This is a genomic window from Muriicola sp. Z0-33 (assembly GCF_026126425.1).
Taxonomy (GTDB): domain Bacteria; phylum Bacteroidota; class Bacteroidia; order Flavobacteriales; family Flavobacteriaceae; genus JAFMPW01.
In genome coordinates this window covers 1-57,671 of record NZ_JAFMPW010000011.1, presented here as the reverse complement: position 1 = coordinate 57,671, position 57,671 = coordinate 1, and the positions used below count along the sequence as shown (strand labels likewise).

The following is a 57,671-nucleotide window of genomic DNA, read 5'->3' as shown; positions in this document are numbered from 1 at the left end:
TAGACACCATAATGGCCGAAACTCCTTCTCTTCCTTATGAAGATGGCAACAGGCTTTATTTGGAGGTGCAGAAAGATTACGCCCATGAGAAATCTAATTACAAGAAATTTTTAGCAATAAAGAACAACAAATTCTTTAATGCGCTACAGGTAAAATTCTCTTATGCAATTACCTGTCATAAATCTCAGGGAGGGCAATGGAGTACGGTGTTTGTTGAACAACCCTATCTGCCTAATGGCATAGACAAAGAATACCTCAGATGGTTGTATACAGCTGTGACCAGGGCAAGGGAAAAACTCTACCTGATAGGTTTTAAAAACGATTTTTTTGTTGGGGGGGAATAACTTATTTTAGTGAAGCCCTAGTTTGGAACTATTTTTGAAAGTAGTATTCCGAAATTAATCGGCCCTAAGTGCTTTTATAAAACAATTATTCAGGATGACTTCAGAGACCATCATAAGTATTTTTTTAGGTGTGGGTTTGGCCGCATCTGTAGGCTTCCGGGTATTTCTACCCCTATTTGCCTTAAGTCTGGCTTCGTATTTCGGAGTTTGGGATCTTAATGACAGTTGGGAGTGGGTAGGCAGCCTTGCTGCTGTAATTACTTTAGGGGTAGCAACAGTAATTGAAATCTTTGCTTATTTCATACCCTGGGTAGACAATCTCCTGGATAGTATTGCAATACCCCTTGCCGCAATAGCGGGTACCGCAGTAATGGTATCTACCGTTGCCAATCTGGACCCGGTGGTAACCTGGTCTCTTGCAATAATTGCCGGTGGTGGGACGGCTTCGGCCATTAAAGGTGCTTCGGCTTCGGGAAGATTGGTTTCCACTGCCTCTACAGGAGGTTTGGGAAATCCGGTGGTGTCTGCTGTAGAAACAAGTACGGCAGCAGTAGTTACGGTGGCTTCAATTTTTGCACCAGTTTTGGCCGCAATTTTGGTTATCATAATTTTGATCATCATCTTTGCAATCTATAGAAAGTTAAGGCCCAGAGCCAAGACATAGCAAGTTTCAAAACAATCTACAATGAATATCATAGCAATGATCCCGGCGCGTTATGCAGCTTCCAGATTTCCTGGCAAGTTGATGGAGGATTTGGCTGGAAAACCTGTGATTCTAAGAACCTATGAGGCGGCATTGAAAACTAAGTTATTTCATCAGGTATATGTTGTAACAGATAGCAAGATTATTTTTGATACCATTGTAAATGCAGGAGGTAAAGCTATTATGAGCATCGAGGAGCACGAATGTGGTTCGGACAGAATAGCAGAGGCGGTAATGGAAATGAACGCGGATATCATTGTTAATGTACAGGGGGATGAACCTTTTACAGACAAAAAAAGTCTGGCCGGTGTACTTGCAGTTTTTGAAAACGATGATGAGCAGGAGATAGACCTTGCCTCTCTAATGACGCCAATAGATAATGAAGAAGAAATAAACAATCCCAATACCGTAAAAGTTATTGTGGATAATAGAAACTTTGCTTTATATTTCTCTCGTTCCCCCATCCCATATCCGAGATCCGGAGCAAAAAATATCCCGTATTTTAAGCATAAAGGGATTTATGCCTTTAGAAAAAGGGCACTAATGGATTTCAGGAGATTACCAATGCTTCCTTTAGAGGCAGCCGAAAAAATTGAAGCTATTCGGTATTTGGAATATGGGAAAAAAATTAAAATGGTTGAAACAAATGTCAGTGGTATTGAAATTGATACCCCTGAAGATCTGGAAAGGGCGAAAGCAGCATGGATTTAGATTACAGCAACATAAAAGTAATCGGTTTTGACGCCGATGATACCTTATGGGTAAACGAGACCTATTTTAGAGAGGCAGAAGAAAAATTTGCGGACCTCCTGGAAAATTATGAAACGAAGAATAAAATAGATCAGGAATTATTTAAAATGGAAATGCAGAATTTGAGACTGTATGGCTACGGAATCAAAGGCTTTGTACTTTCTATGATTGAAACTGCCCTGGATTTGTCCGACAATAAGGTTCCCCTAGCAACCATTACAACAATTTTGAATCTTGGTAAAGAAATGATTGCCCGCCCGGTAGAACTACTGCATGGAGTAGAAGAGGTGCTGAAGCAATTGGTAGAAGACTACAGATTAATTGTACTGACCAAGGGAGATCTCCTGGATCAGGAGCGCAAATTAGACAGATCCGGGCTGACAAAATATTTTCACCATGTAGAAGTACTAAGTGATAAAAAGGAAGAAAATTACATTAATCTGTTAGAGCATCTGGAAGTGCCAGTAAATGAATTTCTAATGATTGGAAATTCGCTGAAATCAGATGTATTACCCATAGTGAATATAGGAGCACAAGCCATTCATGTTCCCTTTCATACCACATGGGCACACGAAGAAGTATCAATAGATCAATATACCAACAACCACCTAACTGTAAACAAAATAACTGAGATACTAAAGCACCTTAATTAATGCTATGGAGTTTAATAAAGATTTAGAGGTACAGCCAGTCACAGGTAAAGCAAATACCAGGTACCGAAATTTTCCGATGGTTCCCAGGGTCATCTTCGGAGCTGGTAGTTTTGGTCAATTAGGTGAGATTCTAATGCCGCACAGGAAAAATTCTGATGCCCCGATGCTGTTTTTGATAGATGATGTTTTTATGCAGCAGGAGTTGGTCAGTAGAATCCCCAGGATTTTTAATGACCAGATAATTTTTATATCGGCAGAAGAGGAACCCAAGACCGAACAGGTAGATACCATAGTTGCAGAAATAATAAAAGAGTATTCCGAGCTTCCTTCCGGAATTGTCGGGATTGGCGGGGGCACCCTGTTAGATCTGGCAAAGGCAGTGGCGTTGATGCTTACCAATAAAGGCAGTGCTTCAGAGTATCAGGGATGGGACCTGGTACAGAAGCCGTCAATATACCATGTGGGGATACCTACCATTAGCGGTACCGGAGCAGAAGTTTCCAGAACAACGGTATTGATGGGGCCGGAAATGAAATTGGGGATTAATTCGGATTACACCACCTTTGATCAGGTAATTCTGGATCCGGAATTATTGGCAGGCGTTTCAAAAGAGCAGTGGTTTTATACCGGGATGGATTGTTTTATTCATTGCATAGAATCTTTAAACGGCACATATCTTAATGCGTTTAGTCAGAGTTATGGTGAAAAGGCGCTCGATTTATGTATGGAAGTGTTCCTGGGCGATTTACCGCCTGAAGCTTCCCGCGACAAACTTATGATGGCTTCCTGGCATGGCGGAATGAGTATCGCTTACTCCCAGGTTGGGGTGGCCCATGCCATGAGTTACGGCTTGTCTTATGTTTTAGGGGTTAAACACGGAATTGGTAACTGCCTGGTCTTTCAGCATCTTCAGGAATTTTATCCGGAAGGAGTAGCATTGTTCAACAAAATGAGACAAAAACACGGAATAATATTACCCACAGGAATATGCAAAGGACTAAGTGAAGCCCAATTTGAAACCATGATCCGCGTATCTCTGGGAATGCAACCTCTATGGGAAAACGCACTTGGGAAAGATTGGCGCAAGATCATTAGCCCGGAAAAATTAAGGGCTATATACAACAAGATCTAACCCTAATTCTGTTTTCTTGCATTATTGTTTACCGCATATTACTGCTCCTGCTTTAATTTCTTTAGCTTTGGTTTTTGATATCTAATAAAGCTTACAAAACATTTTTATGCACCTACTTGCCAAATTTATCTATTTCAAAATTTTGGGCTGGAAGCTTATAGGAGAATTTCCTGAGGCAAAGAAATGCGTGGTAATAGTGGTGCCACATACCCATTGGATGGACTTTTTTATGGGTTTGCTGGTGCGGCGTGTGGTGAATAAAAAGATCAACTTTATTGGAAAAAAGAGCCTCTTTAAACCTCCTTTTGGCTGGTATTTTAAATGGATGGGTGGGGCCCCAATAGACAGGAGTACTTCTAACGATACTGTTACTGCAGTAGTGGATATATTCAACAGTAAAGAAGAATTTAGATTGGGGTTATCGCCGGAAGGAACACGGAAAAAAGTGACCAAATGGAAGACCGGGTTTTATTATATTGCCAAAGCAGCAAAAGTGCCAATTGTTTTGGTAGCCTTTGATTTTGGAAAGAAACAGGTTAAAATATCCCCGCTGCAATATCCTACTGATAATATGGAGACCGACTTTAAAAATTACCAGGACTTTTTTAAAGGGGTTGTGGGTAAAGTCCCGGAATACAGCTTTCGATGAAATGCAGAAAAAAACGTTAAGCGGTTCTGTTTTTAACAAAATAGTGTATTTCAACGATTATGTTAAAGTTTCTGTAATTTCTCCACTAAGTAAAACTATCTTTCTTTTCTGTTGTTGCAAAATGGCAGCTAAAAACTATCTGTTAACAGGGCTTTTATAGATTAAATGCGCTTTTAATATTTGGTTTTTGTACCCCAAAACTTATGTATTTAGCTTGGTTATGTTGTTAACTTAAAAACACAACCAAGTATGGAAAAAGTTACTCCAAGGAGGGCATTTCTTGGCAAAGCCCTTATGGCCACAGCTGGTATAGCCAGTATTTCTTCAACAACTACATTAAGAGCATTAACAACCAATGAAAGTCCTTATAAAGGGTATAACCCTTTTGCAGTAGAGAAAAATGATCTACGCACCTTTCCTTCTTATCCCTTTGGGGAACATATAGAAGTAAGGGGTAAAATATTTAATGAGGCAGGAGCTGCCACTCTGGACAATTGCCTGCTCGAAGTATGGCATTTGTCGCCCAATTCAACTAAATATCGTCACAGGGGAAAACTCCGCACTAATGAAGCTGGCGAATACAAGTTTATAACGGACTTTCCTAACCGTGAAATGGGCAAAAACTATAAGATCTATTTTAAGGTGACTAAAGGGGATAACGCTTACTTCACAGAATTGTCTTTCAATAATACCCAGGCATTTATCTCGGGAAAACATTGGGAGAAAAACAATCAATTGGGCGAGGCCTTGCTTTTCCCAAATAAAAAAACTTTTGCTAATAAGACTTCAATGGAGTTTAACATAGCTCTTAACACTAAATAAAACACAGAAATTTATGGAACCATTTATAGGACAAATACAGGCCTTTGGCTTTAATTTTGCCCCTCGGGGCTGGGCGCTTTGTAATGGCCAGTTATTGCCCATCGCACAAAATACGGCCTTATTTTCACTTTTAGGGACAATCTACGGGGGAGACGGGAGAACCACTTTTGGTCTCCCAGATTTAAGAGGTAGAGTACCAATGAGTTTTGGGACTGGAGGCGGCTTAACGCCAAAGTCAATTGGACAGCGGGGAGGATCCGAGACAAACGTTCTAGGAATATTTAATTTACCGGCTCATAATCATGCAATTGGCGCAAAGGCCTTAGGGGATACAGATGATCCTACCGGAAATGTAGTGGCAGGAGACGGCACCAATGCCTTTGGAACATCCTCCGATATTAATGCGGACCCCACGGCTAATACTGGCGGAGGACAGGCGGTTAACAATATGCAACCATATGTTGTTATAAACTATTGCATTGCTCTTACAGGATTATTTCCTTCCAGAAATTAATTAATAAAATCAGAAAGATATTATGGAACCATTTATAGGACAAATTCAGGCATTTGGATTCAACTTTGCCCCTCGGGGATGGGCTTTATGTGATGGTTCATTGCTGGCAATATCCAGTAATGAAGCTTTATTTTCACTTTTAGGGACAATCTACGGGGGAGACGGGAGAACCACTTTTGGTCTCCCAGATTTAAGAGGTAGAGCACCAATGCACTTTGGAACAGGCCCAGGGTTTTCTACTCGTACCATTGGACAGCGTGGAGGATCCGAGACCAACGTGATTGGGGTAAATAATATGCCTTCCCATAATCATGCAATTGCTGCAATGGCAGAGGGGGATAGCGATGATCCTACCGGAAATGTAGTTGCGGGCGACGGTACCAATGCCTTTGGAACAACCTCCGATATTAGTGCTGCACCGACAGCTAATACTGGCGGAGGACAGGCGGTCAACAATATGCAACCCTACCTTGTTGTCAATTATTGTATTGCACTAACAGGGGTATATCCTTCAAGGAACTAAAAATAAGTTATATAAGCAGTTCAACTGCCGAGAACATTATAAATAAACCAACATGAAAAAAATTACCTTACTGCTTGCAGTTTTGCTTTGCAGTTTTCATATAAGTGCACAAACAACATTAGCGGCAGGAGATATTGCTTTCATAGGGAGTAATGTTGAAGGCGCCACAAATGCCGATGATAGTTTTGCCTTCGTCTTACTTGTAGATGTTGAATTAGGAACCGAAATTATCTTTACAGACCGTGGGTGGGATAATACCGCAGGAGCTTTCACCAGCTTTAACGGAGACGGGGAGTTTACCTGGAAGGCCTCCTCGGCCTTAACGACAGGTACAATTGTAACCCTGGATATGAGCGGCTTATTTCCAGCAGCATATGCCCTTATCGGGGATCAGCTATTTGCAATCCAGGGCAGTATTGGAGCGCCAACTTTTATTGCCGGACTTCAATACAACGAAATCGCCACCGGTGGGACGGACGGTAATTGGGATGGGGAAGCTACTACTAATTCTACTTCAGAATTGCCCATTGCACTGACCAATGGAGATACAGCGGTGCGACTCATAACCGCCGCAGGGGAGGAACAAGACAATTGGCAATTTAGCTGCACCCTCGCAGGAGGAAGTCCTTTAGAGGGAACTCCGGCTGAAATCAGGGCGATTGTACACAACAGGGCGTTTTGGAACAGTAGTGATGATACGGCCTATAACCCCGCCGCGGAAGCAGGCTGCAGCTTTGTTGTTGAGGAATGTGCAGTTAACATAGATACACAGCCAATTGATGCTCAGGTATGCGAGGGTGCTACAAATATAGATTTTGTAGTACAAGCCACTGGTGCAGGAACCTTATCTTATAACTGGGAATTCAGTGAAGACGGTGGGGCTACCTTCAACGATGTCAACCCTTCAGCAGATGGAAATCCTACACTTACTTTGGCAGGTCCTTTGAGCGCAGCGGCGAACGGAAATCAATATCGCGTTGTGGTGACCAGTGACAATGGTACGCCGGCCACGTCTGACGATGACTGTGAAGAGATCAGTAGTGTGGTAACCCTGACGGTGAATCCTTTACCTACCGTAACTTTTACGGCAATTGCAGATCTTTCTATTGATGCTGGCGTTCAGCCAGGTTTAGGGGGGGGAAGCCCATCAGGCGGAGTATATTCTGGTCCTGGCGTAACAGATGATGGAAATGGGATGACCTATTCTTTTGATCCGGCTGCTGCTGGGGAAGGTGTACACACTTTAACATATACCATCAACACGGGTGACAGTTGTGATAACTCAGCCAATGATGATGTAGAGGTCATTGGATTGGCTAGTATTACTATTAAAAAACTGGTAACGGGAGCTGGGGCAGATGCCGATCAGCAGTTTGAGTTCTTTTATAACAGTTCTATAAGTGGACTTCTAGGTACCTTCTATCTAAGTCAGAGTGGTATCAGTTCGCCCGAAGCTGAGGGAGGGGAGTTCAACGTGCCAGGAGGCAATCTCTTCCAGTTCCGAGAAGAGAATCTACCAGAAGGATATGACGTAAGTGATATCCAATTCTCCAGTGCCAACGGTAATACAACTGTTTCTGCACTGGATATTCCTGGAAATGAAATCCAATTTATTATTGCACAAGGAGATGATGTTACTGTAACCTTTGTGAATTCGTTTACACCGCCATTGCCTCCTTCAATGGCCAATGATATTACATCTTTTACAGTCCCAGGTCAAATTGGCACTTCGGATATAGATGCCACCGCGAAAACCGTAGAAATTTTGGTACCCAATGGCACGGTGGTTACAGCACTTATTCCTAGCATTGCGGTTTCACTTGATGCTACTGTGAGTCCTGATTCCGGGGTTTCACAAGATTTTACCAATCCGGTGATTTATACAGTCACGGCCGAGGATGGTACTATGCAGCCATGGACCGTTACGGTAAGAGTACAGATCCTGGTAGATCTGGAACTCGAAATGAGCGTGGACAACCTTACACCGGTTGTCGGCGATAAGATTAACTTCACCTTTACCCTCACCAATAAGGGACCGGGGAGTGCCACAGGGGTGACCGTGAAAAGTCTATTCCCTAATGGTTATTCGGCTACTGGTGCTGGAGTGGTCAACGGAGGTACCTATCATTTTGCACCGCGGGGTGAATGGGAATTTGGAAACCCGATTTTACCCGGTACGACGGCGACTTTGACTTTGGAGGTCATTGTAAACCCTAGTGGTGATTACCTCCATTTGGCCGAGGTCATTGCACTTAATGAATTTGATATTGATTCTTCTCCTGGAAATGGTGTGGATACGGACGGTGACAATAATGTAGTCGACGATCCCGATGATGAAGATGACGGCGATGGTGTAATTACAACTCCCCAGGATATCACTGCGCCATCCATCATTTGTCCGGGGGATATTGTAGTAAGCAATGATCCCGGCCAGTGTGGCGCCGTAGTAAACTTTACTGTAACGGCATCAGACGATCGACCAGGACTTACCCTTGTTGTTAGCCCGGCAAGCGGATCATTCTTTCCAGTTGGAACTACTATGGTAACAGCAACAGCTACAGACCTTGCAGGAAATATTGCTCAATGCTCATTCAACGTGACGGTTAATGATAATGAAGCACCCGTAATTGTTTGCCCTGCAGATATTACAGTTGATGTTCCATTCGGGGAGACTGGCGCGATAGTAAATTTTGCACCCACCGCTACTGATAATTGTCCCGGAGTTGGTGTATCAGCCGGACCTATGAGTGGATCTTTTTTCGCACTGGGAACTACTGCGGTAAATGCAACTGCAACAGATGCGGCTGGAAATTTCGCAGGTTGCACCTTCAATGTAACTGTTAATGAATTACCACCAACGGTACTGACAGTTCTGGATTTTGTTCTGGTCAATGCAGATACCAACACAGATATTGGCCCTATTGCCAACGGTGATATTATTGATGTAACCACCTTACCAACTATGAACCTGAACATCAGGGCAGAGGCGACCGCAGATACAGAAAGCGTCCGTCTTGAGCTCAGTGGTGCCCAGAGTAATGGAAGAACCGAGAATGTTGCACCTTTTGCACTCTTCGGTGACAATGCCGGAAACTATGCTGCCCATGTATTTGCATTGGGAGCGTATGACCTGACCGCAACACCTTATTCCGAAAATGGATTAGGAGGTACGGAAGGAACCGGACTTGCAGTAAGTTTCGAATTTGTAAACCCGGCCGTAGTTTCACCGCTAATTGTTGTGGATGCTACAACAGATACCGAATTATTTGGCCTAACAGAAGGCTTGGTGATTAATAAGAGCATTACCGGCGATATTCCCTTTGGGATTATCTTTAGTCCGGCTTTCAACCCTAATGGAGTACGTTTTAGCCTATCCGGGCCACTTACAGAAAACAGGTCTGAAGGCAGTTCTCCCCCATATTCGCTATTTGGCGATATAGGAATAGACATTCAGGGTAAAATGTTCCCTGAAGGTTCATATACGCTTGTAGCCAACCCTAACAGCGGGCCAACGGTTACTGTAAACTTTGAAGTGGTGGATGTTGATCCTGTTTGTGCGGATTTTGAAGCCAATTTTGGAGAAGTTGACAATCCGGCCGATTGTGGCACCGCGGATGGCAGTATTGAATTAATTGTATCAGGCTTTCAAGCTCCATTACAATTTAACTGGAGTCATGACGCTACTCTAAACACGGCTCTGGCTACAGGACTTGATTTAGGTGATTACAGCGTAACAGTTACCGATGCCAACGGTTGCTCCAAAACATTGATGACCACTTTATATGATACCAAGGCACCAACGCCCATTTGTATAAATGGATTAGCCATTGAATTGGGTCCAGACGGAAGTATGACGGTTTTACCTTCGGATTTTATTGCCGCTCCGATCCCCGATCTTTGTGGAGAAATTACCTATTCCCTAAGCAAAGACACCTTTACCTGTTCTGATATTGGAACTGTTCCGATCAGAGTTATTGCTACTGATGGTAGTGGCAACAGCGATTACTGTGAGACTTTTGTTATAGTTCAGGATAATTTAGGTATTTGTACAGATAATTCGGTTACAGGCTTTGTATTGGTCGACGCCGATAGTAATACAGATTTGATGACAATTGTAGAAGGTGCGGTTATAGATCTGGCAAACTTACCAACTAACAATCTTAATATCCGGGCAAATGTAGGATCAGGTATAGAAAGTGTAGGCTTCTCCCTTAGTGGGGCGCAGTCCAATACAAGAACAGAAAATGTACCGCCATATGCGCTCTTTGGTGATAATGGAGGGAATTACTTTGCTCATACTTTTGCGGTAGGTAGTTACAGCCTCACAGCAACGCCATATACGGGAAATAATAAAGGGGGTACCCCTGGAACATCAGGGACCGTGAATTTTGAATTCATAGATGGTAGCCCGGTATTCTTTACTATAAAATTATATCCCAATCCGGCGGTAGAACAAATCAAAATTGATGTGGACGATCCCAAGGTTAAAATGCGTTCTGTTACTGTGCATGATGTAAGAGGAAGGGCCATGTCTAGCACAGACACAGGTTTCCTATCTGCAGGTGAAGACTTTACACTACCGGTTAGGGACCTGCCGGCAGGGGTGTATTACCTGAGTGTGGTTAATAGCAAAGGCTTTACACACCAGCAACCTTTTATTGTTAGAAAGTAAATATAGAAGCCCCTCTTCCTGAGGGGCTTTTTTTTAGGTCTTATTCCGTATTTTTTTTGATGGCAGGGCTTGCTGTTTTTTCGTATTCCCGGGGAAAACAAGATGGGTACTAGAATAGGTGGTGCCAAAAGTATTGGCAGCAGCCCATATCTGATCTATGGCATCCAGCACCTGATGCGGATAGAGTTCCTTTAGGGGATGTGTAAAGACAGACCAGATAATCTCATCACTTAGGGCGTATTTCACATCTAAGGCAGAATGATAATTAGCCACAAGTGCATTCAGAATTTGATCTTCATTTAATTGCTCCCGCTCTACTATGGGTGTAATGATCCGCATTCGATTTGCATTTTCGTCATAAATACATATCAGCATCCGCTCTTTGTACAAAAATTGGAGGGTATTACCGTTGCTTTGCACGGTATCAGCAACCTGAACAATGAGTTCTTTTATTTTTTCCGGATGCATTTCCTGAGCGTAACCCGGGCTAAGGAATAAGCCACATAAAAGAAGGCTAAAAAACTGCAATGTTTTCATAAGGAGCGTTTAAGGTTTAGGTCGTGCAGAAACAATTTAATTTACAGAATTGAATCATTTAGGAATTAATAGCCTCAAAAAGGGCTGGCACCTTCAGTATTTGTCAGAATATTTTTGTTGGTTTTTAAATAAAATCTTCGGATTTGTAAGACATATTGGGGTATCAAACTGATTATTTGGAAAATTCCATTTTGGAAATTGTAAAGAAATTTTGTAATCGGATATTAGCGCCAGCCATCATAAAAAAAGGAAAAATCTTACAGAATTTAGGCTTAGGGTAATATAGTACATATGCCCCAATTTGGGAGGAGAATTAATTATTGTCATTGAGCCGATAATTGTGCATTTTATCGAATTAATCTTCTTTCATCGTGGATTTAAATGATTTTATCCAATCTTTAAATTGTTAAAAATGTAAAAAGAACTCCGTTATAAGGAGCTCTTTTTACCTTTTTAACATTTTAAGCTTACGTCGCAAATATGTAAGAAAAAAAATTGCAGAATTGACCTCCCCCCGTCGTTGCTGAATTTTAAGAGATTTACACCCCAAATCTCCTTGAAATTAGTCTTGGTTATGCTAGTAACCAAATCAATCCTGTATGGGAGAAAATTACATTACCAGCAACACAAAAGACATTTTATTTTTTGCGCATCAGACCTTTGCCGTCTCTTTGCGGTCTTTCCTTGTACACCACATTGATTATTTAAGATTACCAGTAAAATGTAACAACTTCTCATTGGTTGTTGCACCAACAACGTATTACACCGAAACACTAAATATTAACACTCCACAGTTATGCAAAAGATTACACCAACACCAAGGACCATGAAGTTTGGATCTTTAAGATCCATAATCAACAGGTTATGCTTTTCAGTGACATCCCTTCAGAAAAGCCTTGAAAATTTAATAGTACCATTACCAAATCCGGGTAGAAAATGGATATGGCAGCCAATCCTTGCCCTCTTTTTTCTGCTTCTTGCAACACCTTCCTTGCAGGCACAGGCAGACTTTGTAAGTAGCCCTCTGGCACCGGTGGTAGATGTTGGAGATCCAATAACAGTAACCATTAGCGTGGATATAATTGGTGGTACTGTAGATGGGGCCGAGGTACACTTAGATTTTGATGAGACCTTGCTGGAAGTTACCTCTTTGAATTTTCTTGCTGCTGGCCAATTACCCATTCCTATTATTGCTCCAATATTTGATAATAACGCAGGTACTATTGACCTGGCATCTGGAGCTTTTGCGCAATTAACAGCGGATTTCGACTTTGTGGAGATTACCTTTAATACCCTTGGGATTGGGAGTACATCACTGGATTTTAATACAGTTTTTCCCAGACAAACACAAATAACCGGAGGAGGTGTCCCGGTATTAGGAACTGCTTCAAATATTCCGGTAACGATTAATGGCATAGACCTTCCCCCCGTTGTGAGTATAGACTCACCAAATGATGGGGATACTTTTACCGAGGGGGCAAACGTATTGGTTGAAGTAACCGCAACCGATGATATTGGCATTGTAAACGTGGAGTTTTACGATGGTATTGTTTTGTTAGGCCAAGACAATACTGCTCCTTACAACCTTCCTTTGAATAATATATCTGTTGGTTCTTACGCTTTAACAGCTGTGGCCTATGATGCTACGGGAAGTACAACTTCCTCAGTGGTGAATATAAATGTCAACCCCGCTGTAGATCTTCCGCCAACAGTAAGCATTACCAACCCGGCAGATGGAGCTTCTTTTACCGAAGGAGACAATTTAACCGTGATGGTTGATGCCAATGATGACAATGGGGTTACCCAGGTAGAGTTATTTGACGGGCCTGTATCTCTGGGTACAGTTAATTCAGCACCCTATGATTTTGCGTTAAACAATCTTGCAGTAGGCACCTATAACTTAACTGCTGTAGCTTCCGACATAAATACCACAACAACCTCCACGGCAGTAAACTTTACAGTTTCGGTGGCAGATACAGCTCCTGTAATTAGCCTGGCAGGGACTGCATCGGTAGACGAAGGTGGTAATCTTAATATTCCCCTTTCCATAACCGATGCGGACGGGGATAATCTTACGGTTAGTACTAGCACAGTGTCCAACGAACCGCAATTGTTGCAGTCAGCAAATAGTGGAAAACAAGTAGACCCGTTCCCAACGACTGCCGATGGTTTCTTTACCGAAAACAATACTGAAAATATAGGAGGATCTTATATCTCGCAATTACAATTTAACCCGGTCTTTGGAGACGGGGGAGGTGCAAATGGAGATGGTAGTGGAACATATACCATAACTGTGCAATACAGCGATGAGGACGGCAATTCTACATCGAGTGATTTAGTACTTACAGTAAATGATGTGGCACAGCCGGTCTCAGGTACTGCCATTACAAGAATAGAAGCCGAATCTTTTGACAACCAGGGCCCGGCAAATACGCAACCAGGAGGTACCGGTGATAGCAAAGGAATAGGCGTTGAAATAGATGCCGGTTTTACCAATATTGGTTTTACCAACACGGGAGATTATGCTGAGTATGAGATTGATGTGGCAACTGCCGGTATTTATCGATTTGATCTTTTTGTAGGGATTCCGAACGCTTCAGCAGGTGCTACAATGAACATATCCTCTGATGGGAATGTGGCAGGTACTTTTACGGCAGTAGGCACCGGTGGTTTTGGTAACTACCAGATACAAACGCTAAATATAAACTTACCGCAGGGCCCACAAACATTGCGCTTTGATTGGACCAGCGGCGGCGGATTCTTATTTAATATAGATTATTTTGAATTGCTGTATTTAAGTCCACCAAATTTGGCTCCAGTCATTGCACCGATAGCGGATGTTGAAGCTGGCGATGGGGAGGCCTTTAATGTTCCTATTCAGATTACCGATGAAGATTATCCAAATCTGACTACCTCTGTTGTGGTATATGATAAAAGTGCGGTTCCTAATCCGCTTGCCAATACCACGCCCTGGACATCTGGCAGTACTATTGGCGGTTTTAATTTGACCGATGACGGAGCGGGTAATTTTACATTGGATTTTCCTGCCGGGATTCCGGATGGAAGATCGTATTTAGCAAGAATAACAACAGATGATGGCACAAACCCTGCCGTAACTCAGGATTTTAATATCAATATCGCTCAGGATATTCCAGGTTCCATTCTGGCTAAAACAATTAGCGCTCCGCTACCCTTTTACGGCGGTAACCCAACTCCTTCAGGATATACAATCACAATAGAAAATAATGCGGCAGAAAATATCGGATATATAGGGCCAGGAGAGTTTGTTGAATATGTCATAGATGTACCTGTACCGGGCGACTATAATGTTGAATTTTTTGCAGGTAGTGGATCCGGCACCCTAACTACCACCTTGTCAGAAGAAAATGGGGGAGGATTTTCACCTATAGGCAGTTTCGACGCTAATGTAACGGGATGGCAAACATATGTTTCCTACCAGTTTGTGGTAACATTTACCAATGCCGGGATTCAGACTTTACGCCTTGATTTTTCAGGTGGAGGGGGTGTTAATATCCGGGACTTTAATTTCAGTCCGGCTAATGATTTACCACCTACCGTTGACGCCATTGCAGATGTTGCTATTGACGAAGGCAGTATTGTAAATGTTGACGTACAGGTTAACGATGATTTTAATCCGGCTGCTACTATTGTCATATACGACAAGAGTGCGCCATTAGGAAATAACAGCCCTTATACGCCTGCCGCAGTTGTAGATCCGGCAGATTATACCTTTACCGATAATGGCGCTGGCAGCTATACTTTAAACTGGCCAACCAGCATAGGTGATGGCCGTTCCTACGAAGCCAGGGTAATTGCCAATGATGGTTCTAACCCGGATGTTGTAGAGGCATTTACCATCAATGTTGCTCAAGACATAACCCCTGGAGTCATCCTGGCCAGGACTTTCGCCAGTCCTTTACCGCATTACGGAGGTTCCCCATCTGGATCTCCGGGCCAAGATTTTTCAGTAGCTATTGAAAATGCTGGTAACATAGGTTGGATCGATAATAACGATTTTGTAGAATACCTTATAGATGTGCCTGCAGGGGGCAACTATGATATCAGGGTAAATGCTTCCAACGGTTCTGGTGGCACTAATACCTTTAACATCCTTGTTGATAACGGCGGTGGGTTTGTGCCGATTGGCAGTATAACGGTACCCAGCAATGGCTGGGGCAGCTTTGCTGATTATACGGATCTGGTCACCTTTGTGAGCCCAGGCTTGCAGACCATTCGGTTCGAATTTACAGGAGGTACCAACATTACAGAATTTGAGTTTACTCCGAATAATAGTAATGCCGCACCATTGGTGTTCATTACTTCGCCAGCTGATAATATTGCAGCAGAACAGGGTACAGACATCACTTTCAGCGCTACTGCAAATGACCCTGAAGATGGTGATATTGCAGCGAATCTAAGTTGGACTTCAAATTTAGATAATGCCATAGGTTCTGGAGCTAGCTTTAATACAACAGCATTAAGTGTAGGTACACATATAATTACCGCAGAAGTCACAGATAGTGATGGTTCCGATCCGCAAACAGGGTCGGCCACCATTACAGTTATTATAGGACCGCCGGCGCCTAATTGCGACGTGGCTTTTAGAGTAAATGCCGGAGGACCCTTATACGCCTCGGCTTCGGGTAATTTTGAGGCAGACCAGTCTGCAGCCAATGCAGGCGGTACAGCACAGACGGGGACACCTTCTTCGTATGTCAACACTACGCCACCTAATACAGATACTACCTTTGGAGCAACCACTCCTTTAGTTTCCAATACCACTGGCTATCCTGATTATTTGTTCCAAACAGAACGCTGGAGTGCAGATCCGCAAATGAACTGGACTTTCCCCACAGGGAATGGAGTTTTTGAGGTGAGCATCTTATTTAACGAAAAATGGAGCGGAGAGGCAGGCGAACCAAGGGTCTTTGATGTTAATGTTGAAGGTGTCTTAGAATTGGATGATTACAGACCAAGTGTGGACGGTAGTCAGATCAATGTGGCCAGAGTAGAGACATTTAAAGTTACTGTGGTAGACGGGGAGCTTAATATCGACTTTATTAAAGGCACTCAAAACCCGGCTGTTAAAGGGTTTAGCATCTGTACATCTTCAGATACTCCACCCGAAGTGTTTATAACCATGCCACTCAATGGCGCAACTATAGACCGAAACGTTACTACAACTTTTGAAGGTAACGCAACAGATGTTGAAGATGATGATGCAGCCCTGACTTCCACTTTAAGCTGGAGTTCTCCTACAGCCCCAGAATTTGCTGGTACAGGAGGTTCTTTTTCAGATGAATTGATTACGGTTGGGACGCACAATATCAATGCCAGTGTGACGGATAGTGACGGAAATGTAGAAACTGCTACTATATCTGTTACCGTTCCCGGACCTGATGTAGACTTTACCTTCCCAGCAGATGCCGAGGTGCTGAATACCACGGAAATACAATTTATGTGGACAGCAGCAAACATGCTGTTATTAAATCCGTTTGATGAGCATTTTCACCTCTGGGTAAACCCTGCTGATCCTAATAACCTGGATCCACTTGATAGAATCTCAACGGCAGACCAGATTGGGCAGTTATTCTGGGAATTGGGTGCCGCTGATGGTATTGTTCCAGGTACAAATACCGTGGTCATTGTGGCCGCTGAAGGCTTGCATACAGAATTCACCAATGCAGATGCTAAGGATATAGTGACTTTCGAAGTTTGCGATGTCAACTTAGTAAGCGTAACACCAACAGATCCAACAGATTGCGGGATAGAGGATGGTACAATTACCATCTCGGCAACTGGTACAAGTCTGCTATACAGCATAGACAATGGTACTACCTTCCAGGCAAGTAACAGTTTTACTGGCCTTGCTGGTGGAACATATGATATAGTGGTAGAGGCCAATGGGTCTGTTAATTGCCAGGCTACGGATCAGGTGACCTTAGTGGCACCTGTATTGCCTACTATAGACAATATTACCGCAACCGACCCTTCAGATTGTGGGGTAAATGACGGAACTATTATGATTACCGCAACGGGCACAGACCTATTGTACAGTATTGATGGTGGTACCATTTTTGTGGCAAATAGCATTTTTACAGATCTTGCGGCAGGTAGTTATAATATTGTAGTACTAGAAAACGGATCTGTTACATGTTTAGCGACCAATTCAGTTAATCTTACAGCTCCTGCAGCACCGGTTATTTCTAATGTAGCAACTACTGATCCGTCAGATTGTAATGTTGACGACGGACAGATTGTGATTACAGCCACGGGTGTAAACCTTGAATACAGTATAGGTGGCCCATTCCAGGGTAGCAATACCTTTGGCGATTTGCCAGGCGGGATATATACCGTGACCGTACGTGAAGTAGGCTCCCCTAGTTGTACGGCTTCTGATCAGGCGACGTTAACAGCCCCGGAAGTACCAGTTATATCTAGTGTTGTTACTAATAATCCCTCAGATTGTGGAGTTAATGATGGTACTATAACAATAAACGCGACAGGAAATAACCTGCAGTACAGTATAGATAATGGGTTAACCTTCCAGGCAGGTAACAGTTTTACTGGTCTTCCAGAAGGAACTTACGATATAGTGGTACAAGCTGACGGATTAACCAATTGTGTGGTAAGCTTCCCAGGTGTTCCTTTAACCATTACAGACAGTACACCTCCGGTTATTTTATGCCCACCAACTGTAAATAGAATCAGTCTTGACGGCAATGATATTGTCATCCCGCTTGTAGATATTGGAACGGCCACCGCAACTGATAGTTGTGATCCTACTCCTCTTGTGACTGGTGTTCGGGGTGATGGGTTGGCCCTGACTGATCCTTATCCTGTTGGTGCTACCACCATTACCTGGACGGCAGTAGATGCCAGCGGAAACGGCGCTCAGTGCGGACAAACTGTAATGGTCGACTTCACCGCATCTTCCGCAAATGACATAGTATCTTTTGCTATACCAGGTCAGGTGGGTGCTGCAGATATTAATGCCGGAGATCATACTGTAAATCTTGTTGTAGATTTTGCAACGGGCTTAACCGGACTAATACCCAACATTGGAGTATCTCCGTTTGCCCTTGTAAATCCACCTTCAGGACAAGCTCAAAATTTTGATCCTGTTGTTCCTGTACTTTACAATGTAACTTCACAATCCGGAGCAAATCAGCAATGGGAAGTTTATGTATCCATAGAACCCGATACAACGGATCCAACGGTAACTTGTCCGGCAGATATAGTTGTCAGTAATGATCCCGGACAATGCGGGGCTATTGTAGACTTTATGGTTGCTGCCCTGGACGATGACCGCCCGGGAGTAACAGCCAGTGCATCACCTGCAGGAGGTTCTTTCTTCCCGGTAGGAATTACAGAAGTGACTATAATGGCCACTGATGCAGCGGGGAATACTGCCCTGTGTACTTTTAATGTCACAGTTAACGATATTGAAGCGCCAACGGTAGGTGTCCCGGCAGATATTATTGTAAGTAATGACCCAGGTGTATGTGGAGCTGTTGTGGATTTCATGGCAGATTTCACTGATAATTGTCCGGGTGTAGCCGCCAGCAGTGTTCCTGCAAGTGGAAGCGTGTTCCCAATAGGAACCACCGAGGTTGTGGTAACGGCCACAGATGCCAGTGGAAATGTAGGTCAAAATACATTTAATGTTACAGTAAATGATACGGAACCTCCGGTAGTAGTTTGTCCGGGGAATACCAATGTTCAGGGAGATGAAAACGGCGAGGTTGCCTTGCCAGATTATACTGCAGCGGCCTTAACCGGTGATAATTGCCCAGGTGCAACTACAGTCCAGGTTCCGGCTGCCGGAACCATTGTTTCCGGACTTGTTGAGGTAACCATCACAACGACAGATGGCGCTGGGAACCAGGCCAGTTGTTCATTTGATGTCACTGTGGATGAAGCACCTACAGTCTTGTCTGTAATCAGCTTTACTTTGGTAAATGCCGATAATGAGCAGGATATCAGGCCGTTAATGGAGGGGGATATTATAGACATTACCTCCTTACCTACAACTAACCTGAACATTAGAGCAAATACTACCGATGATACAGAAAGTGTACGGCTAGAACTCAGTGGTGCTAAGGCCAAAGGGCAAACAGAGAATTTTGCGCCCTACGCACTTTATGGGGATAGCGGAGGTAATTATGCGGGAAGTAATTTCGTAATAGGAGATTACACCATTCTGGCTACTCCATATTCTGGTAATAGTCTGGGAGGAACCGTGGGAACTCCTTTAACTGTGAATTTCCAAATAACAGACCAGGATCCCAATTGTATTGGCTTTAATGCCAGTATTACAGCAGTTTCAGATCCTACAAGTTGTGGTGGCAATGATGGTAGCGCAACGGTACAGCCACAAAATGGCACAGCCGCATTCACTTATTTGTGGAGCAATGGAAATACCAACCAAACGGCTAACAATCTTGATGAGGGGACACATACTGTAACTGTTACAGATGCTAATGGATGTTCTGTTGTGAAGTCGGTTACCTTAAGCGATCCGGCGGGGCCAGTAGTTACTTTGGCTGCATTACCTTCACCTATTATTAATACCGATGGGGCGATTACACTAGATGGATCCCCTGCGGGAGGCACTTATAGTGGCCCGGGAGTAAGCGGAAATCAGTTCGATCCCGGAGTTGCAGGAGTAGGTACGCATCAGATTACTTATTCATATACCGATCCTGCCACAGGATGCAGCAATAGTGCAAACAGAAGTGTTACGGTGACCACCCCAACTTCTAATGCCGCATTAATTGTATTGGATGCCAATACAGATCTGCCATTATTTGCACTCACAGATGGCTTGCAAATTCAACAAAGTGCTATTCCTTGGGGAATAGTATATAATCCTGATCTAAATCCTAATGGCATTTTCTTTAGCCTTACGGGTCCAATAAACCAGAACAAGGCAGAAGGTTCTTCCGCTCCCTTCTCGTTATTTGGAGATATAGGCACCAATGTATTAGGGCAGGTATTCCCTGTTGGGGATTACAGATTGGTGGCTAATCCTAATGTAGGTGCCACTATTATAGTGAATTTCTCTGTTATTGATGGTCCTCCACAGAACCAGCCGCCAATTGCTGTAGCAACGGGCAACGCAGATCCGGTGGTGCCCTTCAAAGTGAATTTCTCAGGAGCAGCCTCTATAGATAATGATGGTGATATTGTTGAATATTCATGGGACTTTGGAGACGGTGACACCTTTGTGTCTGCCACCCCAACTGCCATGCATACCTATGCCAGCACCGGTGTCAGAACAGTTACATTAACTGTCAAGGATAATGAAGATGCCACAGGATCTACCAGTATTCAGGTAGAAGCAGTAGATCCAAATGATATCATCAAGGTGATTAGCTTTACCCTGGTAGACGGAGTAACAGACAATGACCTGTTCTTAATTGATGATGGTGATAATATTGGTAACGGAGTAGGAATAAATATCAGAGCCAATACAGACCCAGGCGTGGTGGGTAGTGTGAAATTTGTTATGACAGGTGCTGCTTCAAGAGTTTGGACAGAATCTGCTGCACCATATGCACTTTACGCCGATAGCGCAGGAGATTATGCTGCTAAGACGATTCCGCAAGGGTCATATACCCTAACCGCTACACCCTATGAAGGTGCAAGTGGTACAGGAGCAGCCGGGCAGTCCTTAACTGTAAACTTTACGGTAGGTTTGTTCTTACCCTCTATGGAACCAGTTAGTTCTGTGATGATTTCACCTAACCCTGCAGACAGGGACGCAAATTTGGTATTTGATACCCCAGCCCAGCTTCAGGATATACTCATTTATGATGTGACCGGAAGGTTAATTAAGCGTGTAAAAGCCAATGATAATGTAGATGTTGGTGTTTACTTAATTCAGGTACAGGACTTACCTGCGGGAACTTATTTTGTGAGGGCCCGAGATGTGGAAGGAAAAGAATTCCAGGAGCAAATGGCCATTAAAAGATAAAAACACGTCTTAAAAGCATATGAAAATGAGAGATTTAAACGCAAATGGCACCAAGGCGTGTGCGCTAATATTAAATAATGAGGACCAATCTCCAATTGCATCTAAGCAATCAATGAGATTAAAAATAGGAATGCTTTTATTTGCCCTACTCATCTTGAGTATAGGGCAAATACAAGCGCAGATTTCATTTGACTCAAGCAATTTAAATTTTAACGGATTCCCCGGTGTAAATAATTCCACGGCACTGGAGTTTGGCCCAGATGGTAATTTGTACGTCGTAGAGGAAGATGGTTTGGTAAAAGTGTATACCATCCAACGCAATGGTCCACAAGATTATGTGGTTACCAACGCAGAGGTATTGACATTAGTCCAGAGCATTCCCAATCATAATGATGATGGTACCGCAGATGGGAATAGTCAAAGACAATCTACAGGTATTACGGTAGCTGGGACCAGCACTAACCCTGTTGTCTATGTCTCTTCCAGTGACCGTAGGCGTGGTGCCGGCGGTGGCGGGGGAGACGTTAACCTGGACACCAACTCGGGAGTTATTACCGAACTGACAAAAAGTGGTGGCAATTGGCAGGCCGTTGATATTGTTAGAGGTCTCCCAAGATCTGAAGAGAACCATGCTACCAATGGTTTACAATTCAGGACTATTAGTGGTGTAGATTGGCTAATTGTTAGTAGTGGAGGTTTTACCAATGCAGGTTCTCCCTCTCTTAAATTTGCTTACATCACAGAATATGCCTTATCCGGGGCGGTACTGGCCATTGATCTGGATGCTATTGCAGCTTTGCCAACTCTCAATGATGGCGCTAGGAATTATAAATATGATATCCCTACCCTTGATGATCCAACAAGGGCCAACGCAAATGGAATTACAGATCCGAACGCTGCCGGATATGATGGTATTGACATTAATGACCCCTGGGGAGGTAATGACGGACTAAATATGGGGATGCTGGTTCCAGGCAGTCCTGTAAAAATGTTTTCTCCTGGTTATAGAAACACCTATGATCATGTGATTACACAAGACGGGCATGTTTATGTTACAGATAATGGAGCCAATGGAACATGGGGCGGATTCCCGGAATTTGAAGGAGACCCGGCACAGGTCAATAATGATTACCGGCCAGGGGAACCCGGTAGTAGCGGTCCTGATGCCGCACCTAATTCAACCCCTTTTGATCCCCAGGTTAACAATAGTGATCATTTGAACCTCGTGACCACAGATATTGATAGCTATACATTTGGTTCTGTATATGGAGGGCATCCTTGCCCTGTAAGAGCTAATGTAGGAGCGGGACTATTTACCCGGGGTACACACACTACCTCCAATGCCCCCGGCGAACCATTTACAGATTCATATTTTAGAACTGTTCCCTATGATCCTAACGGTTCTGGTGATGCGACAGATCCTCTAAAAGCTTTACCTGCCAACTGGCCTCCTGTAGATCCAAGTTTGATAAATACCGATAATTCAGATTTCAGGCAACCCACACTTACGCCAGGAGTAAACCCTGAAGGTCCGGATGACATTATTGTAGTGAATTGGAGCAACAACACCAATGCCATTGCAGAATATACTGCTTCTAACTTCGGTGGTGTTATGCAGGGCGACCTTATTGCTGGTAAAGGTGGCAATCTACATAGAGTAGACAGAGATGCCAGTGGTAATATTGTTGCGACCGAACAAAACAAATTTAGTGTTTCAGGGAACGCCCTGGGACTAGATTGTCAGGGAGACGGCGATATATTCCCGGGAACAATCTGGGTAGGAAATTATAACGGTGATAATATAGTGATCTTAGAACCCAATGATTTTGTAACCTGTATCCTTCCTGGCGAAACCGGTTATGACCCAAATGGTGACAATGATTCTGATGGTTATACCAATGATGATGAAGATCAGAACAATACAGATATGTGTTCTGGAGCTTCTCAACCTACAGATTTTGATGGAGACCTAATATCCGATTTGCTGGATTTGGATGACGATGGCGATGGGATAAATGATAATTTAGATCCCTTGCAATTAGGCACACCATTTAACCTTCCCGTAATTAACGAATTATTCCTGGGAACTCCTCTTGGAGGATATCTGGGATTGGGATTTACCGGCCTTATGAACAACGGGGATGCTAACCCTAATTATTTAGATTGGCAAGATGACCCCAATGCTTCAACCACAGATGTAGATGATATTTTAGGGGGTGCCATTGGCGCAATTACCATGTATCAAACCACAGGAGATGCTACCAATAATACCCAGGAAAAGGCCTATCAATACGGCATTAACACAGACAGTGGTTCTGGCAGTTTTACAGTCCACGGACGTATGTTTGCTCCTTTTCATACTTTTTCAGCTACAGAATCACAAGGAATGTTTATAGGGGATGGCTTCCAGGATGATTATGTAAAGTTGGTGCTGGGCCAAAACGATGAACTCAGCGTGGTGGGTGAAAATAATGGAGTGGGGGTAACCTATGTTGCTTCTACAGATATTGGATTCAATCCAGGCCCGACTACCGAAAACTTAGACCTGTTCTTTGTTATTAATTCGGCGACTGGTAGTGTACAAGCCAGATATCAGATAGATGCCGGGAGCATTAATGATTTGGGCGCGCCCTTTACGCTCCAGGGAGATGTATTAACGAGTTTACAAAGTGCTGCCCAGCCATTAGTGGTGGGTATTATTGGCACTGCAGATACTGACGATGCCTACGGCGCCGCATGGGATTTTCTTAATGTAGCTGGTGCTGTACCATTTATCACCCAAACGTTAGAAGACCTGAACAGGATTGTAAATGATGCTAATGAATTAATAGGTTTAGATGCTTTTTTCAATGATGATGGTGGTTTAGGAAATCTCACCTTTACAGTGGAATCAAATACTAATCCAAGCATCGGAGCCTCAGTAAACGGAACTAACTTAACACTTACATATCCTGCAACCCCGACAAGTACGGTCATAACTATAAGGGCTACAGATACAGATAATTTGTTTGTTGAGCAGTCTTTTACCGTAAATGTGAACGAGGCCCTGGTTCCAATTTTAAGGATTAGAGCCAATGGCGCCACCATTACGGCTACGGATGCTCCTAATCCGGATTGGATAGGCATTACAGCCGGTGGGGCTCAGGGAGGTACTTTTAATGGAATTACTTACAATGTTAATACCGGTAATCTCTCTACACACAACATATCAGGAAGTCATCCATCGGTTCCATCGTATGTACCGCAAGCCATCTTCGCAAATGAGAGATGGGATCCGGGAGCAGCACCGGAAATGGAATGGACATTTGGTTTGCCTAACGGAAACTACCTTGTTCGCCTGTATATGGGCAATGGCCATGGCCCAACCGGAACACCCGGAACCCGGGTTTATGACATTTCAATTGAAGGGCAATTGGTAGAGGATAATCTGGATTTAATAACCACATTTGGCGATCAGCTGGGAGGGATGTTAGAATATCCAGTGACCCTTACAGACGGTACTATTAATGTGCTTTTTGAACATTTTATAGAAAATCCGCTGATCAATGGAATTGAAATACTTGGAGCCGGAAGTTCTAATCCTCCGATTACTATTGCCACGGTTCCAAATCAGATAAACAATCTTGGCGATACCCCGGGATTAAGTATTATTGCAAGCGGAGGTAGCGCTGGTGAAACATTCACCTATGCGGCCACAGGATTGCCACCAGGCTTATCAATAGAGCCTACAAATGGTGCTATCCTTGGAACCATTTCGGCAAACCCTAATGATGCAATGCTCTATAATGTTGCCATAACTGTGAGCAAACCATCTTCTGCCCCGGCAGTTGCAAATTTCACATGGAATGTTGTTGATCCAAATGCGGTTAATTCTGTGATATACAGAATTAATACTGGAGGCGACTTAACTAATTCTAATGATGCCTCACCGGTTGCCTGGGAAGAAGATCAATCAGCAGGAGATGCTAACGGAACAGCCACAACAGGGACACCTTCGACCTATGTCAACACTTCGGCCGAAGATATAACCTTTGGTGCAACCCTTCCAGGGTCTTTTGTTAATACTACAGGATATCCAACCAGTTTATTTTCTACAGAACGCTATAATACTATGGCGGTACCAGATAATATGCAATGGGCTTTTCCGGTTGCCAATGGGACCTATACTGTGAATCTGCTTTTTGCAGAAATTTGGAGTGGCGAAGCTACCAGCCCAAGAGTTTTTGATGTAAATGTAGAAGGCGTCCTGCAATTAGATGATTATAGGGCTAGTGTAGACGGATCACAAATAAATATAGCGAAAGTGGAGACCATGGAGGTTTCCGTGGTAGATGGCGTATTGAATATAGACTTCATACAGGGAACTCAGAATCCGAGTATCAAGGCTATTGAAATCATATCAGCTAGTCCACCGGTTAGCGACGTCTGGACAGCAATAACCAATTTTACAGAACATACCCCAAGACACGAGAATTCTGTCGTACAGGTAGGGGATAAGTTCTACCTCTTCGGTGGCCGAGAGAATTCTGACAAGATAGATATATATAACTATCAGACAGATACCTGGACGGAAGCGGCCTCGACGGCGCCCTTCGAATTTAATCATTTTCAGGCGACAGAATATCAGGGATTGATCTGGGTAATAGGTTCATTTAAAGACAACGGCTTCCCAGACGAAGCTCCTGCAGATAATATTTTCATTTATGATCCAATTGCCGATAGCTGGATGCAAGGCCCCGCAATCCCTGCCGGACGAAAAAGAGGATCTGCCGGACTGGTCCTATATAACGATAAGTTCTATGTGATTGCCGGAAACACAATTGGCCACAACGGTGGTTACGTACCCTGGTTCGACGAATTTGATCCGGCTACAGGAGTTTGGACTACTTTAACAGATGCTCCACATTCCAGAGATCACTTCCATGCCACGGTAGTAGGAGATAGGTTATATGCTGCTGGTGGTCGCTTATCTGGTGGCACCGGAGGTACCTTTGCGCCATTAATCCCGGAAGTTGATGTTTATGATTTTACCACCGGAACCTGGCTACCCGCGGGTACTGTGGATGACTTGCCGAATGCAAGGGCAGCGTCTTCCACCGTGAGTTTCCAGAATCAGGTTGTTGTCATCGGTGGTGAAGGTGGTGGGCAGGCTTATGTAAATACGGATGCCCTTAATGTAGGTACTGGTAACTGGTCTGCCTTGGCCGATCTTAACAATGCGAGACACGGTACGCAGGCTGTGGTTTCAGGAGATGGTATATGGATTACTTCAGGTTCTCCCAACCAGGGTGGAGGCAATCAGAATAATATGGAGGTTTACGGCACAGATAACCCAAGCGGGAGTCCTTTGGTTGCCGGGGCTTTGTCCGGACCGGCATCTATGACCGTGCCGACTACGTCTACAGAAACAATAATTCTTGATAATACAGGTGGGAACCAGGGGATTTTTGTAACAGATATTTCCTTTACCGGGGCCGATGCCACCAATTTTAATGTTTTTAGCATCAACGGAACACTGGTGACATCCGGGAGTAGTTTCGTAGTCCCATCTGGTGGAAGCAGTGCTATTGTGGTAGCTCATACCGGTACAGTAGAAGGAGAACTGGCATCCCTGGATATTTCTTATGGAAGCTCCTCTTCATTAAACATAAGCCTAACTAGTGGTGCCGCACCATCGGCAGTGCTGTATCGTGTAAATGCAGGAGGTGATTTAGTAAATGCAACAGATGCCCCTAATCCGGATTGGAGTGTGGACACAGGCACTTTTGGTGATGCGGGCAACTCACCATATTTAACGGCTTCAACTACCCCTGGGGGTGTATATAATCAGAGTGCAGGTAGCGCTTATCAGGGACCAATAGTTTTAACACACCCATCAATTCCTGCAGGTACTCCAGCAGAGCTTTTCCAGACAGAACGGTTCGACCCAACTGGAGCTCCGGAAATGACCTGGGCCTTCCCTGTAGACCCCGGGACAGAAGTAGAAGTGAGATTATATTTTGCAGAATTATTTAGTGATATAACGGCTGGAGGACAGCGGGTATTTGATGTATCGGTAGAGGGCGCCGTACCAGCTGCCTTTACGGGTATTGATCCTTTTGGAACGGCCGGGGCGCTTGGCGCCATAATGGTTTCACATACCGTTACAGTTTCGGACGGGACATTGGACCTGGTTTTTATTCATGGAGGAGAAAACCCGGCCCTGAAAGCTATCGAGCTTATTGATGTAAGTATTTCTGGTGGTAATCAAGCTCCAGTAGTTACAAACCCCGGAGCACAACAAAGTGTAGAGGGAGATGTAATTAATCTTCCCATCCTTGCTTCAGATATAGATCCGTGTACTGGTTTAACTTATCAGGCAACCAATTTACCACCGAGTTTAACTATTGATCCTGTAACAGGAATAATCAGTGGAACATTAGATGAAGGCAGTGGTAGTGGAACTCCGGGAGCATTTATAGAAAGTGGCGGGGTGGTTATTATTGAAGCTGAAACCGATTTTGTGGATACTGCCGGTGGATGGAACCCATTGAATGAAGGTGGATCAGACTTTCTAGAGGCAAGTTCAAATCATTTTGGCAATCTCAATGGGCAGAATTTGGATTATGATGTAGAGATTTCAACACCAGGTGTTTATAGATTCTTTATGAAGTCGGATATCGGTCCTCCGGACAGTACAACTGACCGGAATGATACCTGGTTTAAAATAAACAATACCCCTGACGTGCACTTTTTCTGTGTACAGGGTGGAGCGCTTTCCAATTCGCAACAATTTTTTGATGAATTAAGCAATCCGGCAAATACCACCAAAACCCTATACTGGCCGGCAGGCAATGCACAAGGCAGACCAGATCATGGAAATGAAGGTCCAGGTGTTGGCGGTTATTTTAAAGTCTATACCAATACCAATGCAAATACCTGGGCTACAAATACCATAGATAACAATGCGTTTCCCATCTATGCTTATTTCCCAAATCCAGGTACTTTTACCATATCCATGTCAGAGCGTTCTGCAGGTCATAGAGTAGACCGTATTGCACTTATACATATAGACGATGTGAGCAATGGAGTACCAACGAGCACACTAAATGGGCCTGAGTCACAACAGGCTGTTGGTGGAACGCCAGGTGCTTCTGAAGACAGTCCATACAATGTCTCCGTTTCGGTTTCAGATGGATGTACTCCTGCGCTAAATACAGTGGTGAACTTTACATGGAATGTTACCGAAGAACCAATAGGAAATCCTGCAGCCCTGGTACAGGTAACGGCAGGATCCGGATTAACCTCTTCAACTTTTGGAAATGATTCTTTCTTGCTCACAAACACTGGTGATGATAATATCGTGAATGTTACCATTACTACTCCGACAGGTTATATGATGGATGTGGTTTTTGATCCTGTTGGGACGGCAGGGGATAATGGGGCCAAATGCCTGACGGCGGGTGGTGCAGGTAATACGGCTGCGGAAGTTGGTATTACGGTGCCGGCCAATGGAGGATCTGACCCTGAAGATTGTGTAAGTGTTTTTGCACTGCCGCACAACGGGGTTAATAATGATGAAGGCTACGATCAATTGACATTAGATTTCACCGATTTCAATCCGGGAGAATCCTTTGCCTTTGGCGTAGATATGGATCCTACCTCAATTAAAGGCGATTTAACTGCTGGGGATGCAGGATCAATTTCAGGTTTTGAAATTATTGGGGCTACTGTTGCCATAGAATTCGCCAGTGGCGTTGTTTATACGTCAAGCTTGTTTGACGAAGGATCTTTGGGTGGTTCAGACGCTATTGTAGATGCGGCGAGTAATGCCCTCATTGCACCGGTTATTACCGTAGACGGACTGGCAACCAACAGATTGGTGAGTACAGCCAACCAGGTAGTAACGGTCAACGGAGAACCAAATGCCTTTGTTACCTTATTGCGCGTTGATGGTCGTTTGTATATAGATCCGGGTAACCCCAATGTAGGTTATGACGTTGACCCTTTTGAGGCCAACGAAGCCATGACCAAAGAATTATACACCATTCAGTTAGATGGTTCAGGAGTTGGTACCATACCCGTTGTATTAACCCAATCTCCGGGGGCGCCTAATACGCCTGATGGCGGTATAAATCATTTTATTGCGGTGACTAATGGAGCTAATAATGATAACAGTATTGCTTCAAATGTAATTGTATTAGAATTTGATCCTAATGCCGTTTTGGCACCGTCTGCCCTGGTAGAAATTACACCGGGAATGGACGTTGATGCAAGTACCTTCTCTGCCAGTAGTTTCCAAATAACCAATACCTCTACAGGTGGATCTCAGATAACCAGTATTTCTATAGATTTAAGTACGGGAATTCTTCCGGATATGGTATTTGATCCTACTGGTTCCGGAGGTGATGCCACCGCGAGTCCGTTTACCCCTAATACAGGGGCCACCGAAGTAGGACTGGTAGTTCCAGCCAACCCGGCCGTTGACCCATTCAGTCAACCAAGGCAGGGCGGATTTGATATCATCACAGTGAATTTTACCGAATTTGATCCTGGAGAGTATTTTGATTTTACAACAGACGTAGATCCCAACAGTATCCAGGGAGTTCCTGGTGCAGGAGCCGCAGGAGCAGTATCGGGATATGAGTTAACAGGCGCTACTATAACCATAAACTTTAGTGATGGTACTACGCTTATCAGCAGCTTATATGAAGATGGTAGTCTAGGTGGTGGCCAGGCAATCATAGCAGAAGCCGCGCCGGCTACCCCATCAATTTCGGTTGTGGGTGTCGGTACCGGACCGGCTACCGTAAACAGTCTAAATCAGGTGGTTACTATAACAGGGAACCCAGGTGATAACGTATCCTTGTTGAATATGGATTCCAGGCTTTACATAGCTTCCGGTGATCCGCCTTTCAATGTGCCGGTTGAGACCTATTATGCCAATGAAGCTATGTCTGGTAAAACGCTGTACACTGGGGTAATAGGCGCAGGAGGTACTGTAGATATCCCCATTACATTGTTAGAAACTACTTCTGGGGATGCAGGACCAGATGGAGGGTTAAACCAATTGGTTGCAGTAACTTCTCTTGTACCCTATACTATAGGCCAACAGGTAAGTATGACATCCAATGTAATTAGCCTGCTCTATGATCCGAATGCGGTAAATGCTGACTTAACAATCAACTATTCGCTTCAGGGAAGAGCGGCCAATAATTACGGTATAGACCTTAGAGTAGATTTTTATGAACAGGGTAGTAGTACACCGCTCTTGCAATTTACGCCAACAGGTTCGTCGGATGGGGTAGCGACAGTTAATGGAATTCCACCAGGAACTTACCTCATGGCAGTTAAGACAAGCAATCATCTGCAACGTGTGCAGACGGTGATCCTTGCCGATGGCCCAAATACGGAAACGGTTGCAGTACTCAATGCAGGTGATGCTAATGACGACAACTTTGTGACCCTGGCAGATTTCACCATTTTGTCTCAAAGCTTTAATCTGCAGACGGGAGATCCCGGCTTTGATGCGCGGGCAGACTTTAATGGAGATGGGTTTGTGACCCTGCCAGACTTTTCATTGTTATCTGGAAACTTCAATACGGCAGGAGAGGATATACCTTAAGAAAAGTGATATTAATTATAGCCCGCAGCAATTTATTTGCTGCGGGTTTTTTTTGTAATTATGCTAAGACCTTGTAAAAGTCATAGATATGGAAGCGGACTCAAAGGTGCCATCATTATCAAAATCGTACTCTGCGGAGTCGAACCCTCCGTTTAAATCAAAAGTGGTTGCCGTAAGGGTCGCCCCATAGGTATCCCAGTCTCCTGGATAATCGTCCCACACGATGGCAAAAAATGAATTGCCTTCAAACTTTTCCCAGAACATTTCTCCGCTGACTGTATAAGCAGCTCGGTCTACAGGGTCTATTGTTAGCGTAAACCTGCCACTACTCCGGACAGACATTGTTACAGAACCGCCATCAGCGACCACATCTATATTTGCACTGTTACCACTAAAACTGGCCCTGGTGGCATCCCAATTACCAGCTAATTCACTGATACTAAATGCGCCGTCTTTGGTAAGTTCTTCATCATCATCTTTGCTGCAGGAAAGGGCAACAAAAAGAATACATATACTACTGACTAAAATTGTTTTTATTGATGTTCTCATAATTTATCGCTTATAATTTATTTGAATAACACTATATCATTCAATAAAAATATTGAGCTATTAGCAGCCAAGCAATGACGAGTGTCATGGTCTGTGGTATTATGCTTACAAATTTGGAAAGAGCCACACAAATGGTTCGGTTGGTCAATGGAAATTGTGGCGGGAAGTAGTGGTCACCTTTTGAAGTGCGCTCCGGGAATTTATTCTTTCATGGTATGATATACATTCTGTACATCGTCATCCTCCTCTATCTTTTCGAGCAATTTCTCAACGTCTTCTACTTGTTCCTGGGATAATTCCTTGGTAACTTGTGGAATGCGCTCAAATCCGGATTCAAGGATTTCAATCTGGCGGTTTTCGAGTTCCTTCTGAATGGCACCAAAACTCTCAAATGGAGCATAGATCAAGATTCCATCATCATCAACGAAGACTTCTTCGGCACCGTAATCTATCATGTCCAGTTCCAATTCCTCAGGGTCTATACCATCAGAATTGATTCGGAAATTACAACTGTGGTCGAACATAAACTCTACTGAACCAGAAGTTCCTAAACTGCCGTCGCATTTATTAAAGTAACTTCTAATATTGGCCACAGTCCTGGTATTGTTATCTGTGGCAGTTTCTATAAGGACAGCAATTCCGTGAGGTGCGTAACCCTCGAAAAGCACTTCTTTAAAATCGCCCTGAGACTTATCAGAGGCTCGTTTAATAGCCCTCTCGATATTATCTTTGGGCATATTAACAGATTTGGCATTTTGAATGACCGCTCGTAATCTGGAATTAGAGGATGGGTCTGGTCCGCCTTCTTTTACGGCCATTACAATGTCCTTACCAATTCTGGTAAAGGCTTTAGACATGGCTGCCCATCGTTTTAATTTGCGACCCTTTCTAAATTCGAATGCTCTTCCCATTTTCTAGTATTTCCTGTTCACGGAAAGCAAATTTAACAAATTTTGATGGTGCCTCCAACGTAATTTACAACGGGCGTTAGCCTCCGGCCAGGATGCTTTCAATACTCTGTGCAAGTTTAAAATCATATGCCGTTACTCCTTCAGCATCATGAGTGCTAAGACGAACATACAAGCGGTTGTACACATTACTCCAGTCTGGGTGATGATTCTGGGCTTCTGCTTCAAAAGCAATTCTGGTCATAACGGTAAATGCCTCTTTAAAATTTTTAAATTCGAACGAGCATTCAATACCGTTATCTACATATTCCCATCCTTCAAGAGCTTTAAGACCTTCCTGGATTTCCTCTTCTGATAATTTTTCCATTGGATATGCTGTTAGTTGATTTGTAGAGTAAATTACATATAGATTTTGACACCAGCAGTATAGCGGTGCTTATTTTGCAATTACATGGTGATCTATGATCTCCTGATATGAGGTTTGCAGGTTTTTTGGGAGTTTATTATCTCTGGGAAGCACTGCTAAAAAGCGCTCTTCATTGGTGGTAAAGACCCGTTTAAATATGGGGTTAAAATTCCCTATCCTTTCCATGATCTCTTTTATAAAATCTTCATGGTGCACCAGGTCGTAACTCCCCAGGTGATATATACCTCCTTTGTTTCGATTTATCAGGTAATGGATCTGTTGCGTTAGCTTATCGTCATTGGTTACATTGATAATAAGGTTAGGAAAAACCTCTATTGGTTCGTTATTCCAGATAAAGTTTTTCATCTCCTTAACTCTGGGAGAAGTATTGCCAAAAACCATAGGTACCCGGAGAATCGCCATTTTCTTTTTAGGCAGCCTTAACATCATATTTTCGATCTTTATTTTAAGACGACCATAAACACTTTCAGATAAGGTTTTATCATACTCATAAGACGGAAATTTACTATAGGCATCAAAGACGTTTGCGGAAGAAAGAAAATAAAGCATGCAATCTTCTTTCTGGAGGTACTCCATCAGATGCTCATGTGCCTGAATTTGGGCAGCGAAATTTCCTCTAAGCGCAGAGATTATTACTTGAGGGCGAACTTTTTCGAGGATACGAATAATGTCGTCCTCTTGCATATCGTACCTTAAGAATTGTTGATTATGCTCAAAAGATTCTCGGGCTGAAAAATAGGTGCCATAGGTGTCAAAGTAATTGCATAATTCTTTATACAACGCATTACCTATGAATCCGCTACCCCCTAAAATAAGTATCTTCTTCCCGCCTGCTTCCATCTTGCCATTTCCTTTTGCCATTGATCAGGTTAACCCTTATAAAATGGAAGTTTTACTACCGTTGCCGGGATGGCATTTTTGCGAATTTGAATATGTATTTTGCTCCCGGCTTCGGATAATATTTTTGGAACATACCCAAGGCCAATGCCCTTAGCCAGAGATGGCGACATAGTACCAGAAGTAACCTCTCCAATCTTTTTCCCTTGTCCGTCAACAATATCATATCCTTGTCTTGGAATACCGCGGTCATCCAATTCAAAAGCCACTAGTTTTCTCTCCAGGCCACGTTCTTTTTCCCTTGCAAGCGCTTCACTATTAACAAAGTCTTTTGAGAATTTGGTTATCCAGCCTAATCCGGCTTCAAAAGGAGAAGTCTCGTCAGTAATATCATTGCCGTACAGGCAATAGCCCATCTCTAGCCTTAAGGTGTCTCTTGCTGCAAGGCCGATAGGTTTGATTCCATAATCGGCTCCAGCTTCAAGTACCTTGTCCCATACTTGCTTAACTTCCTCATTCTTGCAATAAATTTCAAAGCCACCCGAACCTGTGTAACCAGTAGCTGAAATAATAACATGCTCTATTCCGGCAAAATCGGCTACCACAAAATTGTAAAACTTAATTTCGGAAAGATCAACAGAGGTAAGTGCCTGCATAGCTTCCACGGCTTTTGGTCCCTGAATGGCCAGCAGTGAATAATTCTCAGAAATATTCCGCATATCGGCGCCAATAGCGGTGTTATATTTACTAATGTGCTCCCAGTCTTTATCAATATTTGAGGCATTAACCACCAGCAAATAAACTTCCTCCTTAACCCTGTAGACAATTAAGTCGTCAACAATTCCTCCTTTTTCGTTGGGCAGATAACTGTATTGGGCCTTCCCAACGGTTAATTTAGATGCATCATTTGAGCTTACCTTCTGAATAAGATCTATGGCTTTTGGGCCCTCTATCAGAAATTCTCCCATATGGGAAACATCAAATACGCCAACACCATTTCTCACGGTTTCGTGTTCCACATTCACACCTTCATAGCTTACCGGCATGTTGTAGCCGGCAAATGGTACCATTTTGGCCCCGAGGGCTTCATGCGTAGAGGATAAGGCTGTATTTTTCATCTTTTTCAATATTAATAATTATCATTTTGATACCATTTGATACAGTAAAGCGAGAAAATATTCCGGCCTGTTTTGCAATAGATATTTATTGCCTTTTTAGTCTTAAAGGGTAAAACCTCCTATATGGCACCAAATTTGCAGGCAAATGTATCGAATATTTTGCGATACATTGCGTTGTACTCAGGATGTTTTTAATATCGTAATCGGCAAAAGTATTCACAGTTATTACAATTAATTTTCATATTTTGCCGCTCTAAAATTAGTATATGAAGAAGGTTTTGATGATTGTTTTGCTAATGTTCAGTGGCTTTGTGAGTTTAGCACAAGGCGTTCCAACAGATTACTTATCTGCAGAATTCCATAAGGAGAGGAGAGAAGCTGTCCGAGAAATGATGCCTGCCAATACGGTGGCGGTGTTTTTTTCAAACCCAGTGAGAAACCGGGCCAATGATGTCAATTATATTTATCATCAGGACCCGGACTTTTATTACCTGACGGGTTACAAAGAGCCCAATGGGGTACTCCTCATTTTTTCAGAAGATCAGAAAGATCAGGACGGAAAATTATATAACGAATCTATTTTTGTACAGCAAAGAGACGCCCGAAGAGAGCAATGGGATGGTAAAAGACTCGGAGCAGAAGGAGCCAAAAATGTACTGGGTTTTAAGAAGGCATATGAAGGGAGTCAGTTTATCGCACTTGATATGGATTTCAAAGAGTTTGATAAAGTCTTATTTTTTGATTTTAAGAACGATTATCGCAATACCGGAGAGGAGGCCGACCTCTTTAATCTGATAAAGGCTTTTAAGGTAAAAACAGATTACCCTTCAGATTATAACCCCACAAAACAAAAGCTGTATTCCATGATTGCTTCGGCAAACGCGGAGAACAGCAGGGAAATAGTAGAAACCGTACGGAAGTATATCAAATATTATAAAGACCTTCAAAAAGACCCTTTGCTTACTGGCTTTGCCAGTGCAAACAACGATGGCTTGCGCTCTGAGATCAAGGAGAGGGTAAATTTGATGTTGAAATCTAATAATCTGGACTCGGCAATAATCACAGAGATTATGAATACCCTAAGAGAGACGAAAACTACCGAGGAGATAAAATTATTGAGAAAAGCGGTTGAGATATCTGCGGTAGGACAAATTGAAGTAATGAAGGCGATGCATCCCAATATGTCTGAAGCAGAAATACAGGGGATACATGAATTTGTGTATAAAAAGTATGGTTCTGAGTACGAAGGATATCCTTCTATTGTGGGTGGTGGCAACAATGGCTGCATACTTCATTATATAGAGAACAATAAAACAATGGTGGGCAATGATTTGGTACTTATGGATCTTGGAGCTGAATATCATGGATACACAGCCGATGTCACCAGAACCATCCCGGCAAACGGGAAGTTTACCAAAGAACAAAAACTCATTTATGATATTGTATACGATGCCCAGGAGGCAGGAATTAAAGCAAGTAAGGTAGGTGCATCATTTCAGGCCCCCGGAACTGCGGCAAGAGAAGTTGTTACTAAACGCTTGATGTCTTTAGGGATTGCAGCAGATGCAAAGGAGGCCAGAACCTACTTTCCACATGGGACATCTCATTATTTGGGCCTGGATGTTCATGATAAAGGGACTTACCAAAGATTTAAGGCCAATACCGTGATTACAGTAGAACCGGGTATTTATATCCCGGAAGGAAGTAAATGTGACAAAAAATGGTGGGGAATTGCTGTTCGCATAGAGGACGATATCCTGATTACGGAAGATGGCCCGGTTAACCTTTCTGCAATGGCACCCCGTACTACCGAATCTATTGAAGCAACTATGACAGCACCCAGTCCTCTAGACGATTTTGTGTTGCCGGGACTAGATTAGGGGTTATTAAACCGTATTGCTGTCAGTCAAAAATTCTTTTAGTTCCTGATAATCTTTAATCGGAATAGATTGCTTATCACGATGCATAAGTTGGGCAATCTGGGGGGGCATTTCCGGTGATACCGCTAAAGTACTTTCTACCACATCTAGAAATTTTATCGGATGAGCGGTTTCAAGGAAAATACCATAAGTACCGTCATGTGTTTCCATATATTTCTTTAAACCCAAATATCCAACTGCCCCATGAGGGTCCATAATATACCCTGTACTATTATAAACGTGTTTCATGGCCTTTCTGGTAGCCTCATCAGTATAGGAATAAGAATGAAGGTGGTTTTTCAGAACATCAAAATTGTCTTTATAGATCTCCCTTATTCGGATAAAGTTACTCGGATCGCCAACATCCATGGCGTTAGAAATTGTAGCTGTTGATGGTTTTGGGTCATAAGAACGGGTTTTCATAAATTGAGGTACCGTATCATTGACATTAGTTGCCGCTACAAAATGTTTAACCGGCATTCCCAATTGAAATGCCATCATTCCTGCGCAAATATTTCCAAAATTACCACTGGGTACAGAAAACGCAAGTTCCTTTCCCTGAGACTTCATTTGTTTATAGGCAAAAAGAAAGTAGAACATTTGAGGTAGCCATCGTGCAATATTGATAGAGTTGGCTGAAGTTAGTTTCATTTGGGATAATAAGTCGTCGTCAAGAAAGGCATTCTTTACCATGCGCTGACAATCATCAAAAGTACCGTCTACTTCCAGGGCGGTAATATTTTGCCCCAGCGTGGTCAACTGCCTCTCCTGAATATCACTTACTTTACCACTAGGGTAAAGAATAACAACTTTTACCCCTTCTACTCCCAGGAATCCGTTGGCTACCGCCCCTCCGGTATCACCCGAAGTAGCTACAAGAACCGTTATATCTTGTTGTTCATCTCCGGAAAAATACCCCAGACAATTGGCCATAAACCGCGCACCAACATCTTTAAAAGCCATGGTTGGCCCATGAAAAAGTTCTAGTGTGGCCGTGTTTTCGTCTATTGGAACAAGCGGAAAATCAAAGTCGAGCACCTTTTCAATAATACGCATAAGTTCCTGATCCGGGATATCTTCTTTTACAAAGGGGTGTATGGCCTCGTAGGCTATCTCATGCGAAGACTTTTCTTCAATATTTTCAAAAAAAGACAACGGGAGTTGGGGAATTTCCTCGGGAAAATACAGGCCTCTGTCCGGAGCAATCCCTCTAATGACGGCTTCCCGGAAAGAAACTTTTGGCGCTTTTTTATTTAAACTAAAATATTTCAATTCTGTAGGGTATCTATTGGTTATTGTTGTGGTTAGGGTATTCTTTTAATTCCTTCAATATTGACCGAGGAAACATGTACCTCATAGTCTATCCCTATTCCTTTGTATACTTCTTTCATAGCCTGCCCAACCTGTTCTGCCGTTTTCCTACCCCTGGACAATGCAAATATGGATGGCCCTGAACCAGAAATTCCACATCCAAGGGCTCCGGATTGCATAGCATTGCTTTTTACCTGATCAAAACCCGGGATGAGCATGGATCTGATGGGTTCAACGATATGGTCTACCAAGGATCTTCCTATTAAGTCGTAATCCTCTGTATATAATCCGGCAATAAGGCCTCCCACATTCCCCCATTGTTTTATTCCGTCCTTCAGGGTGATGTTGGTCTTGAGTATTTTTCTGGAATCCGAGGTTTTTACCTCTATCTGTGGATGAATAATTGTTGCAAAAAGTGCTTTGGGGGTGTGGATGCTAACGACATCCAGGGGCTCATAACTTCTGACAAGTGTAAAGCCACCAAAAAGGGCAGGGGCCACATTATCTGCATGGGCTACACCACTGGCGAGTTTCTCCCCTTGCATCGCAAATTCTACCAGCTGTAAAGGTGTAAAAGGCCGATCTAACAATTCGTTTATAGCCCAAACTGCCCCTGCAGCGCTGGCTGCGCTGCTACCAATGCCGCTTCCTGCCTTGATATTTTTGTTAATCTCAATTTCAAAACCACCTTCATATTCACTGGCATCGAGCAAGGCAAGGCCAGCAACTCCGGCAACATTTTTTAATGCGTCCAGAGGTAAATCCTGTCCGGTTATTTTGGTGATGCGGATTCCTTTGTCGGCCACTTTGGTTATCGTCATGGTATCCCCAACTGCATCAAGGGCAAGACCAAGGACATCGAACCCACAGGAGATATTAGCTATAGTTGCCGGGGAAAATATTTTAATAGCTGCCATAGAATTAAAAGTTACCAATTCTTATTATATCCGCAAATATTCCGGAAGCAGTTACCTCGGCCCCTGCACCAGCTCCTTTAATAATCATGGGTTGGTCCGGATAACGTTCCGTATAAAATAATACAATATTATCACTCCCTTCCAAAGAATAGAAGTCGTGTCCTTCGGGAATATTCTGGAGCCCTACAGAGGCCTTGCCATCTTCGAACTGTGCAACATATTTAAGTTTACTCCCGGAAGATTCAGCTGCTTTGTAGATATTCTGGAACTTACTTTCGTTTTCCTTAAGTGTTCTAAAGAAATCTTCATTATTGCTGGTATCAAGGCTTTCCTGTGGTAAAAAGGACCTGTTTTCAATGTCTTCAATATTAAGCTTATAACCACTTTCACGAGCTAATATCAAAATTTTTCGCATTACGTCTATTCCACTGAGATCAATTTTTGGGTCGGGCTCTGTATAGCCTTGTTCCTGGGCCTGTTTAACAATATCGTGAAAGCTGACATCAGCATTAAAATTATTGAACACGAAATTTAAACTCCCCGAAAGAACGGCCTGGATCTTCATTACCTTATCCCCGGAAGCTATTAAATGCTTTAGGGTATCTATAATAGGTAATCCGGCGCCAACATTGGTTTCAAATAAGAAGGGCGCATTGTACTCCCTGGACAACTCTTTTAATTTGTTGTAGTTGTCATACTCAGAAGAGCAGGCAATTTTGTTGCAGGTCACCACGGAAATACTATCAGATAAATAGTGCTCATAACTATCAGATACCTCCTTACTTGCCGTATTGTCTACAAAGATGCTGTTTCTGAAATTGTATTCCTGAATTCTATTGTTGAAAGATGTACTATCTGCTTTTTCGCCTTCACTCAGCTGTGCCTCCCAATCCTGCAGTGAAATTCCGTCTTCGTTAAATACCATGGTACGTGAGTTGGCAATCCCAATTACCCTGATATTTAATTTCAACTGCTTTTTCAGAAAATTCTTTTGTTGTTTAATCTGCTCTAAAAATTTTGCCCCTACATTTCCTACCCCTTTCACATAAAGGTTAAGCTGTTTTACATTGTCTTCAAAAAAGGCCTCATGAAGGGTGTTCAGGGCCTTTTTTACATCCGTTCCGTTTATTACTGCTGAAATGTTTCGTTCCGATGCCCCCTGAGCAATGGCCCTGATGTTTACATTGTTCTTGCCCAATGCACTAAACATCTTGCCACTAAGTCCCTGATGACTTTTCATATTATCGCCAACCAAAGCGATAATGGCTAATTTCTTTTCAACAACAACAGGAAGCAATTTGCCAGTACTCATTTCAAACTCAAAGGCTTCATTGATTTTGGCTGCTGCCTTGTCGGCGTCTTCATCGGCTACCCCAACGCAAATAGAATGCTCTGAAGAAGCCTGAGTAATCAGAACCACACTTATTTCGGCTGTAGAAAGCACTTCAAAAAAGCGTTTAGATATGCCCGGGATACCTATCATACCGGGGCCTTCCAGGGAAAGTAGTGCTATATTGGGGATATTGCTGATACCTCTTACCGTCTTACCATTGGTGTTCTCATTCCTGGCAATCTTTGTTCCTTTCGCCTGCGGGTCAAAGGTATTTTTGATAAGAATTGGGATTCCCTTTGTAAAAACGGGTTGAATGGTAGGGGGGTACAGCACTTTAGCCCCAAAATGTGAAAGTTCCATGGCTTCCTCATAGGAGAGTTCGGATAGTGCCTTGGCCTGTTTCACCAATTTAGGATTGGCGGTATACATGCCGCTGACGTCTGTCCAGATCTGAAGTTCTTCGGCGTCCAAAGCAGCAGCAATTACCGCTGCGGTATAGTCAGATCCTCCTCTTCCCAGGGTGGTTGGCTCCCCACTTACTGAAGACGACACAAATCCGGGTAAGACAATAATTTTTTGCTTTGCCTCCTGAAAGAAGGCAATACAATTGGCATTGGTTAATTCAAAGTTGATAGCGGCCTTCCCAAAGGCATTATCTGTTTTTATCAGTTCTCTGCTGTCCGCAAAAATGGCATCCAGTCCTGAAGTCTGAAAATAATCGCTTATTATATGAGCAGACAATAATTCTCCGTGACTTACAATTTTATCGGAAAGTTTGGCCGTAACTTCCCCAACCATATTCGCTCCATCTAGTAATGCTTCCAATTTATTGAGTTGGCTTTTGATTTTACTCAGTACAGCGCTTTGGGCCTGTATGGGTAGCAGCTCTTTTATAGTTACAATATGCCGACGTTCTATTTCTTTCAGGATTTCCTTATGGTCTCCCTGCTGCGAAGCTGCCAGGTCTGCAGCCTGTAATAACAAATCGGTAGTGCCACCGAGGGCGGAAACAACAACAGCCGTTTGTTCTGAGGACGCTGCGGCTACTATTTTCTGAACTCTACTTATATTTTCTGAATTGGCTACGGAAGTACCACCAAATTTTAGAACCTTCATCTGAATAAATTTATTCTTTTAAAAATTGGACCATCCTGGGGCCAGGAGCGTGCAATTCGCCATAATATACTTCGCTTAGTGTAAGGTAGTGAACCATGGCATATTTCATATTGTTAATTTAAATTGTAAAAGCAAAATGCTATAAATGAGAAAACGGACATATATGTTGCAGCTTACCCCAAAGGGGTAGTAGTGCTAGTTGTAAGAGCTATCCGGCCACAACTGCGGAAAGAAGAAATTGATAAGTTCATGTGTACGATGCAATCCATAATACTTCGTATAGAGTGTCAAAAGTAGTATTTTTAAAGGGCTATTCAAATATTTCCACAATTTTTACCGACTAACACAAAATTTTCAAATATTTTTAAAGAATGAAGATTTTTAACGCTCAGCAGATCTACCAGGCTGATAAATTCACAATTGAAAAACAGCAAATTACCAGCGACGCTCTTATGGAACGTGCTGCAGTACAGATTTTTAATTGGCTGCACCAGCGCATGCAGGGGGCTCAGGTAAAAATACATTTGTTTTGTGGTATTGGGAATAATGGGGGAGACGGCATTGCTCTTGCCCGTCACCTGCAGGAACACGGTTACAATATTGAAGTAAATGTGGTCAACTATAGTGAAAGGCGATCAAAGGATTTCCTGATCAATCTGGATCGTTTAAAAGACCGAAAGATTTGGCCCAACTTTATGAACGAGGATGCCCCATACCCTGAAATTGGTGGCGATGACATAATTGTTGACGCCTTGTTTGGTATTGGATTAAACAGAGCTCTAGCCAAATGGGTGGCAGATTTAATACAGTACTTAAATACAAGTGGAGCATTCATTTTATCTGTAGACGTACCTTCGGGATTGTATTTGAGTAAGGCGGTAGAAGTTCCGGAAGCCGTTATACAAGCAAATTTTGTACTTAGTTTTCAGGCACCAAAACTGGTATTTTTCCTTCCTGATACCGGAAATTATTCCAGGCAATGGGAAATTCTGGACATTGGTTTAGATCCGGAATACTTGAATGGAACAATTACAGATTTTGAACTTATTGGTAAAAATGAGGTGCTTCCAATGTACAAAGGGCGCGAAAAGTTTTCTCATAAGGGTACTTATGGTCATGCCCTTATCATTGGCGGGAGTCATGGAAAAATTGGTGCCGTAATTCTGGCGGCCCGTGCCTGTCTTACAGCGGGAAGTGGATTAGTTACTGCTTTGGTTCCGGGATGTGGATATATCCCCATGCAAACTGCATTTCCTGAGGCGATGGTACTAACAGATGTCGGTGAAAATAATATTACTGCATTAGAGTTTAATGAAAAGTACGCGGCAGTTGGTTTTGGAATTGGTCTTGGGACCGCAGATGCCACGGCCGCCGCAATGAAGAAGTTCTTAAGCGAAAATAAAAGTCCGTTGGTAATTGATGCTGATGGTCTAAATCTGCTTTCCAGCAACAAAGAATTGCTAAAATTGCTACCGAAACAAACTATTCTTACTCCTCATCCTGGAGAATTAGAACGCCTGGTTGGAAAATGGAAAGATGATTTTGAAAAATTGGAAAAGGTTTTTAAGTTTTCCAAAAAGCACGATTGTATCGTTGTAATTAAAGGAGCTCATAGTGTAACCATATATGAGGGCAGGGGATATGTGAATGCAACTGGTAATCCGGGGATGGCTTCAGCCGGTAGCGGGGATGTATTAACAGGAATTCTGACCGGGCTGATAGCTCAAAACTACGAACCACTTCAGGCCGCTATTTTTGGAGTTTACCTTCACGGCAGGGCAGGGGATATAGCAATGGAGGAAATGGGATATCAGGCGCTGACGGCTACAAAAATTATTGAAGCTTTGGGTAAGGCCTATATGGATCTTTTTAAGTTACCAGAGTTGCCAGATCAAAAGGAAAATACTGAAGAAGGATAGGCAAAAATGCAATGGCAGCACTTAATCAGGGTGCTACCAAATTTTCAGATGTGCTGGAAATATTTATTTTTTCTTTACCCTGCGTTTTACCCAAGCCAAAGCATTGTCGTAATCTATATAAAACTTCATGGGTCTTTTATAGAATAGCTTTTCAATCTTAAAATTATGCATGTCGATTTCCTTAACAGATACCACAGCAAAAGCTTTTAGATTTTTTAACTCTCTCAGGTAGTTGTAAATAGTTGGATCTATGGCGTAGGAATTTTTTCTTAGGCTGATAATGCCAAAATTCTTATCCCTGAAATGTATTTCCGATATTCCAATGATTTGATACGCCCTTTCTAAAGTAAGTGTCGCCCCCTCATCGAAAATAGAAACCATGTGATTTTCAAAGACCTGCACGATTCCAATATCTAGATGATATTCGCGAACGACAACAGTCTTCTTCGGTGGTCCGATTTTCATTTGCAATAAGTTATAGTGTGTCTCTAAACGAAAGTAGACGGTTGCCTAAGGTTTAGGAAAAATATTAGATAAAAGGCGTATATATCGTTTATAACGCTTTGGGCAGAATTAAACTGTATAACTATTCCTACTTGACGTAATATTAAACAAAAAAGGGAGCCTACAAATAGGACTCCCTTATAATTATTTTCTTACAGCTTTAGGCCTTGGAGGACTTCTTGGCTTTGCTGATTTTTATAGATAGTTCATCTTTTTTCTCATCCAGGTCCATATGAATACTATCACCTTCATCCAATTTGGAATTCACTATTTCCTCGGCTAAAGTATCTTCAATATATTTCTGAATAGCTCTTTTCAGAGGTCGGGCTCCATATTCTTTATCAAAACCTTTTTCGGCGATATAATCTTTTGCCTTATCGCTGAGTTTTAAATCGTATCCAATCTCTTTGATTCGCAGATAGAGCTTGTTCAATTCAATATCAATGATCTTATGAATATGCTCTCTCTCTAGTGGGTTAAAGACAATAACATCGTCTATCCTGTTAAGAAATTCAGGGGCAAATGCCTTTTTAAGAGCGCCTTCAATAACACTTTTATGATGAGAATCTGCCTGAGATTTTTTAGCAGAAGTACCAAATCCAACCCCCTGCCCGAAATCTTTAAGCTGTCTTGCCCCAATATTGGATGTCATTATAATTATAGTATTCCTGAAATCTATTTTTCTTCCCAGGCTATCTGTCAAAAAGCCATCATCCAACACTTGTAACAGCATGTTGAAAACGTCTGGATGCGCCTTTTCTACTTCGTCTAATAAGATAACGGAATAGGGCTTGCGTCTTACCTTTTCTGTAAGTTGTCCTCCTTCTTCATAGCCAACATATCCCGGAGGTGCTCCAACGAGTCTTGAAATGGCAAATTTTTCCATGTATTCACTCATGTCAATGCGTATTAAAGCATCTTCTGAGTCGAACAGTTCCTTGGCCAGAACCTTTGCCAGCTGAGTTTTACCCACCCCGGTTTGCCCAAGGAATATAAATGATCCAATAGGTTTGTTCGGGTCTTTCAATCCGGCCCTGTTACGTTGAATTGCTTTTGCAACTTTCGCAACTGCTTCATCCTGCCCAATTACATTTCCTTTGATCAGTTCGGGTAATTCAGCAAGTTTATTGCTTTCTGTCTGGGCAATTTTATTTACTGGAATGCCACTCATCATGGATACTACATCGGCAACATTATCCTCACTAACCGTTTCTCTGTGTAATTTGCTGTCTTCTTCCCATTTTTCCTGGGCAACGGCCAATTCTTTTTCCAATCTTTTTTCGTCATCCCTCAACTTGGCAGCCTCTTCATAGCGTTGTTTTTTTACAACACTATTCTTGAGTTCCCTTACATCATCTAATTGCTTTTCCAATTCGAGAATGGTCTTTGGGACGTCCATATTCACAATATGCACTCTGGAACCTGATTCGTCTAAAGCATCTATAGCCTTGTCCGGTAAAAACCGGTCTGTCATATATCTGTTGGTCAACTTAACACATGCAACCAGAGCTTCATCTGTATAATTAACGTTGTGATGGTCTTCGTATTTACCTTTAATGTTTTTAAGGATCTCTATGGTCTCCTCAACAGTTGTAGGTTCTACGATGACTTTTTGGAAACGTCGTTCTAATGCCCCGTCTTTTTCAATATATTGTCTGTATTCATCCAGGGTTGTAGCCCCTATACATTGAATTTCACCTCTGGCAAGAGCTGGTTTAAACATGTTTGAAGCATCCAGACTGCCTGTTGCTCCACCTGCACCTACAATGGTGTGAATCTCGTCTATAAAAAGAATAACATCATCATTCTTTTCCAATTCGTTCATTACCGCCTTCATTCGTTCTTCGAACTGACCGCGATATTTGGTGCCGGCTACCAGGGATGCCAAATCCAGGGTAACCACTCTTTTGTTATAAAGAATCCTGGATACTTTTTTGTTGATAATTCTTAGGGCCAAACCTTCAGCAATCGCACTTTTACCCACCCCGGGCTCTCCAATGAGCAAGGGATTGTTTTTCTTTCTTCTGCTCAGGATTTGTGAAACACGTTCTATTTCTTTTTCTCGTCCAACTACCGGATCAAGTTTATTCTCTTCGGCCATTTGGGTAAGGTCCCTGCCAAAATTGTCCAGTACCGGAGTTTTAGATTTTTTACTTCCTTTTTGACTTGTAGTGGAGCCAAAAGAGCCTTCTTTGCCCTCAGCCGGTTCATCAGAATCACTTGGGAAAGACTCGGAAGTTGGAGAATCTATATAATCATCATCGCTGGTGATCATAGATTTAAACTGATCTTTCACGCCGTCATAGTCTACTTTCAGTTTGTGAAGCAACTTTGTGGTAGGATCGTTTTCGTTTCTTAAGATGCACAATAATAAATGTGCAGTATTTATAGATGAACTCTGAAAAAGTTTTGCTTCCAGAAAAGTAGTTTTTAAAGCTCTTTCTGCCTGCCGTGTAAGATGCAGGTTCTTTTTATCTTTTTGGGAATTACCGGTATTCGGGTTAGCCGGACTAAGTATTTCAACCTTCCTTCTCAGATGATCTAAATCCACATCCAGGGCATCAAGGATACTTATGGCCTTGCCATTACCATCGCGCAACAGACCCAACATCAGGTGTTCTGTCCCGATAAAATCGTGACCTAACCGTAGTGCCTCTTCCTTGCTATACGCGATTACATCTTTTACTCTAGGGGAAAAATTATCATCCATAGAAATCTCCTTATTCAACATTAAAATTAGTAAATCTATTTATAAGAACGTCAAATACTGTACCTATATTCGATAAACTTGGTCTAAATGACGAAAAAAACCACGATTTACAAAAAAATTAACACCCAATTTGTTAACCATTTACCCCTTTATTAGTGTTAATAAATATTTTAATAAAGTGCTTTGTAATTGCGATGTAAGCTGCGAATTTGTGTATATTGGCATGATATTTTAACCTCAAATAAAGCAATTAGATTTTAGTATGACGGAAGGCGAAAAATTAATTCCTATAAATATTGAAGATGAGATGAAATCTGCCTACATTGACTATTCAATGTCGGTCATTGTGTCACGTGCACTCCCTGATGTCAGGGACGGATTGAAACCTGTTCACCGACGTGTGCTTTACGGCATGCATGAATTAGGTGTCAGATCTACAAGTTCTCATAAAAAATCGGCCCGTATTGTAGGGGAAGTACTGGGGAAATATCACCCTCATGGTGATACTTCTGTTTATGATTCCATGGTGCGGATGGCACAAGAGTGGAGTTTACGGTATATGCTGATAGACGGACAGGGAAATTTTGGATCGGTAGATGGTGACAGTCCGGCAGCGATGCGATATACGGAAGCAAGAATGCGGAAGATTGCGGACGACATGCTGGCAGATATTGAAAAGGAGACGGTAGACCATCAGTTAAATTTTGATGATTCTCTAGAAGAGCCCACGGTATTGCCAACAAGGGTTCCAAGTCTTTTGATCAATGGTGCATCTGGTATTGCAGTGGGGATGGCCACCAATATGCCTCCACATAATCTTTCGGAAGTTGTTGACGGCATCGTGGCCTATATTGATAATAATGATATAGAGATAGATGAGATCATTACACATATTAAAGCCCCTGATTTTCCAACAGGCGGTATCATTTATGGTTATGATGGCGTAAAAGAAGCTTTCCATACCGGTAGGGGCCGAGTTGTCATGCGGGCAAAATCTACCTTTGAAGAAGTACAGGGCAGAGAGTGTATTGTAGTGACAGAAATCCCTTATCAGGTAAATAAGGCAGACATGATCAAGAAAACTGCCGACCTGGTCAACGATAAGAAAATAGAAGGAATTTCTACCATTCGTGACGAATCGGATAGAAAAGGGATGCGAATTGTTTATATCCTTAAAAGAGATGCCATTCCTAATATAGTACTCAACACCTTATTTAAATATACTGCACTGCAATCTTCTTTCAGCGTTAATAACATTGCCCTTGTAAAAGGAAGGCCAAGGTTGCTGAATATTAAGGAGATCATTCACTACTTTGTGGAACATCGCCATGAAATAGTAGTCAGAAGGTCCGAGTTCGAATTAAAGAAAGCGGAAGCTCGGGCTCATATCCTGGAAGGACTTATCATAGCTTCTGATAATATAGACGAAGTGATCAAAATTATCAGGGCATCTTCCAATGCGGAGGAAGCCAGGGAGAATTTGATAGAAAGGTTTAAACTTAGTGAGATCCAGGCCAAGGCGATTGTTGAGATGCGTCTGAGACAACTTACGGGTCTGGAGCAGGATAAATTAAGAACAGAATACGAAGAGGTACTTAAGACCATTGAAGACCTGAAAGACATTCTAGCGAATAAAGATCGCAGAATGGAAATCATCAAAGATGAACTTTTAGAGGTGAAAGAAAAATACGGAGATGAAAGAAGGTCTGAAATCAACTTTGCGGGAGGAGACCTTAGTATAGAGGATATGATCCCGGATGAACAGGTGGTGATTACAATTTCGCGCCTTGGGTACATTAAAAGAACGCCCTTAAGTGAATATAAAACACAGCATAGGGGCGGGGTAGGACAAAAAGCTTCTTCTACAAGGAATGAAGATTTTCTGGAACACCTGTTTGTAGGTACCAACCATCAGTATATGTTGTTCTTTACTCAAAAAGGGCAATGCTATTGGATGAGGGTCTATGAAATTCCTGAAGGAAGCCGTACCTCTAAAGGTCGTGCTATTCAGAACCTGATCAATATTGCTCAGGACGATACGGTAAAAGCATTTATATGTACTCAGGATCTAAAAGATGAGGAATATGTAAATAGCCACTATGTCATTATGGCAACTAAGAAGGGAACTGTAAAGAAAACTTCTTTGGAGCAATACTCCAGGCCAAGGCAAAATGGGATTATTGCCATAAACATTAGGGAAGATGATGAACTGCTTGAGGCAAAACTTACCACAGGTACCAGCCAGATCTTCCTGGGACTCAAATCCGGAAAAGCTATCCGTTTCGAGGAAAGTAAAACCAGGCCAATGGGTCGGAATGCTTCAGGGGTGAGGGGAATTAAACTTGCCAATGCTGAAGATGAGGTAATTGGAATGGTTTCGGTACATAATTTTGACGATGAGATTCTTGTGGTCTCTGAAAATGGTTATGGTAAAAGATCAAGTATAGATGATTATAGAATAACCAACAGGGGAGGTAAAGGTGTTAAAACCATTTCTATTACCGACAAAACAGGTGGTCTGGTGGCTATAAAGAATGTTTCCGATTCTGATGATCTTATGATCATAAATAAGTCTGGTATCGCCATCAGAATGAGCGTAGATGATCTACGGACCATGGGGCGTGCCACACAAGGCGTTAAATTGATCAATCTAAAGGATAATGATTCCATTGCTGCGGTAGCCAAAGTAATGAAAGACGAAGATGATCTTGATGAATTAGACATCATGGATATAGAAGTAAATACGGAAGATGGCACGGCTATTGATAATAGTAGCGCGGAATCTAGTTCCGAAGAAGAATAAATAATAAACACTAATACTCAATTTTTTTAATATGAAAACTAAAATTTTATTACTTGCGGCCATGGCCTTTACCCTGGTCGGATTTTCGCAAAAAGCTGAATTAAAAGCAGCTGATAAGGCGATGAAAGATGGGGACTCTATGGCAGCTAAAACCTCACTTGATGCAGTTTCAGGGATGATAAGTGGTGCTGACGATAAGACACAGGCACAGTATTATTTTTTAAGAGGAAAGGCGTATGCAGATCTGGCAAGCAAGGGAGATGCTTCAGCTTTTGACACGGCAATTGAGTCGTTTAAAAAAGTAAAAGAAGTTGAAGAAAAAAGCGGTAAAGCCAAATACACAGATGAAACCAATCAACGCATTGCAGCTATCACTGCAGATTTGGTAAATGCCGCCGTAGATGACAATAGTGAAAAGAGGTTCAAAGAAGCAGCAGAGAAATTATACCTGAGTTATACATTAAGCCCAAGAGATACTTCTTATCTGTATTACGCGGCGAGCAGTGCTGTTAATGGAGGGCATTATGAAGAAGCACTTACCTATTACAATGAATTGAAAGAGGTAGGATATGACGGTAGTGGGATGGTATATAAGGCTACCAATGCAGAGTCTGGACAAGTTGAAATAATGGATAAGAACCAGAGAGACCTTATGGTAAAGTCTGGCACTTACAAAGACCCAATTGATGAGAAGACTCCTTCCAAGAAGGCGGAGATTGTAAAGAACATGGCCTTGATCTATTCTCAATTAGGACAGGACGATAAGGCAAAAGCTGCTTTTACAGATGCCAGAGCCAGTAACCCTGATGACGTGAACCTTATTTTAAATGAGGCCAATCTATACTACAAGTTAGGTGATAAGGATAAGTTTAAGGTTCTAATGGCCGAAGCAGCTTCGGTAGCACCAGATAACCCGGATTTGCACTATAATATTGGTGTAATTAATATGGAGCAAAATAATATTGAAGATGCCAGGGCGTCTTACAAAAAAGCACTTGAAATAGACCCTGGTTATGTCAATGCTACTCTAAACCTTTCTACTACCTATGTAAATGAGGGGAATGGTTTAATAGATGAAATGAATAGTCTTGGAAATTCCAGAGCAGATATTGCCAGGTACGATGAGCTTAAACAAAAGAAGGATGACCTTTTTGTTGTAGGCGCAAAAATATTGGAAGATGCTCTAAAAGGAAATCCTGACAATCAGGGAATCCTGACACAATTAAAGAATATTTATGGCGCCCTGGGCGACAATGATAACTTTATGAGGATTAAGAAGTTGTTAGGAGAGTAGTTGACTAACACCACATAAAAAACGCCCTCCGGACCTATTGGTTCAGGGGGCGTTTTTTTATATGATCTTTTTTATTACCCGTAGTTTATGGGTATAGTTTTTCTCTTCTGTGTTAAAAATACCCGTGTGGTCTAACCTATCTATCCGTACCTTTCCATGAGCATGAATGATGTAGTTGTTTTTCATTATAATACCGACATGATCTATTTCACCGTCCGAATTGTCGAAGAAAGCTAGGTCTCCTGCTTCACTTTCCTCAATAAAACTCAGAGCTTCTCCCTGGGTGGCTTGCTCCGATGCATTCCGCTTTAAAAAAAAGCCATTGATCTTATAGACCATCTGGGTAAATCCGGAACAATCTATGCCAAATGGAGTTTTTCCTCCCCAAAGATATGGGGCATTCAGGTAGAGTAGGGCTGTATTTATGAGTTCGGACTTACTGGTGATCTTCTCGTTGAAATTCCCTTCAAATGTATGTGGCAGTAAAGGGGGTTCTAATATAGAACTTCCTATGACTATTGGAAGGAGCACTCCGTTCTCGCAACTGATATATCCAACTAAATCTGTTGTAAATTTTGATTTTTTTGAAGCTTCTATTTTTTTGTATGCTTCTTCCGGAATAGTTAATGCCTGTTTATTGCAGATCCAGCCTTCACATTTGTCATAGGCAACCCTGATCTTGCTCCATTTCTTACGTTGTTCAAGGATCTTAAAATGATCTCCGTAGAGCAGTTGGGTAGTCATTTCACTTGCGTCATCGGCAAGATCTCTGACAGGTACAATACTAAGCTTACAAATTCCGTAATGCATACTGTTGTTCAGCTGACATTTATGAATTGCGTTCTATTACCATGGCCGATGCTCCTCCACCTCCATTACAAATTGCAGCAGCACCAATTTTGGCATTATTTTGCTCCAATACGCTTAATAGGGTAATGAGGATTCGGGCCCCTGAACAGCCAAGAGGATGGCCCAGGGAAACTGCTCCGCCGTTAACATTAACATTTTTATCCTGTAAACCCAGGAGCTTCATATTGGCAAGGCCAACTACCGCAAATGCCTCGTTAAATTCAAAGAAGTCTACCTCGTCTATGGTAATCCCTGCATTATCCAATGCCTTTGGCAGCGCCTTTGCAGGAGCCGTCGTAAACCATTTTGGTTCCTGAGCCGCATCTGCAAAACTGCTGATTTTGGCCAGGGGTTTAAGGCCCATAGCATTTGCCTTTTCTGCACTCATTAAAACCAAAGCTGCAGCCCCATCATTAATAGTAGATGCATTGGCAGCTGTAACGGTACCCTCTTTTGTGAATGCCGGTCTTAAAGCCGGAATCTTGTCCATCCGTACATTCTTGAATTCTTCGTCCTCACTGACCAAAACAGCTTCTCCGCGTCTCTGTGGCACTTCTACCGGCACTACTTCCTGTGCAAACTTACCTGCTTCCCATGCTGCGGCCGATCTTTGATAGGACTGTATGGCAAAATTGTCCTGATCTTCTCTGCTGAAATTGTGTTCAACAGCGCAGGCATCCGCACAAACGCCCATGGCATTCTGGTCATAAACATCTACTAATCCGTCTTTTTGCATCCCATCGGTCAGGCTGGCGGGCCCAAATTTCTGCCCGTTTCTCAAATGAATATAATGCGGTATCATACTCATATTTTCCATGCCTCCTGCAACCACTATTTCTGTATGGCCCAGTGCTATAGATTGGGCAGCTAACATCACTGTCTTCATCCCTGAGGCACACACCTTATTTACGGTTGTACAGGGAACAGTATCAGGAATACCTGCATATATTGCTGCTTGTCTGGCTGGGGCCTGCCCGGTACCTGCCTGAACAACATGGCCCATCAGTACTTCCTCAACAGCCTCTGGTTTAAGATTAATTTTTTCCAGGGCTCCCTTAATAGCTATAGCCCCCAATTTAGGTGCGGGTATAGAAGATAAACCTCCCATAAAACTTCCAATTGGAGTCCTGGCAACAGATACAATAACTACCTCTTTCATTTTGAAATTTATTATGACGCGAAATTAAGAAATTAATGTGCAATGAAAGATGTAATGCCACCAAAAGACCGGGTTAAGATTATATTTTTCTATTTTTGAAGACTGATACTTTACCCTATGGGAAAAACCTTGGATACCGTTTACAGAAAACAGTCGCTTGTATACAAGTATTTCCTTTATATCGTGTCTGTGGGGTGTATTGTTTTTTTCTTTCCCAAGGGAGGCCAGTTTAAATACGAATTTCAAAAAGGGAAACCCTGGCAGTACACTAACTTATATGCTCCTTTTGATTTTTCGATTAAAAAATCGGCCGATGAGATTGCTGCGGAACAACAGGAAGTTGAAAAGAATCAGATAGATTATTATTACTATGATGAGATTGCAGCTGCTGAGGTTTTCAGAAGCTATGATGAGCGCTTTCCCAATGTCTTTACTTCTGAAAATTTCAACAGGGGTCAGCTGAATACCCTGAAAAATGCTGGGCGTGAACTGCTGAATAAAATTTACGAATACGGCATATTAGACAAAGGAGAGCGTATAGAAGGGGCTGAAACACTCTACCTCCTTAAAAACAATGAGGCCAGCAGAATACGCACCGATGATGTTTTCAGGCTTGCGGATATTTCGGATTTTGTTTCCGAATCTTTAAGGGAACAACGACTGCAGAGTTTTGAAGCTAATTACAATCAGCTATTCTTTGAGATCATAAAACCCAACGTAAGTTATGATGCGGTACTTTCCAAAAAGGAGTTAGAGGACGAATTGTCCAAGATTTCTGTTACTCGTGGTAATGTGGATGAAGGCAAACTGATAATTGCCAAGGGGGAGGTGGTTGAAGCCAGTAACCTTGTCATTTTAAATTCTCTTAAAGCCGAGTACGAATCAGAACTCTGGACCGAGAACAACTATTACTTTATTCTGTTCGGGTATACCATATTGGTAGCGCTGGTGCTTATGATGCTCTTACTTTTCTTAAAAAAGTACCGCTCGGAAATTTATCGGAACAATGTTAAAGTAACCTTCATTTTCTTTAATATTTTAAACATGGTATTTATCACTACCATGGTGGTGAAATACAACCCTGTCTATGTTTTTGTAGTGCCGCTCTGTATTTTGCCATTAATTTTAAAAACCTTTTTTGATGCAAGACTGGGTCTTTTTGTCCATGTACTTACCGTACTGATCCTTGGTTTTGTGGTACCCAATAGCTTTGAGTATATCTTCTTGCAGATCATTGCAGGGATAGTCACCATACTTACTGTATCCGAATTATATAAGAGGGCAAACCTGTTTCTTTCAGTGGGGCAGATTACCCTTATATACATCATTGGTTATTTTGCTTTCCACATTATTCATGAGGGCAATCTGGATAATGTACATTGGTTTACTTTCGGGTTTTTCTTTTTAAATGGTATGATCACCCTTTTTGCCCAGCCACTGATCTATATATATGAAAAGATTTTCGGAATGGTTTCCGATGTATCCCTGCTAGAATTATCGGATACCAATTCCAAACTCCTTAAAGAGCTTTCAAATAAAGCCCCGGGAACCTTTCATCATTCCTTGCAGGTGGCCAATCTGGCCGAAGCTGCAGCAAATGAAATAGGCGCCAATGCTTTGCTGATCAGGGTAGGGGCATTGTACCACGATATCGGTAAAATGAATAACCCCATGTACTTTACCGAAAACCAGATTACCAGTGTAAATCCTCATAACGAGCTTTCGCCCAGAAACAGTGCTACAATTATTATTAATCATGTGATTGATGGGATAGAAATTGCTCGTAGAAACAATTTACCAGACCGGGTTATAGATTTTATTCGGGTGCATCATGGTACCACTTTTGTGTATTATTTCTATAAAAAGCAACTGGAAAAAGAAGAAAATGTAGATGAAAAGGATTTCAGGTATCCCGGGCCGATTCCTTTTTCGAGGGAAACTGCTATTTTAATGATGGCAGATGCTGTGGAAGCGGCATCCAAGAGTTTAACCAACCCTACTTTCCAAATAATAAACCAGTTTGTTGATAAAATTGTAGCCGGGCAAATGGAGGCCAATCAATTCTTAAATTCGGATATTACATTTAAAGAGATCGAATCTGTAAAAAAAGTATTAAAGCAGAAACTTACCAATATCTATCACCTTAGGATAGAGTACCCGGAATAGTGATTTTATTTTCAGCCTGTTTACGGAACAATTTTTGATGTGATATTTCAATAATCAAATAGTAGTTGATATGAAAAAAACACTTCTACTTTCTCTTGTAATGGTCTCCCTATTTGTAAGCGCCCTAACAGCGCAACGTAATAGTAACCAAGTCGACTCGTTTTATGATTTGGAATATGGCGAATTAACCGCCATGCAGAATAATCAAATTGCGGATTCTTTGTTCCAATGGCGAGAACATATTGATCTTCATCTTGACAAGACCAAAGTACAACCCACCGATTATGTTTTTTTCAAGGCCTATCTGTTTACAGGACCAGAGCAACTTAGAGGAAGTGCCAGTAGCGTTTTGAAGATCGAATTATTAGATGAGACAGGAAACCTTGTAAAGCGTCAGTATCACAAAATTACAGATGGTACTGCTGATGGTTCAATGCAGATTCCCAAAAGGTTAAAAGGAGGGAATTATTTTTTCAGGGCCTATACCCGGTGGATGCTTAATTATGATGCTAAACATTTGGTGACTAAGAAGTTGCAAATTGGAAAAATCAAGGATATTGCCAAAATTAAAAGTGAGATGCCCTCTAAGGTTAGTGCCTTTCCCGAAGGGGGTAATCTGGTTGCAGGTTTAGTGAATAAAGTGGTAATAGCATCTGATGATGGTGATCTGGACGGATCACAAATTGTAGATGAAAAAGGAAATGTGGTTGCTTCTGTAACAAGTTACGGACGGGCCGGAACCACAATTTTCACACCAAAAAAAGGAACTTCATATGCTATCAGCCAGAAAGAGCAAATTCTATTTCAATTACCTGTTGTGCAGGATATCGGATATACTTTACAAATTAATAACCTTGCAATTGACAAGGCGTTTGTCAGGATAGCATCCTCACCCGAACGTATAGGCAAACCTATGATACTGAAGGGTGTTTCTGATAATGCTACTTTTTTTGAAACCAGGATCGAATTTAATGATAATATCAGTTCGCAGATAGAGATCTCCAAAACTGATCTTCCCCGGGGAGTGATAGACATCATTTTAGTGGACGAGGCAGACAACGTATGGGCACAAAGACCTATAAGTATTGAGAAAGACGAGTATAGTATAGCCGTACAAAATATAAAACCATCTGACGGAATAGATAATGCATCTACTTTTGAAGTGGTGGTGACAGATGAAGAAGGCAGACCGGTACAAACCTCTTTGTCTGTTAGTCTGAGTGGCCTTGTTGAGAGTGAAGAACACCTAATAGATGTATGGCTTAGTGGGGAGGGGAACGGCAATTTAAGAAATCAGCGATATTCAGGAGATTTAAAGTTACTCAGTTCGAAATCGTTGGATGAATTGTCCAATCAAGATGCAAAACAATCTAAGGGAAAAATTAAATACAACTTTCAGAAAGGGTTGGACTTTTACGGACAGGCGTATGATTTAAATGGAAGATTATTGACAAATACCAAAATTCAGGTGATCATAATGCCCGAGGATAATGCTATTGCCAAGGAGGTAACTACCAATTCTGACGGACTCTTTAAACTATCCGATATGGATTTTGAAGGAGAAGCAAAGGCTGTTTTTAGAACTGCAGGGGAAAATACAAAAGAAAAATTGGTAAAGGTGGTTCCCTATGAAAATGAAACTCCGCCATTAGCAGAAATAAAGAAGAATGTTCATAGTAAAAATGCAAAAAGCATGGCGAAGGATATAACTGTTGCCAGAAAATCAGCTGCAGATTTCCTGGCTGAAGATGAAGAGGGCCTTGTTAATCTGGATGAGATTATTTTAGTTGCAGACAAATCTGAAAAAGAATTTAGTCCTTCTCAATATGGAATAGAACCAACCAGAAAGATATTACAGGACAGTGAGCGTCCAAAAACTCTGGAAGAAATGTTTTTAAATGTTCCAGGATTTAATGTAGCAGATCTGGGGGGGTTGAATCCAAGGCTGGTTCTGCCAAGAGCAGCCGGTATGGGCCCAATACTCTGGGTAATAGATGGATTTCCTATAGAACAGACGAATTCTTTAAGAGATATCATAAGTATAGTGCCTTATGTGGATATAGAGCGGATAGAAATTCTAATAGGACCTGCTGCTGCGGCCTATGGTTCAAGAGCTGCGGGCGCGGTTATTTTGATATACACCAGAAGTGGTTCGGACGAGGCATATTTCAGTAGAAAACATACCCAATTAACGTATAATGGATATCACAATTCCATTGATTTTGGTTCCTATAATGAAGAGGTGCGACCTACTTTACGGACTTTAAAAAATAGCGAAGCTACCTTGTACTGGAATCCGAATATAACTACAGATGTTGAGGGTAGAGCCAGAATTAAGTTATCGGTACCGGAAACGTATAATAAACTGCGTTTAGGGATAAAGGGTGTTAACCCAAGCGGAAAAAAAGCGAATGTAGAAACCGTAATCACCCTATAGGGAATTTGTCTCACGGGAGGATAAATAGTTCATATGTACATTTATTTTTAAAGTTTTTATGACTTTAAGCTTATAGTATATTTGTGTCAAATAATTATTAAAAAAGTTGCTTCACAACATAGATAGAATTACATTTGCAACCGCATTTTACAATGCTGTTCTTTGAAAATATTTCAGGAGAGGTGCCGGAGTGGTAACGGAGCAGATTGCTAATCTGTCGACGCGTAAGTGTCGCCCGGGTTCGAGTCCCGGTCTCTCCGCCATCGCCCTCCATAGCGTTAGCGACGGAGGGCATTTTAAATTTCCAATAATTTTGGAATTTGGCACTTGAAATAGTGGGATATACACCACTCGTGGTGTACCACGCTTAGAGCGTGGCAGGTCTAAGCCGGCCTGTGACGCGGAGGTCGTCACGCCAGAGGCGTGACCACCCCAACTAATAAGGATTATGTTTGTATATATTCTTTTTAGTGATCAACGTTCAAGATATTA

General features: G+C 42.3%; 31 protein-coding genes and 1 tRNA gene (1 of these 32 running past the window's edge). 19 read left to right on the top strand and 13 right to left on the bottom strand.

Annotated elements, in window-relative coordinates:
• From J1G40_RS14445 to J1G40_RS14400, 10 genes are all read left to right on the top strand, one after another.
• On the top strand, nucleotides 1-344 hold the end of the coding sequence (locus J1G40_RS14445; protein WP_265243362.1) for an ATP-dependent DNA helicase. Its footprint begins 1,096 nt before the window's first position; only the last 344 of its 1,440 coding nucleotides appear in the window; its start codon lies off the left edge, out of view; it ends in the stop codon at nucleotides 342-344.
• A gap of 94 nt (nucleotides 345-438) precedes the next feature.
• A complete protein-coding gene (locus J1G40_RS14440; protein WP_265243361.1) occupies nucleotides 439-1,008 on the top strand; it encodes a DUF4126 domain-containing protein in 570 nt (189 codons plus the stop codon).
• 21 nt (nucleotides 1,009-1,029) lie between these two features.
• The gene (gene kdsB / locus J1G40_RS14435; RefSeq protein ID WP_265243360.1) at nucleotides 1,030-1,758 is read left to right on the top strand and encodes a 3-deoxy-manno-octulosonate cytidylyltransferase; all 729 of its coding nucleotides are present in this window, start codon (nucleotides 1,030-1,032) and stop codon (nucleotides 1,756-1,758) included.
• Complete coding sequence (locus J1G40_RS14430; protein ID WP_265243359.1) at nucleotides 1,749-2,450, top strand: HAD family hydrolase; 702 nt, start codon at nucleotides 1,749-1,751, stop codon at nucleotides 2,448-2,450. Before kdsB ends, J1G40_RS14430 begins: the two co-directional genes overlap by 10 nt.
• A 4-nt stretch (nucleotides 2,451-2,454) precedes the next feature.
• On the top strand, nucleotides 2,455-3,582 hold the full coding sequence (locus J1G40_RS14425; protein WP_265243358.1) for an iron-containing alcohol dehydrogenase family protein: 1,128 nt from the start codon (nucleotides 2,455-2,457) through the stop codon (nucleotides 3,580-3,582).
• A gap of 106 nt (nucleotides 3,583-3,688) precedes the next feature.
• Nucleotides 3,689-4,231, top strand: a complete 543-nt coding sequence (locus J1G40_RS14420) for a lysophospholipid acyltransferase family protein (protein ID WP_265243357.1) — start codon at nucleotides 3,689-3,691, stop codon at nucleotides 4,229-4,231.
• 249 nt (nucleotides 4,232-4,480) lie between these two features.
• A complete protein-coding gene (locus J1G40_RS14415) occupies nucleotides 4,481-5,053 on the top strand; it encodes a hypothetical protein (RefSeq protein WP_265243356.1) in 573 nt (190 codons plus the stop codon).
• Between the two features lie 13 nt (nucleotides 5,054-5,066).
• Nucleotides 5,067-5,567: a phage tail protein gene (locus J1G40_RS14410; protein ID WP_265243355.1), complete on the top strand. Its 501-nt coding sequence runs from the start codon at nucleotides 5,067-5,069 to the stop codon at nucleotides 5,565-5,567.
• A gap of 22 nt (nucleotides 5,568-5,589) precedes the next feature.
• A complete protein-coding gene (locus J1G40_RS14405) occupies nucleotides 5,590-6,090 on the top strand; it encodes a phage tail protein (protein WP_265243354.1) in 501 nt (166 codons plus the stop codon).
• Nucleotides 6,091-6,142: 52 nt separating this feature from the next.
• Entirely contained in the window at nucleotides 6,143-10,762 is a 4,620-nt protein-coding gene (locus J1G40_RS14400) for an HYR domain-containing protein (RefSeq protein WP_265243353.1), read from the top strand.
• Nucleotides 10,763-10,795: 33 nt separating this feature from the next.
• On the opposite strand, the gene J1G40_RS14395 is transcribed toward J1G40_RS14400, so the two are convergent.
• On the bottom strand, nucleotides 10,796-11,299 hold the full coding sequence (locus J1G40_RS14395; protein ID WP_265243352.1) for a hypothetical protein: 504 nt from the start codon (nucleotides 11,297-11,299) through the stop codon (nucleotides 10,796-10,798).
• Nucleotides 11,300-12,095: 796 nt separating this feature from the next.
• Between J1G40_RS14395 and J1G40_RS14390 the strand changes: the two genes are divergently transcribed.
• Nucleotides 12,096-21,299, top strand: a complete 9,204-nt coding sequence (locus J1G40_RS14390) for an Ig-like domain-containing protein (RefSeq protein WP_265243351.1) — start codon at nucleotides 12,096-12,098, stop codon at nucleotides 21,297-21,299.
• Nucleotides 21,300-21,324: 25 nt separating this feature from the next.
• On the top strand, nucleotides 21,325-30,903 hold the full coding sequence (locus J1G40_RS14385; RefSeq protein WP_265243350.1) for a malectin domain-containing carbohydrate-binding protein: 9,579 nt from the start codon (nucleotides 21,325-21,327) through the stop codon (nucleotides 30,901-30,903).
• 63 nt (nucleotides 30,904-30,966) lie between these two features.
• On the opposite strand, the gene J1G40_RS14380 is transcribed toward J1G40_RS14385, so the two are convergent.
• The 5 genes from J1G40_RS14380 to gcvT form a co-directional block, all read right to left on the bottom strand.
• Nucleotides 30,967-31,452 (bottom strand): hypothetical protein, encoded by a 486-nt coding sequence (locus J1G40_RS14380; RefSeq protein WP_265243349.1) that lies wholly within the window; start codon nucleotides 31,450-31,452, stop codon nucleotides 30,967-30,969.
• A 200-nt stretch (nucleotides 31,453-31,652) separates the two neighbouring features.
• Nucleotides 31,653-32,363, bottom strand: coding sequence for a YebC/PmpR family DNA-binding transcriptional regulator (locus tag J1G40_RS14375; RefSeq protein WP_265243348.1), 711 nt, complete (start codon nucleotides 32,361-32,363; stop codon nucleotides 31,653-31,655).
• 76 nt (nucleotides 32,364-32,439) lie between these two features.
• Nucleotides 32,440-32,727, bottom strand: coding sequence for a 4a-hydroxytetrahydrobiopterin dehydratase (locus J1G40_RS14370; protein ID WP_265243347.1), 288 nt, complete (start codon nucleotides 32,725-32,727; stop codon nucleotides 32,440-32,442).
• 69 nt (nucleotides 32,728-32,796) lie between these two features.
• Nucleotides 32,797-33,627 (bottom strand): sugar nucleotide-binding protein, encoded by an 831-nt coding sequence (locus tag J1G40_RS14365; RefSeq protein ID WP_265243452.1) that lies wholly within the window; start codon nucleotides 33,625-33,627, stop codon nucleotides 32,797-32,799.
• A 29-nt stretch (nucleotides 33,628-33,656) separates the two neighbouring features.
• Nucleotides 33,657-34,742 carry a glycine cleavage system aminomethyltransferase GcvT gene (gene gcvT / locus J1G40_RS14360; protein WP_265243346.1) on the bottom strand — a complete coding sequence of 362 codons (1,086 nt, stop codon included), beginning with the start codon at nucleotides 34,740-34,742 and terminating at the stop codon, nucleotides 33,657-33,659.
• A 266-nt stretch (nucleotides 34,743-35,008) separates the two neighbouring features.
• On the opposite strand from gcvT, the gene J1G40_RS14355 reads away from it, so the two are divergent.
• The gene (locus J1G40_RS14355) at nucleotides 35,009-36,622 is read left to right on the top strand and encodes an aminopeptidase P family protein (protein WP_265243345.1); all 1,614 of its coding nucleotides are present in this window, start codon (nucleotides 35,009-35,011) and stop codon (nucleotides 36,620-36,622) included.
• Between the two features lie 6 nt (nucleotides 36,623-36,628).
• Here J1G40_RS14355 and thrC read toward each other — a convergent pair whose 3' ends face one another.
• Genes thrC through thrA form a run of 3 tightly spaced genes read right to left on the bottom strand, consistent with a single transcriptional unit; the run spans nucleotide 36,629 to nucleotide 41,338 of the window.
• On the bottom strand, nucleotides 36,629-37,933 hold the full coding sequence (gene thrC, locus J1G40_RS14350; RefSeq protein ID WP_265243344.1) for a threonine synthase: 1,305 nt from the start codon (nucleotides 37,931-37,933) through the stop codon (nucleotides 36,629-36,631).
• Nucleotides 37,934-37,965: 32 nt separating this feature from the next.
• Nucleotides 37,966-38,889, bottom strand: a complete 924-nt coding sequence (locus J1G40_RS14345; RefSeq protein WP_265243343.1) for a homoserine kinase — start codon at nucleotides 38,887-38,889, stop codon at nucleotides 37,966-37,968.
• A 4-nt stretch (nucleotides 38,890-38,893) separates the two neighbouring features.
• Nucleotides 38,894-41,338: a bifunctional aspartate kinase/homoserine dehydrogenase I gene (gene thrA / locus J1G40_RS14340; protein ID WP_265243342.1), complete on the bottom strand. Its 2,445-nt coding sequence runs from the start codon at nucleotides 41,336-41,338 to the stop codon at nucleotides 38,894-38,896.
• A gap of 371 nt (nucleotides 41,339-41,709) precedes the next feature.
• Here thrA and J1G40_RS14335 point away from each other — a divergent pair, with 371 nt between their 5' ends.
• Complete coding sequence (locus J1G40_RS14335) at nucleotides 41,710-43,257, top strand: NAD(P)H-hydrate dehydratase (RefSeq protein WP_265243341.1); 1,548 nt, start codon at nucleotides 41,710-41,712, stop codon at nucleotides 43,255-43,257.
• Nucleotides 43,258-43,320: 63 nt separating this feature from the next.
• Here the strand turns inward: J1G40_RS14335 and J1G40_RS14330 are convergent, their stop codons facing one another.
• Both J1G40_RS14330 and J1G40_RS14325 read right to left on the bottom strand, forming a co-directional pair.
• A complete protein-coding gene (locus J1G40_RS14330) occupies nucleotides 43,321-43,722 on the bottom strand; it encodes an STAS/SEC14 domain-containing protein (protein WP_265243340.1) in 402 nt (133 codons plus the stop codon).
• Nucleotides 43,723-43,921: 199 nt separating this feature from the next.
• The gene (locus J1G40_RS14325) at nucleotides 43,922-46,471 is read right to left on the bottom strand and encodes an ATP-dependent Clp protease ATP-binding subunit (protein ID WP_265243451.1); all 2,550 of its coding nucleotides are present in this window, start codon (nucleotides 46,469-46,471) and stop codon (nucleotides 43,922-43,924) included.
• Nucleotides 46,472-46,733: 262 nt separating this feature from the next.
• Here J1G40_RS14325 and gyrA point away from each other — a divergent pair, with 262 nt between their 5' ends.
• Nucleotides 46,734-49,274 (top strand): DNA gyrase subunit A, encoded by a 2,541-nt coding sequence (gene gyrA / locus J1G40_RS14320; RefSeq protein ID WP_265243339.1) that lies wholly within the window; start codon nucleotides 46,734-46,736, stop codon nucleotides 49,272-49,274.
• A gap of 31 nt (nucleotides 49,275-49,305) precedes the next feature.
• Nucleotides 49,306-50,568, top strand: a complete 1,263-nt coding sequence (locus J1G40_RS14315; protein WP_265243338.1) for a tetratricopeptide repeat protein — start codon at nucleotides 49,306-49,308, stop codon at nucleotides 50,566-50,568.
• A 57-nt stretch (nucleotides 50,569-50,625) separates the two neighbouring features.
• On the opposite strand, the gene J1G40_RS14310 is transcribed toward J1G40_RS14315, so the two are convergent.
• Together J1G40_RS14310 and J1G40_RS14305 are read right to left on the bottom strand one after the other, a co-directional pair.
• Nucleotides 50,626-51,378 (bottom strand): C40 family peptidase, encoded by a 753-nt coding sequence (locus J1G40_RS14310; RefSeq protein ID WP_265243337.1) that lies wholly within the window; start codon nucleotides 51,376-51,378, stop codon nucleotides 50,626-50,628.
• Between the two features lie 19 nt (nucleotides 51,379-51,397).
• On the bottom strand, nucleotides 51,398-52,576 hold the full coding sequence (locus J1G40_RS14305) for an acetyl-CoA C-acyltransferase (protein WP_265243336.1): 1,179 nt from the start codon (nucleotides 52,574-52,576) through the stop codon (nucleotides 51,398-51,400).
• Nucleotides 52,577-52,693: 117 nt separating this feature from the next.
• On the opposite strand from J1G40_RS14305, the gene J1G40_RS14300 reads away from it, so the two are divergent.
• The 3 genes from J1G40_RS14300 (at nucleotide 52,694) to J1G40_RS14290 (ending at nucleotide 57,442) form a co-directional block, all read left to right on the top strand.
• Nucleotides 52,694-54,742, top strand: coding sequence for an HD family phosphohydrolase (locus J1G40_RS14300; protein WP_265243335.1), 2,049 nt, complete (start codon nucleotides 52,694-52,696; stop codon nucleotides 54,740-54,742).
• Between the two features lie 70 nt (nucleotides 54,743-54,812).
• A complete protein-coding gene (locus J1G40_RS14295; protein ID WP_265243334.1) occupies nucleotides 54,813-57,179 on the top strand; it encodes a Plug domain-containing protein in 2,367 nt (788 codons plus the stop codon).
• A 176-nt stretch (nucleotides 57,180-57,355) separates the two neighbouring features.
• Nucleotides 57,356-57,442: transfer RNA gene (locus tag J1G40_RS14290), tRNA-Ser, on the top strand.
• Nucleotides 57,443-57,671: the final 229 nt, after the last annotated feature.

Coding starts and splice junctions, on each gene's coding strand:
- J1G40_RS14440 (WP_265243361.1), top strand. CDS start 439: ATGACTTCAGAGACCATCATAAGTATTTTTTTAGGTGTGGGTTTGGCC.
- kdsB (WP_265243360.1), top strand. CDS start 1,030: ATGAATATCATAGCAATGATCCCGGCGCGTTATGCAGCTTCCAGATTT.
- J1G40_RS14430 (WP_265243359.1), top strand. CDS start 1,749: ATGGATTTAGATTACAGCAACATAAAAGTAATCGGTTTTGACGCCGAT.
- J1G40_RS14425 (WP_265243358.1), top strand. CDS start 2,455: ATGGAGTTTAATAAAGATTTAGAGGTACAGCCAGTCACAGGTAAAGCA.
- J1G40_RS14420 (WP_265243357.1), top strand. CDS start 3,689: ATGCACCTACTTGCCAAATTTATCTATTTCAAAATTTTGGGCTGGAAG.
- J1G40_RS14415 (WP_265243356.1), top strand. CDS start 4,481: ATGGAAAAAGTTACTCCAAGGAGGGCATTTCTTGGCAAAGCCCTTATG.
- J1G40_RS14410 (WP_265243355.1), top strand. CDS start 5,067: ATGGAACCATTTATAGGACAAATACAGGCCTTTGGCTTTAATTTTGCC.
- J1G40_RS14405 (WP_265243354.1), top strand. CDS start 5,590: ATGGAACCATTTATAGGACAAATTCAGGCATTTGGATTCAACTTTGCC.
- J1G40_RS14400 (WP_265243353.1), top strand. CDS start 6,143: ATGAAAAAAATTACCTTACTGCTTGCAGTTTTGCTTTGCAGTTTTCAT.
- J1G40_RS14395 (WP_265243352.1), bottom strand. CDS start 11,299: ATGAAAACATTGCAGTTTTTTAGCCTTCTTTTATGTGGCTTATTCCTT.
- J1G40_RS14390 (WP_265243351.1), top strand. CDS start 12,096: ATGCAAAAGATTACACCAACACCAAGGACCATGAAGTTTGGATCTTTA.
- J1G40_RS14385 (WP_265243350.1), top strand. CDS start 21,325: ATGAGAGATTTAAACGCAAATGGCACCAAGGCGTGTGCGCTAATATTA.
- J1G40_RS14380 (WP_265243349.1), bottom strand. CDS start 31,452: ATGAGAACATCAATAAAAACAATTTTAGTCAGTAGTATATGTATTCTT.
- J1G40_RS14375 (WP_265243348.1), bottom strand. CDS start 32,363: ATGGGAAGAGCATTCGAATTTAGAAAGGGTCGCAAATTAAAACGATGG.
- J1G40_RS14370 (WP_265243347.1), bottom strand. CDS start 32,727: ATGGAAAAATTATCAGAAGAGGAAATCCAGGAAGGTCTTAAAGCTCTT.
- J1G40_RS14365 (WP_265243452.1), bottom strand. CDS start 33,627: ATGGAAGCAGGCGGGAAGAAGATACTTATTTTAGGGGGTAGCGGATTC.
- gcvT (WP_265243346.1), bottom strand. CDS start 34,742: ATGAAAAATACAGCCTTATCCTCTACGCATGAAGCCCTCGGGGCCAAA.
- J1G40_RS14355 (WP_265243345.1), top strand. CDS start 35,009: ATGAAGAAGGTTTTGATGATTGTTTTGCTAATGTTCAGTGGCTTTGTG.
- J1G40_RS14345 (WP_265243343.1), bottom strand. CDS start 38,889: ATGGCAGCTATTAAAATATTTTCCCCGGCAACTATAGCTAATATCTCC.
- thrA (WP_265243342.1), bottom strand. CDS start 41,338: ATGAAGGTTCTAAAATTTGGTGGTACTTCCGTAGCCAATTCAGAAAAT.
- J1G40_RS14335 (WP_265243341.1), top strand. CDS start 41,710: ATGAAGATTTTTAACGCTCAGCAGATCTACCAGGCTGATAAATTCACA.
- J1G40_RS14330 (WP_265243340.1), bottom strand. CDS start 43,722: ATGAAAATCGGACCACCGAAGAAGACTGTTGTCGTTCGCGAATATCAT.
- J1G40_RS14325 (WP_265243451.1), bottom strand. CDS start 46,471: ATGGATGATAATTTTTCCCCTAGAGTAAAAGATGTAATCGCGTATAGC.
- gyrA (WP_265243339.1), top strand. CDS start 46,734: ATGACGGAAGGCGAAAAATTAATTCCTATAAATATTGAAGATGAGATG.
- J1G40_RS14315 (WP_265243338.1), top strand. CDS start 49,306: ATGAAAACTAAAATTTTATTACTTGCGGCCATGGCCTTTACCCTGGTC.
- J1G40_RS14310 (WP_265243337.1), bottom strand. CDS start 51,378: ATGCATTACGGAATTTGTAAGCTTAGTATTGTACCTGTCAGAGATCTT.
- J1G40_RS14305 (WP_265243336.1), bottom strand. CDS start 52,576: ATGAAAGAGGTAGTTATTGTATCTGTTGCCAGGACTCCAATTGGAAGT.
- J1G40_RS14300 (WP_265243335.1), top strand. CDS start 52,694: ATGGGAAAAACCTTGGATACCGTTTACAGAAAACAGTCGCTTGTATAC.
- J1G40_RS14295 (WP_265243334.1), top strand. CDS start 54,813: ATGAAAAAAACACTTCTACTTTCTCTTGTAATGGTCTCCCTATTTGTA.